Below are 47,411 nucleotides of genomic sequence, written 5' to 3'. Positions count from 1 at the left end.
CTGCCGGCTCTTCCGGCGCTCGGCGAGCTTGGTCGGAACGGACGGCATGCCGAGAGAAATCGCAGTCATCTGCTGTGCAACCCCAAGTCGTGGATCAAGGTCCGGCTCCCCGTGAGCAGCGGGCTCCGCGCTCCGAGATTACGGTACTGGCCGACGCCCGGGCACATCGCGCCCGTAAACCCGCCCAAAGGGCGACGGCCCGGAACCCCGAGGATTCCGGGCCGTCGTGAACGGCGGGTGTCGCGGCCCGGGGGCTAGGAGATCCGCACCGGGTTCACCACGTCCGCGATCAGGACGAGGACGGTGAAGCAGACGAAGATCCCGGCCACCACGTAGGCCACCGGCATCAGTTTCGCCACGTCGAACGGGCCGGGGTCGGGGCGGCGCAGCACCTTGGCCAGGTTGCGGCGCAACGACTCCCACAGGGCGCCCGCGATGTGTCCGCCGTCGAGCGGCAGCAGCGGGAGCATGTTGAACAGGAACAGGGAGAGGTTGAAGCCCGCGAGCAGCATCACGAACATGGCCATCTGCTGGGAAGCGGGGATGTCGAGGGTGGCGATCTCGCCGCCGACCCGGGCCGCGCCGACGACGCCCATCGGGGAGTCGGGTTCGCGCGGGCCGTCGCCGAAGGCGGCGTCCCACAGGGCGGGGATCTTGGACGGCAGGGCGGCGAGGGAGTCGACGGCGTCGCCGACCCGGTCGGTCATCCAGACCACGGAGTCCCCGAAGTCCTGTTTGACGACGCCGGTGGCCGCGCTGAAGCCGAGGAAGCCGGCCGTGACGTACTCGCCCTCGACGTAGGCGCCGTTGCCGTCCTTCTCGGGGACCATGTTGGTCGCGATCGTCGCCTGGAGGGTCACCTCCCGGCCGTCGCGGTCGACGACGATCGGCACCTGCTCGCCGGCGCTGTCGCGGATGAGGTCCGAGAGGGTGTCCCAGTCGTCGGTCCGGACGCCGTCGAAGGCGACGATCCTGTCCTCGGCCCTCATCCCGGCCGCGGCGGCCGGGGACCGGGGGTCGGACTTCTTGCACTCGTCGCGGTTCTCGCTCTGCGCGATCACGCACTGCGAGACCGAGCTGACCGTGGTGGTCTGCTGCTGGATGCCGAAGCCCATCAGCACGGTGAGGAACAGCGCCACCGCGAGGATCAGGTTCATGAACGGGCCGGCGAACATCACCACGACCCGTTTCCACGGCTTGCGCGTGTAGAACAGGCGTTTCTCGTCGCCGGGCCCGAGCTCCTCGAAGGCGGCGGAGCGGGCGTCCTCGATCATCCCGCGCCACGGCGAGGTGGAGCGGGCCTCCAGCCGGCCGTCGGGGCCGGGCGGGAACATGCCGATCATGCGGATGTAGCCGCCGAACGGGATCGCCTTGACGCCGTACTCGGTCTCGCCCTTGTTGCGCGACCAGAGGGTCGGGCCGAAGCCGACCATGTACTGGGGCACGCGGATGCCGAACATCTTGGCCGTGGACAGATGGCCCAGCTCGTGCCACGCGATCGAGAACAGCAGGCCGGCCGCGAAGACGACTATGCCGAGGATGAACATCAGGATCGTCATGCACGCGCCTCCGCGCTCGCCGTCCGGTCGGTCAGTTCCCGGGCCCTCGTCCGCGCCCAGGTCTCCGCTTCGAGGACGTCCGACACGGTCAGTGGGGTTCCCGTCGCCGGGGTGCCGTGTTCCTCGACGACCCGGGTGACGGTCTCCATGATCCCGTTGAAGGGCAGCGTGCCGGCGCGGAACGCCTCCACGCACTCCTCGTTCGCGGCATTGAACACCGCCGGGGCGGTTCCCGCGAGCTCGCCGACGTACCGGGCGAGGCCCACCGAGGGGAACGCCTCGTGGTCGAGGGGGAAGAACTCCCAGGTGGACGCCTTGCTCCAGTCGAAGACCGGGGCGGCGTCCGGGACCCTTTCGGGCCAGCCGAGGCCGATGGCGATGGGTCCGCGCATGTCGGGGGGCGTCGCCTGGGCCAGTGTCGATCCGTCCGTGAACTCGACCATCGAGTGGACATACGACTGCGGGTGCACGACGACCTCGATGCGGTCGAAGGGAATGTCGTACAGCAGGTGCGCCTCGATCACCTCCAGGCCCTTGTTGACGAGGGTCGCGGAGTTGATCGTGATGACCGGACCCATGGCCCAGGTGGGGTGGGCGAGGGCGTCCTCGACGGTGACGTCCGCCAGCTGGTCCCTGGTGCGGCCGCGGAAGGGGCCTCCGGAGGCGGTGACGACGAGCTTGCGGACGTCGGCGCGGGTGCCGGCGGCCAGCGCCTGGAAGAGGGCGGCGTGCTCGGAGTCGACCGGGATGATCTGACCGGGCTTGGCGAGCGCCTTGACCAGCGGGCCGCCGACGATGAGCGACTCCTTGTTGGCGAGCGCGAGGGTGCGGCCCGCTTCCAGGGCGGCGAGGGTCGGGGCGAGGCCGATGGAGCCGGTGATGCCGTTGAGCACGGTGTGGCAGTGGGAGGCGGCGAGGTGGGCGGCCGCGTCCTTCCCGGCCAGGATCTCGGGCAGCGGCTCCCCCGCCCCGTACTGCGCGGACAGCGCCTCGCGCAGCGCCGGTACGACGTCCTCGCGGGCGACGGCGACCGTGCGCACCCGCAGCCGTCGGGCCTGCTCGGCGAGGAGGGCGACCCGGCCGCCGTTGGCGGACAGGCCGGTGACCCGGAAGCGGTCGGGGTTGCGCAGCACGAGGTCGATGGCCTGGGTGCCGATCGACCCGGTGGAGCCGAGGATCACCACGTCCTTCGGTCCGTCTCCCGCCATGGGGTCGTGGACGAGGTGCGGGTCGGCGAGGGGGGCTGGAGCGTCGGTCATGGACCCCATTGTGTCCGGTCGCGCGCACGGCCGGGGCCCCGCCCCGGCGGCCCGGCACGTGTCCCGCCGGCAGGGGAGGCCCCGGTTTCCCGGGGCCTCCCCTGCCCGCCCTCCGCGCGGATCAGCGGATCGGGCGGTGGGCGTTCTCCCGCCGCGAGGGGCCCGGGGTGGCGTCCGCGATCCAGGGGCCGTCGTCGGAGGGGTCGATGACGCCCTGCTCCAGCCACTCGTAGGCGCCGGAGAGCACGCCCTTGACGACCTTGCGGTCGAGGTCGTCGGTGTTGGACCACAGGCGCCCGAAGAGCTCCTCGACGCGGAGGCGGGCCTGGCGGCAGAAGGCGTCGGCGAGCTGGTAGGCCTCGCGGCCGTTCTCGCCCCGGCCACGCAGCAGTTCCGCACGGACGCAGGCGGCGCTCATGGCGAACAGTTCCGCGCCGATGTCGACGATCCGGCCCAGGAAGCCCTGCTTGGTCTCCATCCTCCCCTGCCAGCGGGACATGGCGTAGAAGGTGGAGCGGGCCAGCTTGCGGGAGGTGCGCTCGACGTAGCGCAGGTGCGGGGAGAGGTCGGCGCCGTGCTTGAACCCGCCGTACGCGCCGGGGATCCGCCCGGGTCCGGCGACGAGTTTCGGCAGCCACTTGGCGTAGAAGAGGCCCGCGCCCGCGCCGGCCTTCGCCTTGTCGCCGAGGGACTTCTCCGGATCGATCAGATCGCCGGCGACGGACAGGTGGGCGTCGACGGCCTCGCGGGCGATCAGCAGGTGCATGATCTCCGTGGAGCCCTCGAAGATGCGGTTGATGCGCAGGTCGCGCAGCATCTGCTCGGCCGGGACCGCCCGTTCGCCGCGCGCCCGCAGGGAAGCGGCGGTCTCGAAGCCGCGGCCACCGCGGATCTGGACCAGTTCGTCGGCCATCAGCCAGGCCATCTCCGAACCGTACAGCTTGGCGAGGGCGGCCTCGATGCGGATGTCGTTGCGGTCCTCGTCGGCCATCTGCGAGGAGAGGTCGACCACGGCCTCCAGGGCGAAGGTGGTCGCCGCGATGAACGCGATCTTGGAGCCGACGGCCTCGTGCAGCGCCACCGGCTTGCCCCACTGCTCCCGGGCCGCCGACCACTCGCGGGCGATCTTCAGACACCACTTGCCGGACCCGACGCACATCGCGGGCAGGGAGAGCCGGCCGGTGTTGAGCGTGGTCAGGGCGATCTTCAGACCCTGTCCCTCCTCGCCGATGCGGTGGGCGGCGGGGACGCGGACCCGGTGGAAGCGGGTGACGCCGTTCTCCAGTCCGCGCAGACCCATGAAGGCGTTGCGGTTCTCCACGGTGACGCCCTCGGAGGCCGCCTCGACCACGAACGCGGTGATGCCGCCCCGGTGGCCCCCGGACTCCGGTACGCGCGCCATGACCACGAGGAGGTCGGCGACCACGCCGTTGGTGGTCCACAGCTTCACGCCGTCCAGGACGTACTCGTCGCCCTCGGGGACGGCGGTGGTGGCCAGACGCGCCGGGTCCGAGCCCACGTCCGGCTCGGTGAGCAGGAAGGCGGAGATGTCGGTGCGGGCGCAGCGCGGCAGGAACGTCTCCTTCTGCTCCCGCGTGCCGAAGAGCTTCAGCGGTTGCGGGACGCCGATCGACTGGTGCGCGGAGAGCAGCGCGCCGATCGCCGGGCTGGCGGAGCCGACCAGGGCCAGGGCCTTGTTGTAGTACACCTGGGTGAGGCCGAGGCCGCCGTACTTGGTGTCGATCTTCATGCCGAAGGCGCCGAGCTCCTTGAGCCCGGTGATCACGTCGTCGGGGATCAGGGCGTCGCGCTCGATCCGGGCGCCGTCGATCTTCGTCTCGCAGAAGTCGCGGAGCTTGGCGAGGAACTCCTCGCCGCGCTGCACGTGCTCGTCGGCGGGCAGGGGGTGGGGGTGGATCAGGTCGAGCCGGAAGCGGCCGAGGAACAGTTCCTTGGCGAAGCTGGGCTTGCGCCAGTCCTGTTCCCGGGCGGCCTCCGCCACCTGGCGTGCCTCCCGTTCGGTGACCGTGGGCCGGGACGGGGACTCGGGTACTGCGGACATGAGGCTCACCTCGCCGCGAAGGGGACGGTGTCATTGCACGACCGATGGGTGCTACTCGCTCGTATGTACCCGATCCGTAGTCACCCCGCCACCCTTCGTGCGGCCGTACGGCCGCACGCTCCCGCACTCCTGCGGGCCGGCGGGGTGAGGGACAATTCCTCCGGAGCCCCTCCTGGATCGACTCGACTCCGGGGAAAGCTGTCGAAGCGCTTCGACAGCCTATGGACACCCGTTGTCCTGTGGGACTACTGTCGAACCACCCTCACCTGCCCCTATACAATGTGCGCATTGTCGAAGCGCTTCATAAGCTTGGAGACTGGATGGTCACCCTCGCCGAGGTCGCCCAGCACGCCGGAGTCTCCGCGAGCACGGTGAGCTATGTCCTCAGCGGCAAACGGTCCATCTCCGTGAACACCCGGCAACGGGTCGAGCGGAGCATCCGCGAACTCGGGTACCACCCGAACGCCGGGGCCCGCGCCCTGGCCAGCAGCAGGTCGAACATCATCGCGCTGATGATCCCGCTGCGCACGGACATGTACGTGCCGGTGATGATGGAGATCGCCATCGCGGTGGCCACCACGGCCCGCACCCACGGGTACGACGTGCTGCTGCTCACCGGTGAGGAGGGCCCGGACGCGGTGCGCCGGGTCGCGGGCAGCGGCCTCGCCGACGGCATGATCCTGATGGACGTCGAACTCGACGACGAACGGCTGCCGTTGCTCAGGGGGACCGACCAGCCCGCGGTGCTCATCGGACTGCCCGCCGACACCACCGGGTTGACCTGCGTCGACCTCGACTTCAAGGCCACCGGCGCGCTGTGCGTGGAGCACCTGGCGAAGCGGGGGCACCACGACGTCGCCGTCATCGGCGAGGCCCCGGCGGTCTACGAACGGCACACCGGTTTCGCCGAGCGCACCCTGGACGGGCTGCGCGGCCGGGCCCGCGAGCTGGGACTGCGGCTGCTGCACCGGCCGTGCGAGGGCGGGTACGACGCGCTGGCCGTGACCCTGGCCAGGATCCTCGACGAACGCCCCGGCACCACGGGCTTCGTCGTGCAGAACGAGTCGGCGGTGGAACCGCTGCTCGCCCTGCTGCGGCAGCAGGGGCGTGCCGTTCCCGAGGACGTCTCGGTGGTCGCGATCTGCCCGGAGCAGGTCGCCGTACAGGCCTCGGTGCGGCTGACGTCGGTCGCCGTCCCCGCGCAGGAGATGGGCCGGCTCGCCGTGGAACAGCTGGTCGCCAAGCTCGACGGGCGGGGCGCCGACGAGGTCGTGCTGATCGCGCCCGAACTGACGGTCCGCGCGAGCTCGGGCCCGGCCCCCGTCCAGTAACCGCCCCGAGCGGCGAAGGGGCCGGTCCCGGCGGGACCGGCCCCTTCGCCGCTCGGGGCGCGGGTCAGCCGCCGCTGACCGTCAGCTTGTTGGTGCGGAAGTCCAGCCCGCCGGCCGACGAGGTGATCTCGTAGCCGAACTGCACGTCACCGATGGTCTCGTTGCCCATCCAGCCCTTGGTGTCCTTGATCCACTCGAGGATCGGGAGGATGTCGACGGTGCCGGAGTCCGAGTCCGAGGTGCGCAGGAACGAGAAGACCTCGTTGACGCCGTTGGTCCCCTTGTACACGTTCCAGGTGTGACCGCCGAGGCTCACGGTGCCCTGTGAGCCGCCGAGCGGGCCCACCGCCCCGTTGTGGTTGACCCACAGCATGATCTCGTAGTCGTAGTCCGTGTCCCAGATGTCGTACGAGGTGTTGTACGCGCCCGAGGACGGGACGGTGACGTTGTAGCTGCTGGTCAGCGAGTTCAGGGAGGTGATCGACTTGTTGATCACCTTCTTGGAGTTCGGGTAGGACTTGATGCCGCCGGTGTTGGGGTGGTCGGCCCACACGCCCCATTCGGTACCGGAGTTGGCCCAGACGCACTGGGCACCGGCGCCGGAGCCCCAGATGTTGTTGTAGAGGGTGTAGCCGTTCAGGCTGGTGTTGCCCCACTGGTCGCAGGAGTTCCAGACGGCGGCGTGCGCGGGGGCGGAGGCGAGGCCGACCGTCGCGCCGAGGGCGAGGGCGGGTGCCAGCAGGACCTTGGTGATCCTGCTCGAGGTGCTTGTTGCCATGGGGTTCCTTCCATGGGTGGGGGGAATCGCGGGGTCACCGCGTCTTCGGCGTCAGGACGCGGTCTTCTCCGGCGACCAGGTCGAGCGGCTCGACGCCGGCGGAAGTCCACAGGTCGACGCGGTGGGTGCGGGTGGGCCGCAGGACGGCGGTGGCGCCGTCCGGGGACCAGGTGAGGTCGAGTGAGGCGCCGAAGCGGGTGCGGATCCCGCGCAGTGCGCCGCTCGGGTACGCCGGGAGCGGCGCCGGCAGCAGGACCAGCCGGTCGGGGGTGGACTGGACGAGTGCCTCGATCAGCACGGCGGGCAGGGTGTGGGCGGCGTCGGCGTTGTAGACGTGGCGGTGCGGGTAGTGCGCGCTCATCAGGGAGGCGTGGAAGAAGTCGCCGTCGAGGACCTGGCCGAGCGCGTGGGCGACCCGCTCGCCGTCCCGGAGGCGGGCCGCGATCAGCGCGTGGTGCAGATGGCCGTGCGCGGAGTCGTTCTCGGCGCCGCGCAGTTCCAGGGCGCGGTGGGCGGCGGCGGCCAGGTCCGGGGTGTCGTAGGGGGTGATCTCGTCCAGCGGCCAGACGCCGTAGAGGTGGCTGAGGTGGCGGTGGTCGTAGGAGTCCTCCAGGCCGGGCCACGCCCATTCGGCGAGCGCGCCGTCGGCGTTGATCCGGTGCGGGGGCAGCCGGTCGGCGAGCGCCCGCCAGCGGTGGGCGTGCTCCGGGTGGTACGCGGCGGCGGTCCGCAGGGCGTGCCGGGCCGCGGAGAGGTCCATGGCCGCGTTGACGGTGCCCCAGCTCGCGTTGGCGGGCCGGTTCTCGGGCGAGTAGGAGGGGACGACGACCAGCCGTCCCCGGCTGTCGGTGCGGGTGAGGAAGTCCTCGTAGAACAGGGCGACCTCGGCGAGCGCGGCGGCGGTGTGCGGGTCGCGTCCACCACGGATCTCGTCGTGGTCGACGAGGGGCTTGAGCAGCCAGTCGGCGCCGGCGGTCCACAGGTGCAGCGGGTACTCGCGGCTGAAGTGGTACGAGTGCCCCGACTCGCCGTCGCTGTGCGCGGGCGCGACGACGCCCCGGGCGCCGAACACCGCGCGGGCGTTGTCCCGCCAGTCGAGCAACTGCCGCTGGACCAGGGCGGCCAGGGCCTCGGTGACCTCGGGGAGGGCCGCCGCGGCGGCGGAGGCCGTCTGGAGGTTGAGATTGGCGTCGTTGGTGAAGGCTCCGGACCAGGCGGTGTCCCAGTCACCGGTCCACAGTCCGGTGAGGCGGGGCGGGAACAGGCCGCTGGAGGACAGCAGGTGGTAGCGGCCGGCCGCGAAGAGCCTCTCGAGCAGGGCGGCGCTGCGCGGCCGGGTAAGCAACTCGGAGCCCGGCATGGCGCGTTCGTCCGGATCGGCGGCCAGGTCGAGGGTGACCCGTTCGTAGGCGGTGCGGTGCAGGGGCAGATGGCGGGCGAGGAGGCCGTCGTACGGGGTCCCGGGGGCGCAGTCGAGCAGATCGCGCAGGGCGCGGCCCTCGGCGACCACGTCCACCTCCCCGGTGTGCCGCCGCACCCGGGTGAGCAGCAGCACGGACCGGGCGTCCTCGACACGCACCCCCGGCGGGGCGAGCGCCGTCCGGCCTCCGGTGACGGCGACCAGGGTGACGCCGGTGCAGGCGAGGTCGCTGCCCGGGTAGCGGGCGCGCAGGCTCAGCAGGGCACCCTCGGGGGTGAGGACGGCTCCGTGGCCGACGCCCAGGCCGGCGGGGGCGCCGGGGAGCCTGTGGTCCAGGGAGAGGTCGAGGGTGAGTTCGGGGCCGGTGACGTGCTGGACGATCACGTCGTCGGCGCGGGAGACGAAGACCCGGCTGGTCCAGTCGGCGCGGGCGGCCTCCGCGACGCCGGTGGCGAAGTCGACCGTGCGGCGGTATCCGCCCCGGTCCGGGTCGCGGTCCGGGCGGCGTGCCCGGATCTGGAAGGCGGGGTGGAAGGGCTGCACCCACTGGAGCGGGCGGCCGTCGGTGAAGCCCTCGGCGGCGCCCGGGTCACCGGCGAGCAGCCGGTCCTGGAGGTCGGGCAGTTCGTCGGCCAGCCGGGGCGGCAGCCGGTTGTGGCCGTCGCCCTCGCCCGGACGGACGAGGGTGTGATGGGTGACGACGGTCCGGTCGTCGTCCGGATCGCCGAACACGAGGGCGCCGTGGTGGCCGTTGCCGCTCAGGAAGGCGTCCTCCCAGCGGCCGGCCGGGCAGGGCTCCCAGGTTCCGTGGACGGGCGTGGCGCTCATGGCTTCAGCACCGCCGCGCCGTAGCGGCCGAGGGTGATCCGGTCGGTCACGGTCGCCTCCGTCAGCAGGTCGTGGTGGGCTCCCGGGACGTCCACGGTGACCGGCTCGCGATCGTGGTTGAGCAGGAACAGCAGGTCCCCGCGGCGGACCGCCTCGACTCCGTCCGGGAGTCCGTCGAGCACCGGCCGCACGCCCGCACCGGTGGCGACGCGGGTCAGGAGCGCGCGCAGCGCCTCCGGTTCGGGGAGCGTCGAGACGTACCAGGCGCGGCCCTTGCGCAGCACGGCGGGCAGCCCGTCGAGTTCCCCGCCCCTGTAGGGGACGGTCTCGTCGGCGGTGCCGTCGGGCTCCAGTTCCTCGGACCACAGGGTGCCGCGCAGACCGCCCTCGCAGTCGGCGGTCTCCCCCGGCTCCAGCGGCCACCACTCGTGCAGGGTGCGGATGCCGAAGAGTTCCCGCAGCCGGGTGTCCATGCCGCCGGGCCGCACCCGGTCGTCCTGGTCGGCGACGCCGGTCAGGAACCCGCAGACGAGGGTGCCGCCGCCGCGCACGTGGGCGAGCAGGTTGTCGACGGCCGCGTCGGTGAGGAGGTAGAGCTGCGGGACGACGACCAGCCGGTAGCCGGACAGGTCGTGTCCGGGGTGGGCGAAGTCGGTGGTGAGACGGGCCTGCCAGAGCGCGCGGTGCCAGGCGCTCAGGACCTGTGGGTAGTCGACCTCGTGGGAGGGCCGGGCCTCCTGGTCGCCGGCCCACCAGGAGTGCCAGTCGTGCAGCACGGCGACATCGGCGATGATCCGGCCGCCGGCGACGTGCGGGGCGATCCGGGCCAGGTCCGCGCCGAGCTGCTTGACCTCCTGGTACGTACGTCCCTGCTCGCCGGCGTGGCCGACCATCCCGGAGTGGAACTTCTCCGCGCCCTGCCGGGACTGGCGCCACTGGAAGTAGCAGACGGCGTCCGCGCCGCGGGCGACGGCCTGGAGGGACCACAGGCGGTTGAGACCGCGCGGCTTGGGGGGGTTCACGCGCCGCCAGTTGACCGGTCCGGCCGCCTGTTCCATCAGCATCCACGGGCCGCGGGCCTGGGAGCGGGTCATGTCCTGGACCAGGGCGCCGCTCTGGGCGCCGGACGGGTCGCGCGGGTCGGGGTAGAGGTCGACGGAGACGACGTCCTCCTCCTCGGCCCAGCGCCAGGCGTCCTGCCCCGCCCACAGCGGCATGAAGTTGGTGGTGACCGGGAGGTGCGGGGTGTGCCGGCGGACGATGTCGCGTTCGGCGGTGTAACACTCCAGGAGCATGTCGGACGTGAAGCGCTTGAAGTCCAGCACCTGGGTGGGGTTCTTCAGGTAGTGCGCGTGTCGGGGCGTCAGCACCTCGTCCCAGTCGCCGTATCCCTGGCTCCAGAAGGCGGTGCCCCAGGCGGTGTTGAGGGCGTCGAGGGTGCCGTAGCGGTGGCGCAGCCAGGAGCGGAAGCGGGCGGCGGCCTCGTCGCCCCAGTCGTAGGTGCAGTACTCGTTGTTGATGTGCCACAGGGTGAGGGCCGGGTGGCCGGCGTAGCGGGCGGCCAGGTCCTCGGTGATGGCGGCGGCGTACCGGCGGTAGGTGGCGCTGGAGTGCGAGAAGTGCTGGCGTCCGCCCCACCACTCGGTCCGGCCCTCCGCGTCCCGGGGCAGGGTGTCGGGGTGGAGCCGGCCCATCCAGGGCGGCGGGGAGGCGGTCGGGGTGGCGAGGACGACGCCGACGCCGCTGTCGTGCATCAGGTCCATCAGCCGGTCCAGCCAGCCGAAGTCCCGCTCCCCCGGTCGGGGTTCGAGCTTCGACCAGGAGAAGACGCCGAGGGTGACGGAGTTGACCCCGGCCTCCTTCATCAGCCGGACGTCCTCGTGCCAGACCTCCTCGGGCCACTGCTCGGGGTTGTAGTCGCCGCCGTAGAGGAGGCGGCCGCGGGTGACATCGCTCAGGTCCGGCATCAGACGGGCTCCCCGTACTGGATGCCGCGCCCGTTGGTGGCGAGGTAGACCCGGCCGTACACGCGCGGGTCGCCGGTGATGGTCTCGCCGGTCCAGCCCCACTGGTGGTCGTCGTCGTTGATGCGCACCCAGGTCCTCGCCTCGTCGTCGGAGCGGTACACGGCGGTGATCGCCCCGGTGGAGCCGACCTGGTAGATCGCCGGGTATCCGGCACCGGGGGCGGCCTTGCCGAAGCCGAGGGTGTGGGAGGCGTGGCAGCTGTCCACCTTGGCGAAGCTCCCACCCCCGTCGGTGGACCGGTACAGCCCGTTCCCCTTGGTGCTCAGCCACAGGTCGCCGCTGCGGCCGGGCGCCGCGACCAGCTTGAACTGGCTGTCGCCGGAGGGCAGCCCGGTCGCACGGGCGGTGAAGGAACGGCCGCCGTCGGTGCTGGCGAGCAGCGTTCCCGTGCCGGTGTCGTACGCGTAGAGGAGCGCCGGGTCGGCCGGGTCGGCGACCGGCACGGCGCCCTCCGGGAAGGAGGGGACCTCGGACCAGGTGGCGCCGTTGTCCGCCGAGCGGTGGGCCGGGTACTTCGTTCCGTCCCAGTGCACGAAGGACCACAGGAGCACGCTGCCGTCGGCGTTGACGGCGATCGGCCCCGGTGCGTCCTTGGCGAGGGAGGGCTGGGCCGCGAAGGGCGCCCAGGTCCGTCCGCCGTCGTGGGAGTACGCGCCGTTGCCGTTCTCGCCCCAGCCCGTCCGGACGACGTACGCCGGTCTGCGCGCGGCCTGCGCGAGTCCCGTCGCCGACCCGAAGACGGGGTTCGTCGCCATGCCCTGCGCCGGGGACGAGGCGAGCCGCTCGTGGTACATCACGCCGATGTCCCGCGACCCGCTGATCAGGTGTGCCCTCCCGGTCGGGGGCGAGACCAGCTGGGTCACGGACGCCTCCTCCAGGCCGCGGATCCGCGGGGCCCAGTGGCGCAGGTCCCGGGTGCCGTAGAGGGTGGCGCCGGTGCCGTACACCAGGTGCTCCGAGTCGTACGGGTCCAGGGCGAGCGCCTGGATCCACCAGCCGAACTTGGGTGTGTCCTCGCCCCAGTTCAGGTACGGCGTCTCGGACACGTCGAGGACGGCGGTGTCCTTCAGCGAGCGCCAGCTGCGTCCGCCGTCGGTGGACCGGTACAGCGTGTCGACCGCCGCCCAGCGGTTGTTGGTGGAGACGACGACGGTGCCGGGACGGCGGGCGTCCACGGCGACCCCGCCATAGCCGAAGGTGTCCGCGGAGCCTGCGTCGGGCTTCACCGGGGTGACCTCGGTCCACTCGTCGCCGCTGGTACGCAGCTTGTGCACGCTGCCGTCGGACTGGCCGTTGGGGCCGGGCGCGTCGGCGTAGGTCACGTACAGCTCACGGGTGTGCCGGTCGTACGCGGCCCGGATCGGCACGCGCGCGGCGGCGCCGGACGGCTGCCCGGGGACCGCCTCCCAGGTGGCGCCGTCAAAGGTGCGGAACAGGTTCGCGCCGCCACCGTCGCCCCAGCCGGCGTAGACGGCGCGCCCGGCGGCGACGAGGAGGATGACGCCCTGACCGGTGGCGGACGGGGTGGCCGGGAACCCGTTCACGGGCGCCCAGGTGGCGCCCCGGTCGGCCGACCTGAGCAGTCCGTCGTGCCGGGTGCCGAGCCACAGGGTGTCGCTGTCCCGGGGGTCGACGAGGAGCCGCTCGCCGGCGCCCCGGCCGTCCTCGTTGGCGCCGAGCCTCACGGTGAGGTCGGTGCGCCGCCAGGTGGCGCCGCGGTCGTCCGAGCGCAGCACCGCGCCGTTGCCCGCCCACGACTGGGCGTAGGTGCCGCAGGCCAGGTAGAGCCGGTCCGGGTGCGCGGGATCGACCGCCATCGCCTCGACCCCGAGCAGGTTCCAGTCGTCCCACCCGATGTGGTCGAGCAGCGGGACCCAGCGGTCGCGCCGGTCGTCCCAGCGGTAGGCGCCTCCGATGTCGGTCCGGGCGTAGGCGAGCCCGCGCACCCGGGGGTGGAACAGCACACCGGTGATGAACCCGGTCCCGCCGATGACGACGTTGCGCCAGCGGTAGGCGGAGGCCCCGGCGGCCCTCGCCCGGCCGCCGAGGGCGGGAACACCGGCGACAGCGGTGGCGGCCGCCGCTCCTGCAAGAACAGCACGCCGGCTCAAGGAAGACGCGAACATGGCAGAACCTCGCCTATGCGGGGGGGGTGGGTGGAGGAACCTGAAGGGGGGCGGGGCCGTGCCGGTACGCGGCTCCGCCGCGTGGGCGCGGCCGACCACGACGGACCCGCGGCCGGACAGCGGCGCAGCCCCGGACAACCGGGGACGTCAGCCCTTGACGGCCCCTGTGAGCATGCCCTTCTTGAAGTGCTTCTGGACGAACGGCGACAACACGGCCACCGGCAGCAGGGCCATGACCATCACGGCCATCTGCACGGCCAGACCGGACAGCTCACCGGTCTTGATCGCCTGGCCCAGGCCGACCGGCGCCTCCTGCTTCTGCACCAGCTGGATCATGACGTTCTGCAGCGGCAGCATGTCCTGGTCGTTCAGGTACAGGGAGGCGTTGAACCAGGCGCTCCAGTAGCCGACGGCGTAGAACAGCGTGATCACCGCGACGACCGCGCGGGAGAGCGGCAGCACGATCTGCCACAGGATGCGCAGGTCCCCGGCGCCGTCGATGCGGGCGCTGTCGATCAGCTCCTGCGAGATGCCCATGAAGAAGCCGCGCAGCACCAGGATGTTGAAGACGCTGATCGCACTGGGCAGGATCAGCGCGAGGTAGCTGTCCATCAGGCCCAGGGACTGCACCAGCAGGTAGGTGGGGATGAGGCCGGCGCTGAAGAACATCGTGGCCAGCAGCACCATGAGGATCCAGCGGTGGCCGAAGGAGCCGGTGCGGGACAGCCCGTAGGCGCACAGCACCGACACCGCCATCGAGAACACGGTGCCGACGAGGGTGACGCCGATGCTGACGAGCGCCGCCCGGGTGACCTGGCCGCCGCTGAGCAGTTCCTGGTAGGCGATGAAGGTGATGTCCGTCGGGATCATCACCAGCCCGCCGGCCTCGTCGATGGCCTTGCGCGTGGACAGGCTGGTGGCCACGACGATCCACAACGGGAACAGGATGGCGAAGCAGGCGAGGAACAGGACCAGCCCCTTGCCCGCGAGCCCGGCCCGGCTGGGCTTCTCCTCCCACACCGGCCGGGGCGGGGCCGCCCAGCGGCCGGGCGCGCGTACGGGCTTGTCGATGACGGCGGTCACTTCTTGTACACCCCCTGCTCGCCCATGAGATGGGCCACCTTGTTCGCTATCAGGACCAGGCCGAGACTGATGACGCCCTTGACGAGCCCCGCGGCGGCCGCGTAGCCGAAGTCCTGGTTGCGCACGCCGTTCCACCACACGAAGGTGTCGAGGACCTCCGCGGCGCCCGGTCCGACGGCGCCGCGTTGCAGCAGGATCTGTTCGAAGCCGACCGTCAGGGCGTCGCCGACGCGCAGCACCAGCAGCAGGGCGATCACCGGCCGCAGCGCGGGCAGCGTGACGTGCCACATGCGGCGCCAGCGGTTCGCGCCGTCCATCGCGGCGGCCTCGTACAGGTCGGGGCTGACCGAGGCCAGCGCGGCGAGGAAGACGATGATCCCCCAGCCGGCGTCCTTCCACACGCTCTGCGCGGTGACCAGGAACTTGAAGGTCTCCGGGTCGGTCATGAGGCTGAGCCCGTCGTACCCGTGGTCGCGCAGCAGCTGGGACAGCAGTCCGGCGCCGCCGAACAGCTGCTGGAAGACGGCGACGACCAGCACCCACGAGAAGAAGTGCGGCAGGTAGAGGATCGCCTGCGAGATCGCCCGCACCCGGGGCCTGACCACGCTGTTGATGAGCAGCGCGAGCAGGATGGGAATCGGGAAGTACAGCACCAGCTGCAGGAAGAACAGCACCAGCGTGTTCTGCACCGCGTTCCAGAAGGCGGAGTCCTCGAAGATGCGCTGGAAGTTCTCCAGGCCCACCCACGGGCTGTGCAGGATGGAGACGACCCCGTTGTCACTGATGTAGGGGTCGTACTCCTGGAACGCGACGACGTTGCCGAGGATCGGCACGTAGTTGAAGAGCAGCACCAGCAGGATGGCCGGCAGCGTCATCAGCAGCAGGACGCGGTCGCGTCTGAACCTCGTCCGGAGGCTGAGCTTCCCGGCGGGCGGTTTCCCGGTGGCCCCGGTGGCGCCGCCGTGCGCCGCCGGGGGGTTCTCCTTCGCTTCGGCCTCGGTGTCGGTCCGAGGCACCGTGCTGTGGGACACGGCGGTTCTCCTTGCCTCGGTGCCCGGTCAGCCGGCCGCCGAACCGTTCTCGTCGAGGATCTTCTTGTACCAGTCGCGGAGTTCGTCCCCGCCCTTGCTCTTCCAGTCGGAGACGGCCTGCTGCACGTCGCTGACCTTCTTGCGGCCGCGGATGACGTCGTCCTCCAGCTGCTCGAAGTCGTTGGAGAGGTTGGTCCAGCGGGCGGGCTCGGTGATCTGCATGCCGTAGAAGGACGACTTCCTGGTGAAGGCGCCCATCCGCTGCTGCCACTCCACCTGGCCCTTGGCGACCTCGGGGAAGTCGGGGTGGGCGATGGTCGCGGCGGGGCTCGCGATCATCACGTAGGCGTTCATCACGTCGATGTTGCCCTGGTCGGTCTTGGTGGGCACACCGTCCTTGACGGTGTAGTGGGTGCCCTCCACGCCGTAGTTGGTGGCCATGTACTCCTTGGTGCCGTAGGGCGCGGCGGTGACGTTGGCGACGGCCAGCACGTCACGTATCACGGCCTCGGACGCCTTCTTGTTGACGAAGGCGAAGATGCCGGCCGGGTTCTTCGCCCACAGCGTGGGATCGCCGCCGTCGTGGCCGAAGATGTCCATGCCCCAGATCTTGAACTCGGGGTTCTGGGTGGCCTGTTCGGCGGTGCGGCTCCACCACTGCGAGGCGTCCTGGTTGTAGATGAGGAACTCGCCGGCGGCGAACTTGGGTCCGGGGTCGGTGGCGTTGCTCTTGCCCAGCTCGGCGTCGGGGTGCACGACTCCGGCGGCGAACAGCTTGCGCGTCCACTCCAGGGCCTCGAGGTACTCCTCGGTCTCGATGCGGTAGACCAGCTTGCCGTCGACCAGGTTCCAGCCGAGCGACTTCTCCTCGCCGGAGAGCACGCCGAAGGCGTTGAAGGCGGTCCACTTCATGTCCAGGCAGGCCCAGCGCTTGGCCTTGGCGTTGGTGGCGTCCTTGGCCAGCGCCATGAACTCGTCGCACGAGCGGGGGACTTCGTAGCCCTCCTTCTCGAAGATGTCCTGACGGTAGAGCGGGACCATGCCGGTGACGTACGAGGACGGCATGGGCAGGCCGCGCAGCTTGCCGCCGAAGATGGACCGCTGCCAGGCGTCGGTGGGGATCGCCGCGAGGTTCGGGTAGTCCTTGACGGCGTCGCCGGACAGGTACGGGCCGAGGTCGGCGAACTTGCTGATGATGGCGCTGGGGATCTTGCCCGTCATGTTCCAGCCGGGCACGACCACCACGTCGGGCACCTCGCTGGAGGCGAGGACGGCGCCGAGCTTCTGGTCGTAGGTGTTGCCGTCCTGGTTCTGCCAGACCACGTCGACGCCGATGAGGTCGTTCATCGACCTGTAGTAGGCGTTGCCGCCCTTGGGCGGGGAGCCCCAGAACGGCGACATGACGGTGACCTTGTTGCCCTTGCCGAGCTTCTTCGGCACCGACGTCTCCAGGTCCGCCAGGTCGAGCTTGCTGGTGAAGCCGACCGCGGAACCGTTCTTGCTGGGGATGTCGGGCGTGACCACGTTGCTCGCCACGTACGCCGGGAGGATCTTCTTGGCGTCCTTGCCCGACGTGGTGCCGTCCCGCGAACCTCCGTCGGACCCGCCGCACGCGGCGAGCAGCGGCATTCCCCCGGCCACCGCTGCGGTGGCGACCGCCGTGGAGGCGAGGAAGCTTCTCCGGCTCGGGCCGGAGGAGTGGGGGGCGGCGTTCGGCGTCATTGCGTCAACCCTTCATGGCGCACCGGGACACCCGGCAGGTGGCCGTCGGCTGCGGTGTCTTCAGTGGAACTGGCTGAGCCGAAGCGGTGGTTCGGCGGAAGGTGCGCCGGAAAGGCGGGCCTCGCAGTCGAAGCGCTTCGATGTTGCTGCGAGGTTAAGTGAACACCCAGGGGCACACAAGGGTCACATCCAAGATTCCTCGGATGTATGCACGATCGCGATGCAGGCATCATGTTCATGGGTCACCCACGAGGCGTTCGATCCGGTGCCCCGGATCCCTTGACACCCACCCCCGCCCCGAATGAGCATCGAAGCGCTTCGAAAGCGCCTCGTCGCTCCATCCCGAGGGGAACTCCACGTGACCGCACAAACGCCGCCTACGCCGCCTTTCCGCGATACGGCCCTGCCGTTCGCGAAGCGCATCGACGACCTCCTGTCGCGGCTCACCCTCGACGAGAAGATCGGATTTCTGCACCAGTTCGCGCCGGCCGTCGAGCGTCTGGACGTCGCCGCCTTCCGCACCGGTCAGGAGGCCCTGCACGGCGTCGCCTGGATGGGTCCGGCGACGGTGTTCCCGCAGGCCGTCGGCCTGGGCGCCACCTGGAACCAGGAGCTGGTGCGCCGGGTGGGCGAGGCGGTGTCCCGCGAGACCCGTGCGATGCGCACCCGCGACGAGCGCGTCGGCCTCAACGTCTGGGCGCCGACCGTCAACCTGCTGCGCCACCCCCTGTGGGGCCGCAACGAGGAGGGCTACTCGGAGGACCCGAAGCTCACCTCGGCGATCGCCACCGCCTACACCCACGGCCTGCGCGGCGACCACCCGGTGTACTGGCGCACGGCCCCCGTCCTCAAGCACTGGCTGGCGCACAACAACGAGACGGAGCGCGACACCACCTCCAGCTCCGTCCGCCCGCGCGTGCTCCACGAGTACGACCTGCGTGCCTTCCGCGAGGCAGTCGAGGCCGGCACGGTGGCCGGCGTGATGCCGGCGTACAACCTGGTCAACGGCCGTCCGAACCACGTGTCGCCGTATCTGCGCGAGCACCTGCGCGCCTGGACCGAAGAGGACCTGCTGGTCTGCTCGGACGCCGGGGCGCCGTCCAACCTGGTCGACTCCGAGCACTACTTCGACACCCACGAGGAGGCCACCGCGGCGGCCCTGCGGGCCGGGGTCGACAGCTTCACCGACCACGGCACCGACAGCTCGACGATCATCGGACGTATCAGGGGAGCGCTGGAGCGGGGGCTGCTCGCGGAGGCCGACATCGACACGGCCGTACGCCGTCAGCTCTCGGTGCGGTTCCGGCTCGGCGAGTTCGACCCGGGCGCGGACCCGTACGCCGGGGAACAGCCCTTCGACACCCCGGAGCACCGGGCGCTCGCCCAGGAGGCCGCCGAGCAGGCGATCGTCCTGCTGAAGAACGACGGCACGCTGCCGCTCGCCCCGGACACCCGGGTCGCGGTCGTCGGACTGCTCGCCGACGAGTGCAAGCTCGACTGGTACAGCGGCAGCCTCATCCACCGCGTCACCCCACTGGAGGGCCTCCACGAGCGCTTCGGCGCCGAGCGCGTGGAGTTCGCCGAGGGCGTGGACCGGGTGCTGCTGAAGACCTCCTCCGGTACGTTCCTGCACGTCCCGCCGGCCCCCGAGGCCCCCGAGACGGCGCGCGGCGCCGAGGGCGCCCTCGACCCGGCGCTGCTCGCGGGCCGCACCGACCTGCCGCCGCTCACCGCCAGGGCGGACGGCACCGCCCTCGCGCTGGCCGACTGGGGCGAGGGCGTGCTCACCCTGCGGGCGCCCGACGGCCGCTACCTCTCCGTCGCCGAGGACGGGTACGTGCGTGCCTCCGCCGACCAGCCGGGCGGCTGGGTCGTGCAGGAGACGTTCCGGCTGGAACCGCACGGGGACGGTCACCTCCTCCGGCATGTGGGGACGGGACGCCACGTGCAGGTCGCCGCCGACGGCGTGAAGGTTGCCGAGGAGGACCCCGAGGTCTTCGAGCTGGTCGTCGTCGAGCGCGGGCAGGACGCGGTCGCGCGCGCCGCGGCCGGCGCCGACGTGGTCGTGGTGGTCGCCGGCAACGATCCGCACATCAACGGGCGCGAGACCGAGGACCGTACGACGCTGCGGCTGCCCGCCCAGCAGGAGCGGCTGCTGCGCGCGGCCCGCGCCGCCAACCCGAACACGGTGCTGGTGCTGACCTCCGCCTACCCGTACGCGGTGGACGCGGCGGACCTCCCGGCGCTGCTGTGGACCGCGCACGGCGGGCAGGCCGCGGGCACCGCACTGGCCCGCGTGCTCGCCGGCGACGTCTCCCCCGCCGGCCGGCTGCCGCAGACCTGGTACGCCGACGACGCCGACCTGCCGGACCTCCTCGACTACGACGTGATAGGCGGCCGGCAGACCTACCTCTACTTCGAGGGCACGCCGCTGTTCCCCTTCGGGCACGGCCTGTCGTACGCGGGCTTCTCCTACGGGGAGCTGACGGCGGACGTCGTCGGGCCGGCGGTGCACGTCTCCTTCGCCGTCACCAACACCGGCGACGTCACCGCCGACGAGGTGCCCCAGCTCTACACCCGGGCCGTGGACCCCTCGGTCCCGCGTCCGCGCCGCGAGCTGCTGGCGCACCGGAGGGTGACGCTGGCGCCCGGGGAGTCGGTCGAGCTGTCCTTCGTGCTGCCGCTGTCCGCCTTCGCGTTCTGGGACGTGGCGGTGGGCCGGTGGCGGGTGGAGCCGGGGGCGTACGAGCTGCTGGCCGGGGCCTCCAGCGAGGACGTGCGCGCACGGGCCACCGTGACGCTGGAGGGTGAGCCGGCCGCTCCGCGCGCCGTCCTCGCACGCGGTCTGGACGGCGCCGACTTCGACGAGCAGAGCGGCATCGAGATCGTCGACCGGACGAAGGAGGCGGGCGACTCGGTCACCGCCGCGGCCGGCAAGGAGGGCGAGCTCCTCTTCCGGGGCTGCGACTTCGGCGGCGGGGCGGCGGAGGCGACCGTCGAGGTCTCCGGCGAGGGAACGGTCGAACTGTCCCTCGACGGCGGACCGGTGCTCGCCGAGCTGTCCCCGCAGGCGCCCACGCCGGGTCCGTACGACTACACCACGCTCCGCGCGTCCCTCCCCGTCGTCGACGGTGTGCACGACGTGCGCCTGCGGCTGCGCGGCCCGCTGCGGCTCGCGCACGTCGGCTTCTCCGGCTGAGGGTCCGGAGGCGGCCGGCGCGACGAGGGGCCCGGCACCGGTGGGAACCGGTGCCGGGCCCCTTCCCGTCGGGCGGGCGCTTCCCGGGGGCGCGCTGCGGAAGGCGCACCGCGATGAGGCCACCGGCAAGGGCGCGGCGACCGCCGGGCTCATCTGCGGCACCGCGGCCGCGGTGATCCCGCCGCTGCCGGGCATCCTGCTGGTCGCCGACGCCATGGGAGGCACCGGCACCGACTCCTGAACGCTCGTCACGGCGGAGGGCCGGTCCGGTGCGGACCGGCCCTCCGCCGTGTGCGCAGGCCTCCGTTCAACCGGTGCGCAGTCGCCTGCGGGCCTCCATCAGCGCGAATCCCAGCAGATTCGGGCCCCGCCAGCGCTCCGGGTCCGTCGCCCCCTCGTCGTCGGCCGCGAGGCCGATGCCCCACACCCGGTCCACCGGGCTCGCCTCGGCCAGCACCCTCCCCCAGCCTTCGGCCGGGGCGGCCCCCGGCTTGCCTCGCTCGCCCGTGCCCAGCAGGAAACCCCGCAGGTCCGCGTGGGCCGCGAACTTGTGCACGCTGCCCTCGACGACGATGCCGAACCGCTCCCGCCGCCAAGTCTCCTCGTCGAAGCCCCGTACCAGCCGCCCGGCCTTCTTCGCCTGCGCGGGATGCCTCGCGGCCAGCACCCGCCGCTCCCCCTCCGGGTCCTCGAACAGCCGGGCCTTGGCCGCCATCATCCAGTGCTCGGCGGTCGCGTACTGCACGCCGTCCACCGTGAACGGCGAGGGCCACCACTGGCTCAGACAACTCGGCCCGATCCGGCCGCCGGGCAGTGGCCGGTGTCCCCAGAAGTGCAGGTACTTGATCCTCGTCCCGGCCCGCAGCGCCTCGATCAGCTTCTCCCGCGAGTACAACGCCCCCGTGCTCCTCTCCATGCACGCGAGTCTGGCAGCGACCACCGACACTCCGCCCTGCCTTTTCTGTGGCCGCTCGACACCTGGTCGACAGATTCCGTCGCGTAACCAAAAGGAAACAACGGAATCACTTGTTGGAGTCCCATCACTCTGTCAGGATCGGCACTCAAATCGAGCTGGAGCCACGCCGCCCTCTCGGGGCCACGGAGGAGAGCGACATGCACGACCCGGGCAGCACCACCCCGGAACGGTTTCCCGCCCAGGAACGGTTCGCGGACGGCGCGCAGTTCGTCGCGGGCCGCCCGGCGAAGGGCACCTCGGGCCGGACCCACGCGGTCGTCGACCCGGCCACCGGTGCCGGGGTGTACACCTACGAACTCGCCGGCCCCGATGACGTCGACACGGCCGTCACCGCCGCGCGGGAGGCGTTTCCGGCATGGGCCGGCGCCACTCCCGGCGAGCGGTCCGACGCCCTGCACCGGTTCGCCGCCGTGGTCGCCGACCGCGCGGAGGAATTCGCCCGCGCGGAGTCACTGCAGTGCGGCAAGCCCCTGAAACTGAGCCGCGGGTTCGACGTACCGGGCACGATCGACAACATCGCCTTCTTCGCCGGGGCCGCCCGCCACCTGACGGGCCACTCGGCCGGCGAGTACTCCGGCGACCACACCTCCTACGTCCGCCGTGAGCCCATCGGCGTCGTGGGCTCCATAGCGCCCTGGAACTATCCGCTCCAGACGGCCGCCTGGAAGATCCTCCCGGCGATCGCCGCGGGCAACACCGTCGTCCTCAAGCCGGCCGAGCTCACCCCGCTGACCTCGCTCCTCCTCGCGCAGGCCGCCACCGACGCCGGCCTGCCGGACGGTGTGGTCAACATCGTCACCGGGACCGGCAAGGAGGCGGGCGAGCACCTGGTCGGCCATCCCGACGTGGCCATGACCTCCTTCACCGGCTCCACCGCCGTCGGCAAGCGGGTCGCCGAAATCGCCACCGCCACCGTCAAACGCCTCCACCTGGAACTCGGCGGCAAGGCCCCCTTCGTCGTCTTCGACGACGCCGACCTCGACGCCGCCGTCCACGGCGCGGTCGCGGGCGCACTGATCAACACCGGCCAGGACTGCACGGCCGCCACCCGCGCGTACGTGCAGCGCCCGCTGTACGAGGCGTTCGTCGAGCGCACCGCCACCCCGATGGAGACCGTCCGGCTCGGCGACCCCTTCGCCCCCGGCACCGACCTGGGCCCGATGGTCTCGCACGCCCAGCGCGACCGGGTGGCCGGCTCCGTCGACCGGGCGCGCGCCTACGCGCACGTGGTGACCGGTGGCGAGGCGCCCCTGGGCGGGCTGGCGGACGGCGCGTACTATCGCCCCACGCTCATCGCCGGCGCGCCGCAGGACAGTGAGATCGTGCAGTCCGAGATCTTCGGGCCGGTGCTGGTCGTCCTGCCCTTCGACACCGACGACGAGGGCATCGCGCTGGCCAACGACACCCCGTACGGGCTCGCGGCCTCCGCCTGGAGCCGGGACGTGTACCGCACGGGCCGCGCCACCCGCGAGATCAGAGCGGGGTGCGTGTGGATCAACGACCACATCCCGATCATCAGCGAGATGCCGCACGGCGGCTACAAGGCCTCCGGCTCCGGCAAGGACATGTCCACCTACTCGTTCGAAGAGTACACACAGGTCAAGCACGTCATGTTCGACAACACCGCGGCGGTTCGCAAGGACTGGCACCGCACCGTCTTCGGGGACCGATGACAGCCAGGCCGCCCGACCCGCGGCCATCCTCCCGAAAGGGCACCACGCGCATGGAGCAGTACGAGCCCGACCGCCTCTCCCCGGCCCAGGTGGCCGCCGTGCGGCGCAGCCTCCGCAACGGCAGGGCGGCCCTGTCCCGCCGGTCCCTGTTGCGCGCCTCCACGGGCGGCACGCTCGCGGTCGGCGGACTCGGCGCACTGAGCGGCTGCGGCATCCCCGCCGCAGGCAACACCCGGGGCGGTGTCCCGGCGGAGGACCGCTCGAAGGAGGAGAAGTCGGTCAACTTCTCCAACTGGACCGAGTACATGGACGTCGACGAGACGGGGCGCGAGCACCCCACGCTGGACGCGTTCACCGAACGCACCGGCATCGAGGTCGAGTACACCGAGGACATCAACGACAACACCGAGTTCTTCGGCAGGATCAAACCGCAGCTCGCCGCGGGCCAGGACACCGGCCGCGACCTCATCGTCCTCACCGACTGGCTGGCCGCCCGCCTGATCCGCCTCGGCTGGGTGCAGAAGCTGGACCCGGCCAACCTCCCGAACGCCTTCGCCAACCTGTCGCCCCAGTTCCGCAGCCCCGACTGGGACCCGGGCCGCGCCTACTCCTACCCCTGGCAGGGCATCGCGACCGTCATCGCCTACAACAGGAAGGCGCTCGACGGCGTCGAGGTGAGGACCCTCTCCGACCTGCTGGACAACCCGAGGCTCAAGGGCCGGGTCGGACTGCTCACCGAGATGCGCGACACCATGGGCCTGACCCTGCTCGACATGGACAAGGAGCCGGAGAAGTTCACCGCGGACGACTACGACGCGGCGCTCGCCCGTCTCCAGAAGGCGGTCGACAAGGGCCAGATCCGCCGCTTCACCGGCAACGACTACACCGCGGACATCAGCAAGGGCGACTTCGCCGCCTGTGTGGCCTGGGCCGGGGACGTCGTCCAGCTGAAGGCGGACAACCCGGACGTCGACTTCCTGATCCCCGACAGCGGCTACATGATGTCCAGCGACAACCTGCTGGTCCCCAACAAGGCCCGTCACAAGGCCAACGCCGAGCGGCTGATCGACTACTACTTCGAGCCGAGGGCGGCCGCGGAGCTCGCCGCCTACATCAACTTCGTCTGCCCGGTCGAGGGAGTCAAGGACGAGCTCGCGAAGATCGACGAGGACGCGGCGAACAACCCGCTGATCCTCCCCGACCGGGCCATGCAGGCCAAGTCCCGTGCCTTCCGCTCCCTGAGCACCGAGGAAGAGACGGCGTTCGAAGAGAAGTTCGCGAAGCTCACTGGGGCGTGACGAGATGAAGACGACCGACGACACCACCACGGCCGGCCGCGGCGGGGACGTCCGCCTCACCGGCATCGGCAAGACGTACGGCTCCTTCACCGCCGTGCACCCCTTGGACCTGACCGTCCCGCAGGGCTCCTTCTTCGCCCTGCTCGGCGCGTCCGGCTGCGGCAAGACCACCACCCTGCGGATGATCGCCGGCCTGGAGGAGCCCACGAGCGGCACCGTCCACCTCGGCGACCAGGACGTCACCGCGCTGCCGCCGTACAAGCGGCCGGTGAACACGGTCTTCCAGTCCTACGCCCTCTTCCCGCACCTCGACATCTTCGAGAACGTCGCCTTCGGTCTGCGGCGGCGCGGCATCAAGAGCGTGCGGAAGCAGGTCGAGGAGATGCTGGAGCTGGTCCAGCTCGGCGAGCAGGCCCGCAAGAAGCCGCACCAGCTCTCCGGCGGCCAGCAGCAGCGGGTCGCGGTGGCCCGCGCGCTGATCAACCACCCCAAGGTGCTGCTGCTCGACGAGCCGCTCGGCGCCCTCGACCTGAAGCTGCGCCGCCAGATGCAGCTGGAGCTCAAGCGCATCCAGACCGAGGTCGGCATCACCTTCGTGCACGTCACGCACGACCAGGAGGAGGCCATGACCATGGCCGACACGATCGCCGTGATGAACGCCGGCCGGGTCGAGCAGCTCGGCTCCCCCGCCGACCTGTACGAGAACCCGCGCACCACCTTCGTCGCCGACTTCCTCGGCACCTCCAACTTCATCGAGGCCGAGGTGGAGTCGGCGTCCGGCGGAGAACTCGTGCTGAAGGCGGGCGGCGGCAGGCTCGTGCTGCCCGAGGCCCGCAACAGCGCGCCCACGACGACCGGTGGAAAAGTACTGGCCGGGGTGCGCCCGGAGAAGATCTCCCTCACCCACGCCGACGACGCCGGCGAGATACCCGAGGGCCGCAACCGGATCACCGGCCGGATCGCCGGCGCCGGCTTCATCGGCGTCTCCACTCAGTTCGTCGTCGACAGCCCGGTCTGCACCGACTTCGAGGTCTACGTCCAGAACATCGACCGGGACGCCCGGCTGGTGCCCGGCGCCGAGGTCGTCCTGCACTGGAACCCGGCGCACACCTTCGGCCTGGACGCGGCGCAGAACATCGACGCGGGCGTCGGGACGGCCGAGGAAGAGGGCGCCCGATGACGACGGTCACCGAGGCACCGCCCCTGGCGCCCGCCCCGCCGGAGCCGGAACCGCCGCGCAGGCGGGGCCGCCGGACACCGTACCTGCTTCTGCTGCCCGGCCTGCTGTGGCTGTTCGTGTTCTTCGCGCTGCCGGTGATCTACCAGGCCTCCACGTCCGTGCAGACGGGCTCCCTGGAGGAGGGCTACCGGGTCACCTGGCACTTCGCCACCTACGGGGACGCACTGTCCGAGTACTGGCCGCAGTTCGTCCGCTCGGTGCTCTACGCGGCCTCCGCGACCGTGCTGTGCCTGCTGCTCGGCTACCCGCTGGCGTACCTGATCGCCTTCCGCGCGGGACGCTGGCGAAACCTGATCATGGTCCTGGTGATCGCGCCGTTCTTCACCAGCTTCCTGATCCGCACCCTCGCCTGGAAGACGATCCTCGCCGACGGCGGACCGCTGGTCGGCGCCCTGGACACGCTGCACGTCCTGGACGTCACGGCCTGGCTCGGCTGGACCGCCGGCGACCGGGTGCTCGCCACCCCGCTCGCGGTGGTCTGCGGTCTGACGTACAACTTCCTGCCGTTCATGATCCTGCCGCTCTACACCTCGCTGGAGCGGATCGACCCCCGGCTGCACGAGGCGGCGAACGACCTGTACGCCAGACCCTCGACCACCTTCCGCAAGGTCACCTTCCCGCTGTCGATGCCGGGCGTGGTCTCCGGCACGCTGCTGACCTTCATCCCGGCGTCCGGCGACTACATCAACTCGGATCTGCTCGGTTCCACCGACACCCGCATGGCCGGCAACGTCATCCAGTCGCAGTTCCTGCGGATCCTCGACTATCCGACGGCCGCGGCGCTCTCGTTCATCCTGATGGCCGCGATCCTCATCATGGTCACCCTCTACATCCGCAGGTCCGGGACGGAGGATCTGGTTTAAATGGCCTTCGCCGACTGGCTCAAGCGCCGTCTGGTCGTCATCGCGGGACTGCTGACCCTCGCATATCTCCTCCTGCCGAACGTCGTCGTCACGGTGTTCTCCTTCAACGATCCGAAAGGCCGCTTCAACTACGAATGGCAGGAGTTCTCCACGGAGGCGTGGAGCGACCCCTGCGGCGTCTCAGGGCTGTGCGCCTCGCTGTCGCTCAGCCTCCAGATCGCGCTGTGGGCGACGCTCGGCGCCGTCCTCCTCGGCACGATGATCGCCTTCGCACTGGTCCGCTACCGCTTCCGCGCCCGCTCCGCCGTGAACTCGCTGATCTTCCTGCCGATGGCGATGCCCGAGGTGGTCATGGCGGCCTCGTTGCTCACCCTGTTCCTCAACATGGGCGTCCGGCTGGGCTTCTGGACGATCCTGATCGCCCACATCATGTTCTGCCTCAGCTTCGTCGTGGTCGCCGTGAAGGCGCGCGTGATGTCGATGGACCCCCGCCTCGAACAGGCCGCTCAGGACCTGTACGCCGGCCCGGTCCAGACGTTCCTGCGGGTCACGCTGCCGATCGCCGCCCCCGGAATCGCGGCCGGCGCGCTGCTCGCCTTCGCACTCTCCTTCGACGATTTCATCATCACCAACTTCAACGCCGGCTCGACCGTCACCTTCCCGATGTTCGTCTGGGGCTCCGCACAACGCGGAACCCCCGTGCAGATCAACGTCATCGGTACGGCCATGTTCGTCGTCGCCGTCCTCCTGGTGCTGGTCTCCATGGCCGTCGGCAGCCGCCGCAGCCGACAGAAGGCGTAGAGACACAGCCGCAGTCCCCCGTAGGGAGTTGAAATCATGGCCCCGAGCGCCATGAGCCGCTGGACGAAATCCCTTTCCGAGGCCCGACCGGTCTCCTACTGGCTGGACGACCCCGGCCGGCCCGCACCCGAGCCCGCCCTCACCGGCGCCGGGACCTGCGACCTGCTGGTCGTCGGCGGCGGCTACAGCGGACTGTGGACCGCGCTGCTCGCCAAGGAGCGCGACCCCGCACGGGACGTCGTGCTGGTGGAGGGCCGCGAGGTGGGCTGGGCCGCCTCCGGCCGCAACGGCGGGTTCTGCGCCGCCTCCCTCACCCACGGCCTGCCCAACGGACTGGCCCGCTGGCCGGACGAGATCCACACCCTCCAGCGACTGGGAGCCCGCAACCTCGACGCCATCGAGGAGACGGTCGCCCGCCACTCCCTCGACTGCGACTTCGAGCGCACCGGCGGGATCGACGTCGCCACCGAGCCCTACCAGGCCCGGGAGCTCAAGGGCTGGTACGACAGGATCCGGGCCGAGGGACTCGCCGACGGCGTCGAGTACCTGGACACCGAGGCCGTACGGGAGCAGGTGGACTCCCCGGCCTTCCGGGCGGGCCTGTACGACCGCCGGGGCATGGCGATGCTCCATCCGGCCAGGCTGGCCTGGGAGCTGAAGCGGGCCTGCCTCGACCTCGGCGTGCGCGTCCACGAGCACACCCCCGCCCTCACCCTGAAGCCGTACGGCGCCGGCATGACCGTGCGCACCCCGTACGGGCGGATCCGTGCCCGTACGGTCGCGCTCGGCACCAACGTCTTCCCGAACCTGGTCAGACGGGTCCGCCCCTACACCGTCCCGGTCTACGACTACGCCCTGATGACCGAGCCGCTCACCGCCGACCGGCTGGCGTCGGTCGGCTGGAAGAACCGGCAGGGCCTCGGGGACAGCGCCAACCAGTTCCACTACTTCCGGCTGTCCGCCGACAACCGGATCCTGTGGGGCGGTTACGACGCGGTCTACCCCTACGGCGGCCGGGTGCGCGCCGAGCACGACGACCGCCCGGAGACCTACGCCAAGCCGGCCGAGCACTTCTTCACCTGCTTCCCGCAGCTGGAGGGCGTCCGCTTCACCCACGCCTGGGGCGGCGCGATCGACACCTGCTCCCGCTTCTCGGCGTTCTTCGGCACGGCGCACGCGGGGAGGGTGGCGTACGCGGCGGGCTACACGGGGCTCGGCGTCGGCGCCACCCGCTTCGGAGCCGAGGTGATGCTGGACCTGCTGGCGGGGGAACGGACCGAGCGCACGGAGCTGGAGATGGTGCGCAGGAAGCCGCTGCCGTTCCCGCCCGAGCCGTTCGCCTGGACCGGCATCGCCCTCACCAAGTGGTCGCTCGCCAGGGCCGACGCGCGGGGCGGGCGGCGCAATCTGTGGCTGCGGACGATGGACCGGCTGGGCCTCGGCTTCGACAGCTGAGCCGGCGGACCGGGACCGCCGGGCCGGTCAGCCGGTACTGCCACCGGACCGGAGGCCGGGGACCCCGGCGGACCTCCGGCCGCCGCCCCGGCCGGCCAGCAGCCACAGGCCGGTCAGCAGCACCGCGCCGAGGCACCAACCGGCCGCCACGTCCAGCGGCCAGTGGTAGCCCCGGCGCACCAGTCCGAACGAGGCACCGGCGACCAGGGCCGCACAGGCCGCGACGAGGGCGCGCCGCACCGCCGGCGAACGCAGCAGCGGGAGGAGGAGCAGCGTCGCCGCGCCGTACGCCACGACGGCGGTGGTCGTGTGCCCGGAGGGGTAGTAGCCGACCGCCGGGGGCACGGCCGGGGTGCCGGGGCGGTCGGTCCACTCCTTCAGGGGCACGACCAGTGCCGGCACCAGCACCATCGCCAGGGCCCCGGCGGCGGGCGGCAGCCACCAGCGGTCCCTGCCCGTGGCGCGCCCGCGCCGGGCGACGTACACCAGCGCGACCAGCAGGACCGGCACGGCGACCTGCACGTTGCCGAGGTCGGCGAGCAGTTCGGAGGCCCGGTCCGGATGGACCAGCACCCGGCTCAGCCGCTCGTCGAGGCCGACCAGCGGACCGTCGGCGACGACCTGCCAGGTGATCAGCGCGAAGAGGAGGGCGGGCGGACCGAGCAACAGCATGGTGCACAGCTTCGCAGGTGGAGGCCCGGCGCACGCCGAAGGGCCGGCGCAAGGGGGGGAGTGCGCCGGCCCTTCGGGGAACGGCTTGCCGTGTGAGGTGCCCGGACGACCGTTCGGACCGGAACGTCGCGCGCCCGGGGGGGTGGGGCGGGCGACCGTCCGATCGTGAGGAGACCCGGAGCCCTCGGGCCCCGGTTCGTGTGCGCGAGGCACGACCGGGTCGAAGCTGGGGAGGCCCCGGCCCGGATCCACCCGCGGTCCCCCGCGGGCGGGGTGTATCTCTCATCCGGGTGGAAACCTACGGCAGGGGGTGGCCCCGCGACAGGGCCGACGGGCCCCTGTCATCCACCCCGCACACGTTCTTCACACCCTCTGCCGCTCGTCGTCCCGGCAGCTCGGGGCAGGCGGCTCACCTGCCCCGATGCCGGCTCAGATGCGCGCGAACGCCTGCTCGATGATGTCGAGGCCCTCGCCCAGCAGGTCCTCGCCGATGACCAGCGGGGGCAGGAAGCGCAGCACGTTGCCGTAGGTACCACAGGTCAGGACCAGCAGGCCCTCCTGGTGGCAGGCCTTGGCCAGCGCGGCCGTCGCCTCGGGGTTCGGCTCCTTGGTGGCGCGGTCCTTCACCAGCTCGATGGCGATCATCGCGCCCCGGCCGCGGACGTCGCCGATGACGTCGAACTTCTCGGCCATGGCGGTGAGCCGGGCCTTCATGACGCCCTCGATCTCCTTCGCCCTGGCGTTGAGGTCCAGCTCCTTCATCGTCTCGATGGCGCCGAGCGCGCCCGCGCAGGCGACCGGGTTGCCGCCGTAGGTGCCGCCCAGGCCGCCCGGGTGCGCGGCGTCCATGATCTCCGCGCGGCCGGTGACGGCGGCCAGCGGCAGACCGCCGGCGATGCCCTTGGCGGTGGTGATCAGGTCCGGGACGATGCCCTCGTCCTCACAGGCGAACCACTGGCCGGTGCGGCAGAAACCGGACTGGATCTCGTCGGCGACGAAGACGATGCCGTTGTCCTTCGCGAACCGGCTGATCGCGGGCAGGAAGCCCTTGGCCGGCTCGATGAAGCCGCCCTCGCCGAGCACCGGCTCGATGATGACCGCGGCCACGTTCTCGGCGCCGACCTGCTTGGAGATCTGGTCGACGGCCTGCGCGGCGGCCTCCGGTCCGGCGTTCTCCGGACCGGTCGGCCAGCGGTAGCCGTAGGCGACCGGGACGCGGTACACCTCGGGCGCGAACGGGCCGAAGCCGTGCTTGTACGGCATGTTCTTCGCGGTCAGCGCCATGGTGAGGTTGGTGCGGCCGTGGTAGCCGTGGTCGAAGACGACGACCGCCTGCCGCCCGGTGTACGCACGCGCGATCTTGACGGCGTTCTCGACCGCCTCGGCGCCGCTGTTGAACAGCGCGGACTTCTTGGCGTGGTCGCCCGGGGTCAGCTCGGCGAGCGCCTCGGCGACGGCCACGTAGCCCTCGTACGGCGTGACCATGAAGCAGGTGTGGGTGAAGTCGGCGAGCTGGGCGGAGGCGCGGCGGACGACGGCCTCGGCACAGGCGCCGACGGAGGTCACGGCGATGCCGGAGCCGAAGTCGATCAGCCGGTTGCCGTCGACGTCCTCGATGATGCCGCCGCCCGCGCGAGCGGTGAACACGGGCAGCACGGAGCCCACACCCTGCGCGACCGAGGCGGTGCGTCGGGCCTGCAGCTCCTGCGACTTCGGTCCGGGGATGGCGGTGACGACACGGCGCTCCTGCGGAAGTGCGGTCATGCGGGGCTCCTGGGGGGTGTTTCGGACACGTGCGTTCTTTCTCGCAGGCTAGGGCGGCTGACGTGGCCTGGGCATGCTCCATGTGGGCGCTGTCCGGGGGGTGGGGTTGTCCGTGATGGACATACCCGGCTGCGGGCAGCCGTGCCTCCCCCGGCACCTCAAGGGCCTGGGAGGCGCCCCCCAGGGCGATGGGGCCCCGCTCGAGCGGTGGAGGGCGGGCGCAGCGGCACCCGTGAACGCGAGCAAGTGGAGCCCACCCCGCCGGTCCCGGCCACGTAAGCGGTGAACTCGTCCTGCCGGGGCGTTAGATTGACTCGCTGACGGCGGATGGAGCGGCAGCTCAGGGGGCAAGGGCGATGAACAGCGACGGTACCCAGGACGCACGGGGCACGCATGCCGACCCCGTACCGCGCCCGACCGGACCACCGGACGTGCCGGCGGCTCCGCCGCGGCCGAGCAGCGCCCCGGGTGTGCCACCCGTACCCGCGCAGGCTCCCCGGTCCGCGTCCGCCGTCGCCGCCTGGCTCGACACGGCGAGGCCGGCCGCCCGGCCCGGGATCTGGCGGTACGGCTATCGCCCGCCCAAGCGGACCCCGGAGAAGCTCGCACCGGTGACGATCGCCGGCATGCTGATCCCGCTCGCCCTCGCGGCACTCGTCTGGTCGCTCTGGCAGCGTGGCGTCACCTCGTACCAGATGGCCCCCCTGCGCGCCTTCACGCCGGACGAATGGTGGTGGGCCGGCACGGTCATGTCGCCCAAGGAGCTCCCGGGGGAGGCGGTGCCGTACCCGGGGGCGGAAGCCCTCGTGGTCTACGAAGGCGTCTCCTTCGCCGTGCTGGCCGTGGCGGTGGCCGTACTGGGCAGCTGGCGCGCCGTCGTCCGCCACTACGTGGCCCGCCGGCCGCAGCCCGCGCGCGCCCTGGTGGCGGCCCTCCTCGCCCTGGTCGCCCTCGGCTTCGTCTTCCCCGACGCGTTCCCGCTCGTCGGATGGTCGCCGGCGCCGATCGTCGACCCTCTGCTCTCCCTCACCGTGCTGATCACGGACGGCTACGGCCTGATGGCGTCGTCCTTCTTCACCAACACGCTGTACACGGCCGTCACGCTGCTCGTGGTGTGGCCGTTCGCGCGTCTCGGCGCCTGGCTGCCGTACGCGAAGGAACTCCTCGCCTCCCGCGCGGGGAGCACCGCCCTCAGTTCCTCCGTGCCCGAGCGCCCCCGCTCCCAGTGGCCGCACCTGCGCGACGCGGGTCTGCGGGAGGCCGCGGACCTGCTCACCGCCGAGGTGGCCGGCGACCGTGTGAACGACGTCGACTGCGCCCGCGTCGAGCACGCCTTCGCCGTCGCCCGGCGCAGCGGCACGCCCGCCGCCTTCCGCGACACCGTCCTGCGGCAGGCCGGCGCCGCCTGGACCCATCCCTCCGGCGCCCGCGACCTGCCGCGCCGGACCGCCCGCCACGACCTGCTCACCGAGCAGGTGCGGATCGGCACCTGGGCGGTGGCCGACCGCGCCCCGGAGCCCTACCACGGCGCCGGGGCGGCCCTGGGTCCGGATGTGCTCGGTACCTCGCTGCTCGCCGTCGGGCCCTCCGGGTCCGGCAAGACCCGCGCCCTCGTGGAGCCGGTGACCGAGGCGCTCGCGCTGCAGGCGCTCACCGGGCGCTGCGCCGTGGTCGCCGTCTCGGCCGCCGGGAGCACGCTCGGCGCGGACGACGCCTTCGACGTGATCGTGCGGATCGGTGACCCGGCCTCCGTCCACGACCTCGACCCGTACGCCGAGTCCGACGACCCGGACGAGGCGGCCGCCGTTCTCGCCGAGGCGCTGGCGGGCGACCTCGAGACGGCCGGCACGCAGAGCGCCGCCACCGCGCTGGCCCAGGTGCTCGGCCCGTTCCGGACGGTGCACGGCCGCTTCCCCACCCTGCCGGAGCTGCGCGGGCTGCTGGAGGGGGACGAGGGGGCGTTGACGCGGCTGCGGGAGGCGCTCGCCGCGAGCGGGGACGAGGTCATGCGGCGCGAACTCGACGCGCGCGCCCGGCAGACCGGTGCGCCGGGCGACACGGGACGGGTCCTCGCCGACCGGCTGGCCCTGCTCAGCCGGCCGGTGTTCGCGGGCTTCTTCGGCGGGGGCGGCCCGAGCAGGCCGTTCTCCCTGCGCGCGATCGCCCACCACCCCCTGCGGGTGCGGATCGACCTGCCCGAGCGCGGCCACGAGGAGGCCGGCCGGCTGATCACGCGGCTGGTCCTCGCCCAGTTCCACGCCGTCGTGCGGGAGGGCGGGCGCGCCCACTTCGCCTGCCTGGTCCTGGACGACGCGACCGGCACGGTCACCGCGGGGTCGGTGCGCCGCATCCAGCGGCTGCGGTCGCAGAACGCGGGCGTGCTGCTCGCCCTGCGCACCGTCGCCGACGTCCCCGAGGCGCTGCACGGCCCGCTCTACGGAGCCGTGGGCTGCCGCATGGCGTTCTCCGGGGTCACCACCTGGGACGGCAACAGGTTCGCGCAGACGTGGGGCACCGAGTGGGTGGAGACGACGGAGGTCGCCCAGCACACCGTCTTCGCCGACCAGCCGATGACCCGTGCCCTGCACGCGTTGCGCAAGCTGGTGACGGGCAAGGCGGTCACGACGGAGGCGGTGACGGTACGGCAGGTCGAGCGGGAGCGGTGGTCCGCCTCCGAACTCGCGCACGCGGTGCCCGCGGGGCACGCGGTGCTCTCGCTGACGACCGTCGAGGGCGAGCACGCCCCTCCGCTCCTGGTGGACCTGCGGGAGTGAGCCGCCCGGGCGGCCGGTGACCGTACAGTGAGGCAGAATCGGCACAGGTCGTTCATACGCTGCGGCCAAAAGATCACCGCGTTCCCACCCACCCGACGCAGACCCGAAGGCTCAAGGCTCCGATGCCCCCGACGCTCGCCTCGCTCGTCCACCACTCCGCGCTCAAACTGACCGTGCGCGCGGGCGAGGACCGCCTCGACGCGCCGGTCCGGTGGGCACACGCCAGTGAACTCGCCGACCCCGTGCCGTACATGGAGGGCGGGGAGCTGTTGCTGATCACCGCGCTGAAACTCGACGCGGAGGACCGGGAGGCGATGCGCCGCTATGTGAGACGGCTGGTGGGGGCGGGGGTCGTCGGGCTCGGTTTCGGTGTCGGCGTCCACTACGACGACATCCCCGACGCTCTCGTCGACGCCGCCCGGGAGGACGGTCTGCCGCTGCTGGAAGTACCGCGCCGCACCCCCTTCCTCGCGATCAGCAAGGCCGTGTCCGCCGCCATCGCCGCCGACCAGTACCGCGCGGTGACCGCGGGCTTCGCGGCCCAGCGGGAACTGACCAGGCAGGCCCTGGTGGAGGGCCCGGAAGGCGTGCTGGCCGCGCTCGCCGCCCAGGTCGACGGGTGGGCCGCGCTGTACGACGCCTCGGGCGCCGTCGTGGCCGCGGCGCCGGAGTGGGCGGGCCGGCGGGCCGCGCGGCTCACCCCGGACGTGACCCGGCTGCGGGAACGGCCCGCGCCCGCCTCCTCGGTGGTGGCCGGCCCGGAGAACGAGGACCGGGTCGAACTGCACTCCCTCGGCACCGGCCGGCGCCCCCGCGCGGCGCTCGCCGTCGGCACGGCCGCCGCCCTCGGCACCGCCGAGCGGTACGCCGTCCACTCCGCGGTCGCCCTGCTCACCCTGACCACGGAGCGCTCCCGCTCCCTGCACGCGGCCGAGCAGCGCATCGGCGCGGCCGTCCTGCGGATGCTGCTCGCCGGGGAGCCGGACCACGCCCGCGCGGTGGCCGGGGACCTGTACGGCGGCCTGCTCGACGCGCCCTTCCGGATCATCGTGGCTGCCGGGGGCGGGACGAACGGCGACGCCCTCGGAGCCCTCGCCGAGGTCGTGGAGTCCGCCGCCGCCCGCTCCGGGGAGGTGGTCCTGGTCGTGCCGGAGGGAAACCGGCTGGTCGTACTGGCCAGCGACGGCGGCACCGCCGTGGCGGCCTGCTGCGACCACGCCGCCGCGCGGGAGACGGCCCGCAAGGCCGACGACGAGCTGGTCGTCGGACTGTCCGCGCCGGCCGGACCGATAGCCGCGTCCGCCGCCTACAAACAGGCCGAGCAGGCCCTTGCGGTGGCACGGCGGCGGGGGAGGGCGCTGGTGGAGCACGAGCACCTGGCCGCCGGGTCGGTGCTGCCGCTGCTCGCCGACGACGCGGTCAGGGCGTTCGCCGACGGACTGCTGCGCGCCCTGCGCGAACACGACGCGACGGGCCGCGGCGACCTCGTCGCCTCCCTCCGCGCCTGGCTCTCCCGCCATGGCCAGTGGGACGCGGCGGCAGCCGACCTCGGCGTCCACCGCCACACCCTCCGCTACCGCATGCGCCGGGTGGAGGAGATCCTCGGCCGCTCCCTCGACGACCCGGACACCCGCATGGAGCTGTGGCTCGCCCTGAAGGCGACGACGTCGGAGTAGCGCCCGTCCGTCCGGCACCACCGGCCCGTCCGGCGTTCGAGGACAGGGAGGTGCGGGAGCGCGGTCCCCGGGGAGGGGAAGGTTCGGTCGGGGACGAGAACCCGAAAGCCCGCACCCCACCCCGCCAAACCGTAGAACCCGCACACCCCCACCACTACGACTCGGCCAAACTCCGCCTCTCGTCCCCCGCCCTACCGTGGACCCAGCACCGCACCCACACCCCGACCGCGGAAGGGCCGGAACCCGCACATGACTTCCACCACCGCCTTCTGGCTCGCCGGCCGCCAGGCCACCGGCGAGACCACCTTCGACGTCACCTCCCCCTGGGACGGCCACACCGTCGGCACGGTGAGCGTCCCCACCGACGCCCAGGTCGAGGAGGCCGTCTCCGCCGCCCACGCCGTCCGCGAGGACTTCGCCGCCACCCCCGCACACGTCCGCGCCGCCGCCCTCGACCACGTCAGCCGCCGACTCGCCGAGCGCACCGAGGAGATCGCCCGCCTGATCTCCGCCGAGAACGGCAAGCCGGTCAAGTGGGCCCGCGGCGAAGTCGGCCGCGCGGTCTCCGTGTTCCGTTTCGCCGCCGAGGAGGCCCGCCGCTTCAACGGCGGCGAGGCCCAGCGCCTGGACACCGACGCCGGCGGCCAGGGCCGGCTCGCCCTCACCCGCCGCTTCCCCAAGGGCGTCGTCCTCGGCATCGCGCCGTTCAACTTCCCGCTGAACCTGTGCGCCCACAAGATCGCCCCCGCGGTCGCCGCGGGGGCGCCCATCATCCTCAAGCCGGCGCCCGCCACGCCCCTCTCCGGTCTGGTCCTCGGTGAACTGCTCGCCGAGACCGGGCTGCCCGCCGGTTCCTGGAGCATCCTCCCGGTCCCCAACGACCGTATGCCCGCCCTGGTCCAGGACGAGCGGCTGCCGGTGATCTCCTTCACCGGGTCCGAGACGGTCGGTTACGCGATCATGGACTCGGTGCCGCGCAAGCACTGCACCCTGGAGCTGGGCGGCAACGGCGCGGCCGTCGTCCTCGCCGACTTCGCGAGCGACGAGGACCTGGACCGGGCCGCGCAGCGGATCGCGACCTTCTCCAACTACCAGGGCGGCCAGTCCTGCATCTCCGTGCAGCGCGTGATCGCCGACGCCTCCGTGTACGACCGTCTGCTGCCGCGCATCGTCGCCGCCGTCGAGGCGCAGGTCACCGGCGACCCGAACGACGACGCCACCGACGTCGGCCCGCTGGTCAGCGAGGCCGCCGCGCGGCGCGTGGAGTCCTGGGTCGACGAGGCCGTCGCCGCGGGCGCCACCCTCCTCACCGGCGGCAAGCGCGACGGCGCCTCCTACGCGCCGACCGTGCTCACCGACGTACCGGCCGAGGCGACGATCTCCTGCGAGGAGGTCTTCGGGCCGGTGCTGACCGTGCGGAAGGTGGACGGGGAGGCGGCGGCCTTCGCCGCCGTCAACGACTCCAAGTACGGCCTCCAGGCGGGCGTGTTCACGCACGACCTGCAGACCGCCTTCCGCGCCCACCGGGCCCTGGAGGTCGGCGGTGTGGTCATCGGCGACGTGCCCTCCTACCGCGCCGACCAGATGCCGTACGGCGGCGCCAAGCAGTCCGGTGTGGGCCGCGAGGGCGTGAGGTTCGCGATGGACGACTACACCTACGAGCGCGTGATGGTCCTGACGGGCCTCGCGCTCTGACCCGTCCGGAGAAGGCCGACGGCCCGGTCCCGCCGTGCGCGGGCCCGGGCCGTCGGCGTCTTCGGTCCGTGGCGACCGGTCCGGTCAGCGGAGGGCGGGAGCGGCGGCGGCCGGGCGATGGGCGCCGTAGTAGTCCTCGTCCTCCCAGCTGTCCTCCTCGCTGTTGAAAGCGGCCGTGATGCCGACGGCTATCAGGACGATCACGGCGATGCCGAGGACGAGGCCGATGATGCCGGTGATCAGGCCGGCCTGGGCCTGTCCGTGGTTGTCGGCCAGGCCCTGCTCGGCCTTCTTACGGCCCTTGACGCCGAAGACGATGGCGAGGACGCCGAGGACGACGGAGACCACGCCGTACACGCAGAACAGGCAGCAGGCCAGGATGCCGAGCACCATGGCGGCGGTGCCCATGCCGTTCTGCCGCTGCACCGGCATGCCGGGCCAGCCGTAGCCCGGCGGGTAGCCGGGGTACCCGTAGCCGCCGGGTGCGCCGGGACCGGTGGGCGCGACGGGCGGCGGGGGCAGCATGGCACCCCGGGTGTCGAACGGCGTGGTGCCGGCCGGGGGCGTGGTGCCGGCCGGCGGGAGGAAGCCGGCGCCCGGCATCCCGGCGACGGTGGGCTGGTCGTGCACGGACGGCGGCTGCGGCGCCGACGGTCCCCCGGCGACGGTCGGCGTGGCCGGCGGTTGCGGCGGCCGACCGGTGCCGGACACGCGGTCCTTGTCCGGTGAGGTGCTGTCCTTCGGGGGTGCCCAGGGGTCATCGGCGCCCGTGTCCCCGTTCGGCTGTGTCGCGTCCGTCATCTGGAGTTCCCCCCTGGCCCTCGATCGTCCGGCCATGCTACGGCTCCACCGCTCCGTGCCGCCCCGCGCCCCCTGCTCCCCACCGCCTACGATGACCTCGAGTCACCGATCAGCCGATCACCCGCGCCCCGCCGCCCGTACGGCCCGTGGGCGCCGTTCCGGGGAGGAACCTTGACCGACCGTCTCGTCGATCCGCACGTCCCACGCGATCTGCACGCCTTCATCGCCGGGCTGCCCAAGGCCGAACTGCACGTGCACCACGTCGGATCCGCCTCCCCCCGCATCGTCTCGGAGCTGGCCGCCCGCCACCCCGACTCCAAGGTCCCCACCGACCCCGAGGTCCTGGCCGACTACTTCACCTTCACGGACTTCGCCCACTTCATCGAGGTGTACCTGTCCGTCGTCGACCTCGTCCGCACCCCCGAGGACGTACGGCTGCTGACCTACGAGGTGGCGCGCGAACTGGCCCGGCAGCGGGTGCGGTACGCCGAGCTGACCATCACCCCGTTCTCCTCCACCCGGCGCGGCATCGACGAGCGTGCCTTCATGGACGCGATCGAGGACGCGCGCAAGGCGGCCGAGAGCGAGTTCGGGACCGTGCTGCGCTGGTGCTTCGACATCCCCGGCGAGGCCGGGCTGGAGTCCGCCGAGGAGACCGTGCGGCTCGCCACCGACGACCGGTTGCGCCCGGAGGGCCTGGTCTCCTTCGGTCTCGGCGGGCCCGAGATCGGGGTGCCCCGTCCGCAGTTCAAGCCGTACTTCGACCGCGCGATCGCCGCCGGACTGCACTCCGTGCCGCACGCCGGCGAGACCACCGGTCCGGAGACGGTGTGGGACGCGCTGGGCGAACTGGGCGCCGAGCGCATCGGGCACGGCACCAGTTCGGCCCGCGACCCCAAGCTGCTCCAGTACCTGGCCGAACGGCGCATCCCACTGGAGGTGTGCCCCACCTCCAACATCGCCACCCGCGCGGTGGCCACCCTCGACGAGCACCCCATCAAGGAGTTCACGCGGGCCGGCGTCATCGTCACCGTCAACTCCGACGACCCGCCGATGTTCGGCACCGATCTCAACAACGAGTACGCGGTCGCCGCGCGGCTGCTGGAACTCGACGAGCGGGGGCTGGCCGACCTGGCGAAGAACGCGGTCGAGGCGTCGTTCATGGACCCGGCCGGCAAGGCGCGGCTGGCCGCCGAGATCGACGCCCACACCTCGTCCTGGCTCGCCTCCTGACCACCCGCGAAGGGCCGCCATGCAGAACGTGACCGCCGTGGCCCACCGCGGCGACCCCTACCGCGTCCGTGAGAACACCCTCGCCTCGCTGCGGTCCGCGCTCCTCCGGGGCGCGGACGCGGTGGAGATCGACGTACGCCTCACCCGGGACGGCGTCCCGGTGCTGCTGCACGACGACACGCTGAAGCGGCTGTGGGGACACGACCGTCCGCTGCGGTCGCTGTCGTGGGAGGAGGTGCGCGGGGTCACGGACGACGGGGTGCCCACGCTCTCCGACGCGCTGGCGGCGGCGGACGGCGGCCGGGTGATGATCGACCTGCCCGGCGCGCCGGACGTCCGCGCGGTGCGCCGGGTCGTGGACGCCGTGCGCGAGCGGGACGCCCAAGGCCGCGTCCACTACTGCGCCGGCGCCCCCGCCATGCTCGCCGTACGGGCGGCGGACCCGTCCGCCGAGATCGCGCTCACGCGCACGACCCTGGCACCGGCCCGCGCCGGTCTGCTGGAGACGATCCGTCCGCGCTGGCTGAACTACCGTTTCGGCCTGGTCGACCGCGCCCTGGCGGACCGTGTCCACCGCGCCGGTTACCTGCTCTCCGTCTGGACCCCGGACACCCGCCGCTCCATGCGCCGTCTGCTGGCCCTGGGCGTCGACTCGATCACCACCAACCGCGTCGACGTCCTGTGCGCGCTGCGTGACGCCGGGGGCCGTTCGGGGCGGCGGGCTCCCTAGGGGCGACCCCTGACGGCTCCCCCGCGCATCCAGGGGAGCCGATCGGGGATGCGCCAGGGCGGGCGCCCTCCCCGGCGACGATCCGGAGGCGGTCCGCACGGCCGGAGGATGATCGCGTCCTTTCGCCGAACTCCCCCGAGGAGCAACCGATGCGTCCCCGCCGTCGCACCACCCTTCTCGCCGCCTCCCTCGTCCTCGCCCTGGGCGCGGGCCCGCTCGCCGCGCCCGCGTTCGCCGCGCCCACCCCGTCGGCGCCCGTGTGCAGTACCGCACCGTCGAACAAGGCGCTGTGCGAGGCGGTCGGAGGGCTGCCCGACGAGAGCACCACGGCCGCACTCGTCCGGCTGGGCGGCACCGGGGGTTCCTGGCAGGGCAGTTCGGGGGTGCGGGACCTGGTGAGCGGCCGGGCGGCCGACCCGGACGCCCGGTTCAGGGCCGGTTCGACGACCAAGGTGGTGACGGCCGCCGCCGTCCTCCGGCTGGCGGCGCAGGGCGAGGTCGACCTCGACGCGTCGGTCGAGCGCTACCTGCCCGGCCTGCTCGGCCCCGAGTTCAAGAAGCCCGTCACGGTACGGAACCTGCTGAACCACACCAGCGGCATCCAGCCCGGCGACAGCTGGGGGGACACCTTCGAGGAGCAGTACGCACACCGCTACGACACGCTCACCCCGCGGCGGGTCGTGAAGTCGGCGGTCGCACGGGGACCGGCGTTCGCCGCCGGTGATGAGCAGCAGTACCTCAACATCAACTACACGATCCTCGGCATGCTGATCGAAAGGGTGACCGGACGGTCGTACGCCTCCGAGGCGGCCCGGCTCGTGCTGCGCCCCGCCGGGATGCGGCACACGTACTTCCCCGGCACGGACCCCCGCGTCCGGGGGCCGCACCACCGCGGCTACCAGGCGGTGCCGCAGCCGGACGGGACGACCCGGCTCGTCGACGTCACCGAGTGGAACGTGGCCGACCGCTGGGCGGCCGGGGACATGATCTCGACCACCGCCGACCTGGAGCGGCTCGTCACGGCCCTCTTCAGCGGACGGATCGTGCCCGAACCGCAGTTGCGGGAGATGTTCACGGTCCCGGCGACCGTCGAGGGCGCCGCCCACAGTGCGGGCCTGACCCGCTGGGAACACGAGGGCACGGTCTACTGGCTCAAGAGCGGCGCCCGCCCCGGCTGCAGCACGGCGATCGCCGCGACCGAGGACCTGGGTCTCACCCTCGTGTACTCGCTCTCCGACACCGACGCGAAGGACACGACGGCGAACCCGGTCGCCGAGCGCATCAGGGAGGCCGCCCTCAAGTCGTGAGCACCGGCGCCGTGTTCGGCGTGAGCGCCTCCAAACGCTTGATCCTCTCGCGGACGACGTACAGCGGGACCACGCCGAACACGCCGAACGCCATGTCGACGACGCTCCGCCAGAGGGGGATGCCGCGGATCGGGCCGCAGATCAGCGCGAGCGGGCCCCGGACGGTGGTCCACCGTCCGGGGCCGACGCCACGGCGCTTACGCGTCCAGGGACGTCATCACGTGCTTGATGCGCGTGTAGTCGTCGAAGCCGTACGCCGAGAGGTCCTTGCCGTAGCCCGACTTCTTGAAGCCGCCGTGCGGCATCTCCGCGACCAGCGGGATGTGGGTGTTGATCCACACGCAGCCGAAGTCCAGCTTCTTGGACATCCGCATCGCACGGGAGTGGTCCTTGGTCCACACCGAGGAGGCCAGCGCGTACTCGACGCCGTTGGCGTACGCGACGGCCTGGTCCTCGTCGGTGAAGGACTGGACGGTGATGACCGGGCCGAAGACCTCCTTCTGGACGATCTCGTCGTCCTGGTCGAGGCCGGAGACGACGGTCGGGGCGTAGAAGTAGCCCTTGTCGCCGACGCGCTTGCCGCCGGCGACCACGCGCGCGTGCGCCGGCAGCCGCTCGATGAAGCCCTCGACCTGCTTGAGCTGGCCGGCACTGTTGAGCGGACCGAAGAACACGTCCTCGTCGTCGGGCATGCCGGTCCTCGTGCCGGCGGCGGCTTCGGCGAGCGCGGAGACGAACTCGTCGTGGATCGACTCGTGCACGAGGACGCGCGTGGCGGCCGTGCAGTCCTGTCCGGCGTTGAAGAAGCCCGCCTCCGAGATGCCCTCGGCGGCCTTGGCGATGTCGGTGTCCTCGAAGACGACGACCGGGGCCTTGCCGCCCAGCTCCAGGTGGACCCGCTTGAGGTCCTTGGACGCGGACTCGGCGACCGACATGCCGGCGCGCACCGAACCGGTGATGGACGCCATCGCCGGGGTGGGGTGCTCGACCATCAGGCGGCCGGTGTCGCGGTCACCGCAGACGACGTTGAAGACGCCCCTGGGCAGGATCGAGCCGAGGATCTCGGCGAGCAGGACCGTGGAGGCCGGGGTGGTGTCCGAGGGCTTCAGGACGACCGTGTTGCCCGCGGCGATCGCCGGGGCGAACTTCCACACGGCCATCATCATCGGGTAGTTCCAGGGCGCGACCTGCGCGCAGACGCCGACCGGCTCGCGGCGCACGAGGGAGGTCAGGCCCTCCATGTACTCACCGGCCGAGCGCCCCTCGAGCATCCGCGCCGCGCCCGCGAAGAAGCGGATCTGGTCCACCATCGGCGGGATCTCCTCGGTGCGGGTCAGCCCGACGGGCTTGCCCGTGTTCTCCACCTCGGCGGCGATGAGTTCCTCGGCGCGCTCCTCGACGGCGTCCGCGATCTTCAGCAGGGCCTTCTGGCGCTCGGCCGGGGTGGTGTCGCGCCAGCCGGGGAACGCCTCGGCGGCGGCCGCCATCGCGGCGTCCACATCCGCCTGCCCGGACAGCGGAGCGGTCGCGTACGCCTCGCCCGTCGCGGGGTTGACCACCTCGGTGGTCCGGCCGTCGGCGGCGTCCCGGAACTCACCGCCGATGTAGTTGCGCAGACGACGCAGCTCGGTGCTCACTGCAGGCCCTCCTGGTGTTCCTCGTGGGTGTCCGAGGTGTCTGGGGTGTCGAGAAATGTCGAGTGTCCAGCCTCTGAGACACCCACCCTAGACCGACAGCCGATGTTTCCAACACCCCCACCCACCCCACTCCTGCGAAATCCGCAAGCAGAGGCGTCCAGGACAACGAAATTCATCGATCTAACCTTGCGAAACTGTCGATACGTCGTGCACAGTGGCACCGTGGCCAGTCGAAGCGCAGACCCGAAGGACTCCCGCGAGTCCAGGAACGGCGACCGTCCCCCGTTGGACGCCGTCTCCCTCGCCATCATCGAGCAGCTCCAGGAGGACGGCCGCCGGCCGTACGCCGCCATCGGCAAGGCCGTGGGCCTGTCGGAGGCCGCCGTGCGCCAGCGCGTGCAGAAGCTCCTCGACCAGGGCGTGATGCAGATCGTCGCCGTCACGGACCCGCTCACCGTGGGCTTCCGTCGCCAGGCGATGGTCGGGATCGACGTCGAGGGCGACGTGGAGGCCGTGGCCGACGCGCTGAGCGCCATGGACGAGTGCGAGTACGTGGTGATGACCGCGGGGTCCTTCGACCTCATGGTCGAGATCGTCTGCGAGGACGACGACCACCTCCTGGAGGTCATCAACGGGCGCGTCCGGGCCGTTCCCGGGGTGCGTTCCACCGAGAGTTTCGTCTACCTCAAGCTCAAGAAGCAGACCTACATGTGGGGAACCCGATAATCGTGAGCACCGGCAGCACCGAGGACCTCAGCAAGGCCGCGTACGACCACCTGTGGATGCACTTCACCCGCATGTCCTCGTACGAGAACTCCCCCGTCCCCACCATCGTCCGGGGCGAGGGCACCCACATCTACGACGACCGGGGCAAGCGCTACCTCGACGGCCTCGCGGGCCTGTTCGTGGTGCAGGCGGGCCACGGCCGTCAGGAACTCGCGGAGACCGCCTCCAAGCAGGCCCAGGAGCTGGCCTTCTTCCCCGTGTGGTCCTACGCCCACCCCAAGGCCGTGGAGCTCGCGGAGCGGCTCGCGCACGAGGCCCCGGGCGACCTCAACAAGGTCTTCTTCACCACCGGCGGCGGCGAGGCGGTGGAGACCGCCTGGAAGCTCGCCAAGCAGTACTTCAAGCTCGTCGGCAAGCCGACCAAGTACAAGGTCATATCCCGCGCGGTCGCCTACCACGGCACCCCTCAGGGCGCCCTGTCCATCACCGGACTGCCGGCTCTGAAGGCCCCGTTCGAGCCCCTGGTGCCGGGCGCGCACAAGGTGCCCAACACCAACATCTACCGGGCGCCGATCCACGGCGACGACCCCGAGGCGTTCGGCCGCTGGGCCGCCGACCAGATCGAACAGCAGATCCTCTTCGAGGGCCCGGACACGGTCGCGGCCGTCTTCCTGGAGCCGGTGCAGAACGCCGGCGGCTGCTTCCCGCCCCCGCCCGGCTACTTCCAGCGGGTGCGCGAGATCTGCGACCGGTACGACGTGCTGCTCGTCTCCGACGAGGTCATCTGCGCCTTCGGCCGGCTCGGCACCACCTTCGCGTGCGACAAGTTCGGCTACCTGCCGGACATGATCACCTGTGCCAAGGGGATGACCTCGGGCTACTCCCCCATCGGCGCGTGCATCGTCTCCGACCGCCTGGCCGAGCCGTTCTACCGGGGCGACAACACCTTCCTGCACGGCTACACCTTCGGCGGCCACCCGGTCTCGGCGGCCGTGGGCATCGCCAACCTCGACCTGTTCGAGCGCGAGGGCCTCAACCAGCACGTGCTGGACCACGAGGGCGCCTTCCGCGCGACCCTGGAGAAGCTGCACGACCTGCCGATCGTCGGCGACGTCCGCGGCAACGGCTTCTTCTACGGCATCGAACTGGTCAAGGACAAGAACACCAAGGAGTCCTTCGACGCCGACGAGACCGAGCGCGTCCTGTACGGCTTCCTGTCGAAGAAGCTCTTCGAAAACGGCCTGTACTGCCGTGCCGACGACCGCGGCGACCCGGTCGTCCAGCTCGCCCCGCCGCTGATCTCGAACCAGGAGACCTTCGACGAGATCGAGCAGATCCTGCGCGCGACCCTCTCGGAGGCCTGGACCAAGCTGTAGGCCATTGGAGGTTCCGATCTTCCTTCTGAATGATCAACACCGGCCCCGATGTCGCCCGTTCGAGTGAGAAACGGGCGTCCGGGGCCGTGTGCTGTCCAGCCTCCCGCCGCGGCCTGCCTAGCGTGCGAGTGACCGATCGGCCCTGCCTTCGTTCCCCCGGACGGGGGACTCACCCGAACCGCTCACGGCATTTCCGATCCGAACCGAGGTGTACGCCATGGTGGCCCCACCGGACAACGACGTGCTCTGGGCGCGAGCCCTGTACTACCGGTACGACGACGGCTCGCCCGGACTGAGCGGGGTCTCGCTCGGTGTCCGGGAGGGCGAGATCCTCGCCGTCGGCGGCCCGCGCGGCAGCGGCAAGACGACCCTGCTGCGCTGTCTGTCCGGCCTGCTGCCCGCACGCAGCGGCGAGGTCTGGTTCAACAGTGTGCCCGTGCACACCATGAGCCCCGTCGTCCGCGAGCGGCTGCGCCGGGACCACTTCGGCTGGATCGACCCGGACCCACTGCTGGTGCCCGAGCTGAACGTCTGGGAGAACACCGCCCTGCCGCTGATGCTGCGTGGCACCGGCCGACGCCACGCCAGGACGACGGCCCTGGAGTGGCTGGAGCGCCTCGACATCGGCGACGGGGCCCGCAAGCGCCCCGGGGAGCTGACGCAGGCCGAGCGGCAGCGGGTGTGCATCGCCCGCGCCCTCGCCCCGGCGCCCTCGGTGCTGTTCGCCGACGAGCCGACCGCCCCGCTGCACCGCGTCGACCGCACCCACGTGCTGCGCACGCTCACCACCGCGGCCCGCTCGCACGGCATCACAGTGGTCCTCGCGACCGACAACCCGCAGACCGTGGCCCTCGCCGACCGCACGGTGTCGCTGCTCGACGGGCGGCACGTGCGCACCGTACACCTGCCGCCGGTCTCCGGGGCGGCCGAGTCGGAAGGCCGGGCGGCATGCTCGCTCTCCGTCTGACCCGAGGCGCCCACCTCGCCGCCCAGCTGCGCCGTCTCCTGGTCGCGGCCGCGTCCGCGGGCACGGGCTTCCTGCTGCTCAGCGCCCTCGGGCACGCGCTGAGCCACCCCGACCCGTCCGCCTCGGCGCTCCGGCTGGCCTGGTGCGCGGTCCCGCTGGCGGCCACCGTGCACTTCGCGGTCGCGGTCGCCCGCACCGATCCGGCCACCCGGCCCCGGCCCGGCCTGTCGGCGATCGGGCTCGGTCCCGCCCGGCTGATGGCGATCTCCGCGGCCACCACGGCGCTGTCCTGCGTACTGGGCTCGACGCTGGCCCTGCTGGTCTTCCTCCAGCTGCGCGGCGACCTCACGGGCACGCCCTTCGACGGCGCCGCGACGGACTTCCTCGCCGCCGGACGGCCGCTTCCGCTGCCTGCCGCCCTGACCCTGCTGGCGCTGGTTCCGCTGAGCGCTTCGGCGGCCGTGGCGGTGACGCTGCGACCGCGTGGCTCTGCGGCGGACGCGGCCCGCGCGGGACGGACGTACGGCCGGTTCGGCGCGTACCGGCGCACGGCGGTGCGCGAGTCGTTCGGGTCGTACGGCCGGTTCGGCAGGCAGCTGGGGGCGGCGGCACGCGGCCGGCGTACGGCCGGGCCGGCACCGGAGCCGGAGCCGGAGCCGGACGGGGACGGTCCCCAGACCTCCGACCAGACCTCCCCCGAGACCTCCCCCGAGACCTCCGCCGAGGCCCCGCCCGCCGTGCCGCTCGCGTCGCCGTCCGGGCTGCCGTGGGGTGTCGCGGTGCTGGCGGCCGGTCTGGCCATGGAGGCCTTCGCGAGCCGTACGGGCGGCGGGAGCACGCCGGGCGACCGGCCCTCCGCGCTGCTCGGTCTGGCCCTGACCGCCGTCGGTCTCACTCTGGCCGGTCCCGGCCTCACCCATCTGTGCGGCAGGCTGCTCCAGACGGCACGGCCCGGCGCGTCGCGTCTGCTGGCCGGACGGGTCCTCATGGCCGAGGCCACGCGCATCGGATGCCCGCTGGGCGTGGTCTGCGCGGTGATGTCGACCGCGTACGCCCTGGCCTCGCTGCACGACCGTGAGGACGCCTCCTTCGGCCCGCTCGTCGTACTCGGGGCTCTGCTGGTGGCCGGCTGCACGACGGCGACGCTGCTGACGGCCGCCGTCGAGGCCAAGCAGGCCCGCGCCGACACCACCGCCGCGCTGCGGCGCCTCGGGGCGGTCGCGGGGACGCTGCGCCGGGCCGCCGCGCTCCGCGCGGGCGCACTGCTCGCCCTGTTCGGCCTGCTGACCCTGGTCGTGGCCGAACTGTCGGCGTGGCCGCTG

General features: G+C 72.1%; 34 protein-coding genes (1 of these 34 only partly in view). 19 read left to right on the top strand and 15 right to left on the bottom strand.

Features of this window, described 5'->3' with window-relative positions:
• Window positions 1–254: 254 nt before the first annotated feature.
• The 3 genes from KYY02_RS23245 to KYY02_RS23235 all read right to left on the bottom strand — a co-directional run bounded on the left by KYY02_RS23245 (window position 255) and on the right by KYY02_RS23235 (window position 4,880).
• Window positions 255–1,559: a M50 family metallopeptidase gene (locus tag KYY02_RS23245; RefSeq protein WP_503167872.1), complete on the bottom strand. Its 1,305-nt coding sequence runs from the start codon at window positions 1,557–1,559 to the stop codon at window positions 255–257.
• The gene (gene dxr, locus KYY02_RS23240; protein WP_371240910.1) at window positions 1,556–2,818 is read right to left on the bottom strand and encodes a 1-deoxy-D-xylulose-5-phosphate reductoisomerase; all 1,263 of its coding nucleotides are present in this window, start codon (window positions 2,816–2,818) and stop codon (window positions 1,556–1,558) included. The genes KYY02_RS23245 and dxr overlap by 4 nt, the downstream gene beginning before the upstream one ends.
• A 121-nt stretch (window positions 2,819–2,939) precedes the next feature.
• Window positions 2,940–4,880, bottom strand: a complete 1,941-nt coding sequence (locus KYY02_RS23235; RefSeq protein WP_371240908.1) for an acyl-CoA dehydrogenase family protein — start codon at window positions 4,878–4,880, stop codon at window positions 2,940–2,942.
• Between the two features lie 320 nt (window positions 4,881–5,200).
• Here KYY02_RS23235 and KYY02_RS23230 point away from each other — a divergent pair, with 320 nt between their 5' ends.
• Complete coding sequence (locus KYY02_RS23230) at window positions 5,201–6,211, top strand: LacI family DNA-binding transcriptional regulator (protein WP_371240906.1); 1,011 nt, start codon at window positions 5,201–5,203, stop codon at window positions 6,209–6,211.
• Between the two features lie 64 nt (window positions 6,212–6,275).
• Here KYY02_RS23230 and KYY02_RS23225 read toward each other — a convergent pair whose 3' ends face one another.
• The 7 genes from KYY02_RS23225 to KYY02_RS23195 form a co-directional block, all read right to left on the bottom strand.
• A complete protein-coding gene (locus KYY02_RS23225; RefSeq protein ID WP_371240903.1) occupies window positions 6,276–6,989 on the bottom strand; it encodes a glycoside hydrolase family 12 protein in 714 nt (237 codons plus the stop codon).
• A 34-nt stretch (window positions 6,990–7,023) separates the two neighbouring features.
• On the bottom strand, window positions 7,024–9,237 hold the full coding sequence (locus KYY02_RS23220) for a glycosyl hydrolase family 95 catalytic domain-containing protein (protein ID WP_371240901.1): 2,214 nt from the start codon (window positions 9,235–9,237) through the stop codon (window positions 7,024–7,026).
• Window positions 9,234–11,204: a beta-galactosidase gene (locus KYY02_RS23215; protein WP_371240899.1), complete on the bottom strand. Its 1,971-nt coding sequence runs from the start codon at window positions 11,202–11,204 to the stop codon at window positions 9,234–9,236. Before KYY02_RS23215 ends, KYY02_RS23220 begins: the two co-directional genes overlap by 4 nt.
• The gene (locus KYY02_RS23210) at window positions 11,204–13,390 is read right to left on the bottom strand and encodes a 1,4-beta-glucanase (RefSeq protein ID WP_371240896.1); all 2,187 of its coding nucleotides are present in this window, start codon (window positions 13,388–13,390) and stop codon (window positions 11,204–11,206) included. The genes KYY02_RS23215 and KYY02_RS23210 overlap by 1 nt, the downstream gene beginning before the upstream one ends.
• 147 nt (window positions 13,391–13,537) lie before the next feature.
• Window positions 13,538–14,473 (bottom strand): carbohydrate ABC transporter permease, encoded by a 936-nt coding sequence (locus KYY02_RS23205; RefSeq protein WP_371240893.1) that lies wholly within the window; start codon window positions 14,471–14,473, stop codon window positions 13,538–13,540.
• A complete protein-coding gene (locus KYY02_RS23200; RefSeq protein ID WP_371240891.1) occupies window positions 14,470–15,504 on the bottom strand; it encodes an ABC transporter permease in 1,035 nt (344 codons plus the stop codon). Before KYY02_RS23200 ends, KYY02_RS23205 begins: the two co-directional genes overlap by 4 nt.
• A gap of 27 nt (window positions 15,505–15,531) precedes the next feature.
• Window positions 15,532–17,226 carry an extracellular solute-binding protein gene (locus KYY02_RS23195; RefSeq protein ID WP_371240889.1) on the bottom strand — a complete coding sequence of 565 codons (1,695 nt, stop codon included), beginning with the start codon at window positions 17,224–17,226 and terminating at the stop codon, window positions 15,532–15,534.
• Window positions 17,227–17,584: 358 nt separating this feature from the next.
• On the opposite strand from KYY02_RS23195, the gene KYY02_RS23190 reads away from it, so the two are divergent.
• Window positions 17,585–20,425: a glycoside hydrolase family 3 C-terminal domain-containing protein gene (locus tag KYY02_RS23190; RefSeq protein WP_371240887.1), complete on the top strand. Its 2,841-nt coding sequence runs from the start codon at window positions 17,585–17,587 to the stop codon at window positions 20,423–20,425.
• A 40-nt stretch (window positions 20,426–20,465) separates the two neighbouring features.
• Window positions 20,466–20,666, top strand: coding sequence for a hypothetical protein (locus KYY02_RS23185; protein WP_371240885.1), 201 nt, complete (start codon window positions 20,466–20,468; stop codon window positions 20,664–20,666).
• Window positions 20,667–20,732: 66 nt separating this feature from the next.
• Here KYY02_RS23185 and ybiA read toward each other — a convergent pair whose 3' ends face one another.
• Complete coding sequence (ybiA, locus tag KYY02_RS23180) at window positions 20,733–21,341, bottom strand: riboflavin biosynthesis intermediates N-glycosidase (protein WP_371240883.1); 609 nt, start codon at window positions 21,339–21,341, stop codon at window positions 20,733–20,735.
• A 197-nt stretch (window positions 21,342–21,538) separates the two neighbouring features.
• Here ybiA and KYY02_RS23175 point away from each other — a divergent pair, with 197 nt between their 5' ends.
• Genes KYY02_RS23175 through KYY02_RS23150 form a run of 6 tightly spaced genes read left to right on the top strand, consistent with a single transcriptional unit; the run spans window position 21,539 to window position 28,731 of the window.
• On the top strand, window positions 21,539–23,074 hold the full coding sequence (locus KYY02_RS23175) for a gamma-aminobutyraldehyde dehydrogenase (RefSeq protein WP_371240880.1): 1,536 nt from the start codon (window positions 21,539–21,541) through the stop codon (window positions 23,072–23,074).
• A 50-nt stretch (window positions 23,075–23,124) separates the two neighbouring features.
• Window positions 23,125–24,372, top strand: coding sequence for an ABC transporter substrate-binding protein (locus KYY02_RS23170; RefSeq protein WP_371240877.1), 1,248 nt, complete (start codon window positions 23,125–23,127; stop codon window positions 24,370–24,372).
• A 4-nt stretch (window positions 24,373–24,376) separates the two neighbouring features.
• Window positions 24,377–25,552 (top strand): ABC transporter ATP-binding protein, encoded by a 1,176-nt coding sequence (locus tag KYY02_RS23165; protein WP_371240875.1) that lies wholly within the window; start codon window positions 24,377–24,379, stop codon window positions 25,550–25,552.
• A complete protein-coding gene (locus KYY02_RS23160) occupies window positions 25,549–26,475 on the top strand; it encodes an ABC transporter permease (protein ID WP_371240873.1) in 927 nt (308 codons plus the stop codon). Before KYY02_RS23165 ends, KYY02_RS23160 begins: the two co-directional genes overlap by 4 nt.
• Window positions 26,476–27,276, top strand: coding sequence for an ABC transporter permease (locus tag KYY02_RS23155; protein ID WP_371240870.1), 801 nt, complete (start codon window positions 26,476–26,478; stop codon window positions 27,274–27,276). It abuts the gene before it with no gap.
• Between the two features lie 36 nt (window positions 27,277–27,312).
• Window positions 27,313–28,731 (top strand): NAD(P)/FAD-dependent oxidoreductase, encoded by a 1,419-nt coding sequence (locus KYY02_RS23150; RefSeq protein ID WP_371240868.1) that lies wholly within the window; start codon window positions 27,313–27,315, stop codon window positions 28,729–28,731.
• A 27-nt stretch (window positions 28,732–28,758) separates the two neighbouring features.
• On the opposite strand, the gene KYY02_RS23145 is transcribed toward KYY02_RS23150, so the two are convergent.
• Both KYY02_RS23145 and gabT read right to left on the bottom strand, forming a co-directional pair.
• Complete coding sequence (locus KYY02_RS23145; protein WP_371240866.1) at window positions 28,759–29,403, bottom strand: phosphatase PAP2 family protein; 645 nt, start codon at window positions 29,401–29,403, stop codon at window positions 28,759–28,761.
• Window positions 29,404–29,832: 429 nt separating this feature from the next.
• On the bottom strand, window positions 29,833–31,167 hold the full coding sequence (gene gabT / locus KYY02_RS23140) for a 4-aminobutyrate--2-oxoglutarate transaminase (protein WP_371240864.1): 1,335 nt from the start codon (window positions 31,165–31,167) through the stop codon (window positions 29,833–29,835).
• A gap of 356 nt (window positions 31,168–31,523) precedes the next feature.
• Between gabT and KYY02_RS23135 the strand changes: the two genes are divergently transcribed.
• The 3 genes from KYY02_RS23135 (at window position 31,524) to KYY02_RS23125 (ending at window position 37,312) form a co-directional block, all read left to right on the top strand.
• On the top strand, window positions 31,524–33,941 hold the full coding sequence (locus tag KYY02_RS23135) for an ATP/GTP-binding protein (protein ID WP_371240861.1): 2,418 nt from the start codon (window positions 31,524–31,526) through the stop codon (window positions 33,939–33,941).
• A gap of 122 nt (window positions 33,942–34,063) precedes the next feature.
• Window positions 34,064–35,617 (top strand): PucR family transcriptional regulator, encoded by a 1,554-nt coding sequence (locus KYY02_RS23130; RefSeq protein ID WP_371240859.1) that lies wholly within the window; start codon window positions 34,064–34,066, stop codon window positions 35,615–35,617.
• 249 nt (window positions 35,618–35,866) lie between these two features.
• Entirely contained in the window at window positions 35,867–37,312 is a 1,446-nt protein-coding gene (locus KYY02_RS23125) for an aldehyde dehydrogenase family protein (RefSeq protein ID WP_371240857.1), read from the top strand.
• A gap of 84 nt (window positions 37,313–37,396) precedes the next feature.
• Here KYY02_RS23125 and KYY02_RS23120 read toward each other — a convergent pair whose 3' ends face one another.
• A complete protein-coding gene (locus KYY02_RS23120) occupies window positions 37,397–38,113 on the bottom strand; it encodes a DUF4190 domain-containing protein (protein ID WP_371240855.1) in 717 nt (238 codons plus the stop codon).
• 171 nt (window positions 38,114–38,284) lie between these two features.
• Between KYY02_RS23120 and KYY02_RS23115 the strand changes: the two genes are divergently transcribed.
• The 3 genes from KYY02_RS23115 to KYY02_RS23105 all read left to right on the top strand — a co-directional run bounded on the left by KYY02_RS23115 (window position 38,285) and on the right by KYY02_RS23105 (window position 41,383).
• Window positions 38,285–39,346: an adenosine deaminase gene (locus KYY02_RS23115; RefSeq protein ID WP_371240853.1), complete on the top strand. Its 1,062-nt coding sequence runs from the start codon at window positions 38,285–38,287 to the stop codon at window positions 39,344–39,346.
• 19 nt (window positions 39,347–39,365) lie between these two features.
• A complete protein-coding gene (locus tag KYY02_RS23110) occupies window positions 39,366–40,076 on the top strand; it encodes a glycerophosphodiester phosphodiesterase (RefSeq protein ID WP_371240851.1) in 711 nt (236 codons plus the stop codon).
• A gap of 149 nt (window positions 40,077–40,225) precedes the next feature.
• Window positions 40,226–41,383: a serine hydrolase domain-containing protein gene (locus tag KYY02_RS23105; RefSeq protein WP_371240849.1), complete on the top strand. Its 1,158-nt coding sequence runs from the start codon at window positions 40,226–40,228 to the stop codon at window positions 41,381–41,383.
• 197 nt (window positions 41,384–41,580) lie between these two features.
• Here KYY02_RS23105 and KYY02_RS23100 read toward each other — a convergent pair whose 3' ends face one another.
• The gene (locus tag KYY02_RS23100) at window positions 41,581–43,020 is read right to left on the bottom strand and encodes a gamma-aminobutyraldehyde dehydrogenase (protein WP_371240847.1); all 1,440 of its coding nucleotides are present in this window, start codon (window positions 43,018–43,020) and stop codon (window positions 41,581–41,583) included.
• 207 nt (window positions 43,021–43,227) lie between these two features.
• Between KYY02_RS23100 and KYY02_RS23095 the strand changes: the two genes are divergently transcribed.
• The 4 genes from KYY02_RS23095 to KYY02_RS23080 all read left to right on the top strand — a co-directional run.
• Window positions 43,228–43,746, top strand: a complete 519-nt coding sequence (locus KYY02_RS23095; protein ID WP_371240845.1) for an Lrp/AsnC family transcriptional regulator — start codon at window positions 43,228–43,230, stop codon at window positions 43,744–43,746.
• Window positions 43,731–45,122 carry an aspartate aminotransferase family protein gene (locus KYY02_RS23090; RefSeq protein WP_371240842.1) on the top strand — a complete coding sequence of 464 codons (1,392 nt, stop codon included), beginning with the start codon at window positions 43,731–43,733 and terminating at the stop codon, window positions 45,120–45,122. The genes KYY02_RS23095 and KYY02_RS23090 overlap by 16 nt, the downstream gene beginning before the upstream one ends.
• A gap of 217 nt (window positions 45,123–45,339) precedes the next feature.
• Window positions 45,340–46,089 carry an ABC transporter ATP-binding protein gene (locus tag KYY02_RS23085; RefSeq protein WP_371240840.1) on the top strand — a complete coding sequence of 250 codons (750 nt, stop codon included), beginning with the start codon at window positions 45,340–45,342 and terminating at the stop codon, window positions 46,087–46,089.
• On the top strand, window positions 46,071–47,411 hold the 5' portion of the coding sequence (locus tag KYY02_RS23080; RefSeq protein WP_371240838.1) for a hypothetical protein. Its footprint extends 9 nt past the window's final position; 1,341 of the gene's 1,350 nt are visible here — the first part of the coding sequence; its start codon is at window positions 46,071–46,073; its stop codon lies beyond the right edge, outside the window. Before KYY02_RS23085 ends, KYY02_RS23080 begins: the two co-directional genes overlap by 19 nt.

The organism is Streptomyces pimonensis (assembly GCF_041380215.1).
Taxonomy (GTDB): Bacteria; Actinomycetota; Actinomycetes; order Streptomycetales; family Streptomycetaceae; genus Streptomyces; species Streptomyces pimonensis.
This window is presented reverse-complemented; position numbering and strand designations above follow the sequence as displayed.

Coding starts and splice junctions, on each gene's coding strand:
- KYY02_RS23160 (WP_371240873.1), top strand. CDS start 25,549: ATGACGACGGTCACCGAGGCACCGCCCCTGGCGCCCGCCCCGCCGGAG.
- KYY02_RS23145 (WP_371240866.1), bottom strand. CDS start 29,403: ATGCTGTTGCTCGGTCCGCCCGCCCTCCTCTTCGCGCTGATCACCTGG.
- KYY02_RS23220 (WP_371240901.1), bottom strand. CDS start 9,237: ATGAGCGCCACGCCCGTCCACGGAACCTGGGAGCCCTGCCCGGCCGGC.
- KYY02_RS23120 (WP_371240855.1), bottom strand. CDS start 38,113: ATGACGGACGCGACACAGCCGAACGGGGACACGGGCGCCGATGACCCC.
- KYY02_RS23125 (WP_371240857.1), top strand. CDS start 35,867: ATGACTTCCACCACCGCCTTCTGGCTCGCCGGCCGCCAGGCCACCGGC.
- KYY02_RS23165 (WP_371240875.1), top strand. CDS start 24,377: ATGAAGACGACCGACGACACCACCACGGCCGGCCGCGGCGGGGACGTC.
- KYY02_RS23215 (WP_371240899.1), bottom strand. CDS start 11,204: ATGCCGGACCTGAGCGATGTCACCCGCGGCCGCCTCCTCTACGGCGGC.
- KYY02_RS23135 (WP_371240861.1), top strand. CDS start 31,524: ATGAACAGCGACGGTACCCAGGACGCACGGGGCACGCATGCCGACCCC.
- dxr (WP_371240910.1), bottom strand. CDS start 2,818: ATGACCGACGCTCCAGCCCCCCTCGCCGACCCGCACCTCGTCCACGAC.
- KYY02_RS23230 (WP_371240906.1), top strand. CDS start 5,201: ATGGTCACCCTCGCCGAGGTCGCCCAGCACGCCGGAGTCTCCGCGAGC.
- KYY02_RS23155 (WP_371240870.1), top strand. CDS start 26,476: ATGGCCTTCGCCGACTGGCTCAAGCGCCGTCTGGTCGTCATCGCGGGA.
- KYY02_RS23170 (WP_371240877.1), top strand. CDS start 23,125: ATGGAGCAGTACGAGCCCGACCGCCTCTCCCCGGCCCAGGTGGCCGCC.
- KYY02_RS23225 (WP_371240903.1), bottom strand. CDS start 6,989: ATGGCAACAAGCACCTCGAGCAGGATCACCAAGGTCCTGCTGGCACCC.
- gabT (WP_371240864.1), bottom strand. CDS start 31,167: ATGACCGCACTTCCGCAGGAGCGCCGTGTCGTCACCGCCATCCCCGGA.
- KYY02_RS23195 (WP_371240889.1), bottom strand. CDS start 17,226: ATGACGCCGAACGCCGCCCCCCACTCCTCCGGCCCGAGCCGGAGAAGC.
- KYY02_RS23085 (WP_371240840.1), top strand. CDS start 45,340: ATGGTGGCCCCACCGGACAACGACGTGCTCTGGGCGCGAGCCCTGTAC.
- KYY02_RS23105 (WP_371240849.1), top strand. CDS start 40,226: ATGCGTCCCCGCCGTCGCACCACCCTTCTCGCCGCCTCCCTCGTCCTC.
- KYY02_RS23235 (WP_371240908.1), bottom strand. CDS start 4,880: ATGTCCGCAGTACCCGAGTCCCCGTCCCGGCCCACGGTCACCGAACGG.
- ybiA (WP_371240883.1), bottom strand. CDS start 21,341: ATGGAGAGGAGCACGGGGGCGTTGTACTCGCGGGAGAAGCTGATCGAG.
- KYY02_RS23150 (WP_371240868.1), top strand. CDS start 27,313: ATGGCCCCGAGCGCCATGAGCCGCTGGACGAAATCCCTTTCCGAGGCC.
- KYY02_RS23110 (WP_371240851.1), top strand. CDS start 39,366: ATGCAGAACGTGACCGCCGTGGCCCACCGCGGCGACCCCTACCGCGTC.
- KYY02_RS23130 (WP_371240859.1), top strand. CDS start 34,064: ATGCCCCCGACGCTCGCCTCGCTCGTCCACCACTCCGCGCTCAAACTG.
- KYY02_RS23175 (WP_371240880.1), top strand. CDS start 21,539: ATGCACGACCCGGGCAGCACCACCCCGGAACGGTTTCCCGCCCAGGAA.
- KYY02_RS23245 (WP_503167872.1), bottom strand. CDS start 1,559: ATGACGATCCTGATGTTCATCCTCGGCATAGTCGTCTTCGCGGCCGGC.
- KYY02_RS23210 (WP_371240896.1), bottom strand. CDS start 13,390: ATGTTCGCGTCTTCCTTGAGCCGGCGTGCTGTTCTTGCAGGAGCGGCG.